Annotated in this window: 60 protein-coding genes (2 of these 60 cut by a window edge); 18 read left to right on the forward strand and 42 right to left on the reverse strand. The window is 41.8% G+C overall.

The genetic code is table 11. The features are described 5' to 3' along the window. On the forward strand, positions 1–13 hold the 3' end of the coding sequence (locus ACY8DT_RS00275) for a YtpI family protein (protein WP_462420977.1). The gene continues 341 nt to the left of window position 1, outside the view; the window shows 13 of its 354 coding nt (coding positions 342–354); its start codon lies beyond the left edge, outside the window; it ends in the stop codon at positions 11–13. A 33-nt stretch (positions 14–46) separates the two neighbouring features. Here ACY8DT_RS00275 and ACY8DT_RS00280 read toward each other — a convergent pair whose 3' ends face one another. The 4 genes from ACY8DT_RS00280 to cysK all read right to left on the reverse strand — a co-directional run bounded on the left by ACY8DT_RS00280 (position 47) and on the right by cysK (position 3,745). Further along, entirely contained in the window at positions 47–1,318 is a 1,272-nt protein-coding gene (locus tag ACY8DT_RS00280) for a DRTGG domain-containing protein (protein ID WP_462420978.1), read from the reverse strand. A gap of 101 nt (positions 1,319–1,419) precedes the next feature. After that, positions 1,420–2,103, reverse strand: coding sequence for a metal-dependent hydrolase (locus ACY8DT_RS00285; protein ID WP_462420979.1), 684 nt, complete (start codon positions 2,101–2,103; stop codon positions 1,420–1,422). Between the two features lie 49 nt (positions 2,104–2,152). Continuing rightward, positions 2,153–2,680: a GNAT family N-acetyltransferase gene (locus tag ACY8DT_RS00290; protein WP_462420980.1), complete on the reverse strand. Its 528-nt coding sequence runs from the start codon at positions 2,678–2,680 to the stop codon at positions 2,153–2,155. Positions 2,681–2,827: 147 nt separating this feature from the next. Then, positions 2,828–3,745, reverse strand: a complete 918-nt coding sequence (gene cysK, locus ACY8DT_RS00295; protein WP_462420981.1) for a cysteine synthase A — start codon at positions 3,743–3,745, stop codon at positions 2,828–2,830. 126 nt (positions 3,746–3,871) lie between these two features. Between cysK and ACY8DT_RS00300 the strand changes: the two genes are divergently transcribed. Further along, positions 3,872–4,450, forward strand: coding sequence for a hypothetical protein (locus ACY8DT_RS00300; RefSeq protein ID WP_462420982.1), 579 nt, complete (start codon positions 3,872–3,874; stop codon positions 4,448–4,450). A gap of 74 nt (positions 4,451–4,524) precedes the next feature. Then, complete coding sequence (locus ACY8DT_RS00305) at positions 4,525–5,664, forward strand: MFS transporter (protein ID WP_462422293.1); 1,140 nt, start codon at positions 4,525–4,527, stop codon at positions 5,662–5,664. Positions 5,665–5,708: 44 nt separating this feature from the next. Here ACY8DT_RS00305 and ald read toward each other — a convergent pair whose 3' ends face one another. Continuing rightward, a complete protein-coding gene (gene ald / locus ACY8DT_RS00310; protein WP_462420983.1) occupies positions 5,709–6,821 on the reverse strand; it encodes an alanine dehydrogenase in 1,113 nt (370 codons plus the stop codon). A 160-nt stretch (positions 6,822–6,981) separates the two neighbouring features. Here ald and ACY8DT_RS00315 point away from each other — a divergent pair, with 160 nt between their 5' ends. Beyond that, positions 6,982–7,491, forward strand: coding sequence for a universal stress protein (locus tag ACY8DT_RS00315; protein WP_462420984.1), 510 nt, complete (start codon positions 6,982–6,984; stop codon positions 7,489–7,491). 64 nt (positions 7,492–7,555) lie between these two features. On the opposite strand, the gene ACY8DT_RS00320 is transcribed toward ACY8DT_RS00315, so the two are convergent. The 6 genes from ACY8DT_RS00320 to sppA form a co-directional block, all read right to left on the reverse strand. After that, positions 7,556–7,984, reverse strand: a complete 429-nt coding sequence (locus ACY8DT_RS00320; RefSeq protein ID WP_462420985.1) for a hypothetical protein — start codon at positions 7,982–7,984, stop codon at positions 7,556–7,558. A gap of 163 nt (positions 7,985–8,147) precedes the next feature. Continuing rightward, the gene (locus ACY8DT_RS00325; RefSeq protein WP_462420986.1) at positions 8,148–9,341 is read right to left on the reverse strand and encodes an acetate kinase; all 1,194 of its coding nucleotides are present in this window, start codon (positions 9,339–9,341) and stop codon (positions 8,148–8,150) included. A gap of 8 nt (positions 9,342–9,349) precedes the next feature. Continuing rightward, positions 9,350–10,264: a class I SAM-dependent methyltransferase gene (locus ACY8DT_RS00330; protein WP_462420987.1), complete on the reverse strand. Its 915-nt coding sequence runs from the start codon at positions 10,262–10,264 to the stop codon at positions 9,350–9,352. A gap of 72 nt (positions 10,265–10,336) precedes the next feature. Continuing rightward, on the reverse strand, positions 10,337–10,834 hold the full coding sequence (tpx, locus tag ACY8DT_RS00335; protein ID WP_462420988.1) for a thiol peroxidase: 498 nt from the start codon (positions 10,832–10,834) through the stop codon (positions 10,337–10,339). After that, positions 10,809–11,402 carry an RDD family protein gene (locus ACY8DT_RS00340; RefSeq protein ID WP_462420989.1) on the reverse strand — a complete coding sequence of 198 codons (594 nt, stop codon included), beginning with the start codon at positions 11,400–11,402 and terminating at the stop codon, positions 10,809–10,811. The genes tpx and ACY8DT_RS00340 overlap by 26 nt, the downstream gene beginning before the upstream one ends. Before the next feature lie 11 nt (positions 11,403–11,413). Further along, entirely contained in the window at positions 11,414–12,418 is a 1,005-nt protein-coding gene (gene sppA, locus ACY8DT_RS00345) for a signal peptide peptidase SppA (RefSeq protein WP_462420990.1), read from the reverse strand. Positions 12,419–12,504: 86 nt separating this feature from the next. On the opposite strand from sppA, the gene ACY8DT_RS00350 reads away from it, so the two are divergent. Further along, on the forward strand, positions 12,505–13,305 hold the full coding sequence (locus ACY8DT_RS00350; protein ID WP_462420991.1) for an NAD kinase: 801 nt from the start codon (positions 12,505–12,507) through the stop codon (positions 13,303–13,305). A 24-nt stretch (positions 13,306–13,329) separates the two neighbouring features. Here the strand turns inward: ACY8DT_RS00350 and thiI are convergent, their stop codons facing one another. The 3 genes from thiI to ACY8DT_RS00365 form a co-directional block, all read right to left on the reverse strand. Beyond that, positions 13,330–14,532 (reverse strand): tRNA uracil 4-sulfurtransferase ThiI, encoded by a 1,203-nt coding sequence (thiI, locus tag ACY8DT_RS00355; RefSeq protein WP_462420992.1) that lies wholly within the window; start codon positions 14,530–14,532, stop codon positions 13,330–13,332. After that, positions 14,529–15,656, reverse strand: a complete 1,128-nt coding sequence (locus ACY8DT_RS00360) for a cysteine desulfurase family protein (RefSeq protein WP_462420993.1) — start codon at positions 15,654–15,656, stop codon at positions 14,529–14,531. Before ACY8DT_RS00360 ends, thiI begins: the two co-directional genes overlap by 4 nt. A 71-nt stretch (positions 15,657–15,727) precedes the next feature. After that, complete coding sequence (locus tag ACY8DT_RS00365; RefSeq protein WP_462420994.1) at positions 15,728–17,422, reverse strand: septation ring formation regulator EzrA; 1,695 nt, start codon at positions 17,420–17,422, stop codon at positions 15,728–15,730. 105 nt (positions 17,423–17,527) lie between these two features. Here ACY8DT_RS00365 and msrC point away from each other — a divergent pair, with 105 nt between their 5' ends. Together msrC and rpsD are read left to right on the forward strand one after the other, a co-directional pair. Continuing rightward, entirely contained in the window at positions 17,528–17,998 is a 471-nt protein-coding gene (msrC, locus tag ACY8DT_RS00370) for a free L-methionine (R)-S-oxide reductase MsrC (protein ID WP_462420995.1), read from the forward strand. Positions 17,999–18,222: 224 nt separating this feature from the next. Further along, positions 18,223–18,825 (forward strand): 30S ribosomal protein S4, encoded by a 603-nt coding sequence (gene rpsD / locus ACY8DT_RS00375; RefSeq protein ID WP_462420996.1) that lies wholly within the window; start codon positions 18,223–18,225, stop codon positions 18,823–18,825. 162 nt (positions 18,826–18,987) lie between these two features. Here rpsD and ACY8DT_RS00380 read toward each other — a convergent pair whose 3' ends face one another. Further along, the gene (locus ACY8DT_RS00380) at positions 18,988–19,968 is read right to left on the reverse strand and encodes an acyltransferase family protein (protein WP_462420997.1); all 981 of its coding nucleotides are present in this window, start codon (positions 19,966–19,968) and stop codon (positions 18,988–18,990) included. 212 nt (positions 19,969–20,180) lie between these two features. On the opposite strand from ACY8DT_RS00380, the gene ACY8DT_RS00385 reads away from it, so the two are divergent. After that, positions 20,181–20,546 carry a c-type cytochrome gene (locus ACY8DT_RS00385; protein ID WP_462420998.1) on the forward strand — a complete coding sequence of 122 codons (366 nt, stop codon included), beginning with the start codon at positions 20,181–20,183 and terminating at the stop codon, positions 20,544–20,546. A 66-nt stretch (positions 20,547–20,612) separates the two neighbouring features. Here the strand turns inward: ACY8DT_RS00385 and ACY8DT_RS00390 are convergent, their stop codons facing one another. From ACY8DT_RS00390 to ACY8DT_RS00400, 3 genes are all read right to left on the reverse strand, one after another. Beyond that, the gene (locus ACY8DT_RS00390) at positions 20,613–20,795 is read right to left on the reverse strand and encodes a hypothetical protein (RefSeq protein WP_462420999.1); all 183 of its coding nucleotides are present in this window, start codon (positions 20,793–20,795) and stop codon (positions 20,613–20,615) included. A gap of 65 nt (positions 20,796–20,860) precedes the next feature. Continuing rightward, a complete protein-coding gene (locus ACY8DT_RS00395) occupies positions 20,861–22,042 on the reverse strand; it encodes a M20 metallopeptidase family protein (protein ID WP_462421000.1) in 1,182 nt (393 codons plus the stop codon). Between the two features lie 31 nt (positions 22,043–22,073). Further along, a complete protein-coding gene (locus ACY8DT_RS00400) occupies positions 22,074–22,700 on the reverse strand; it encodes an N-acetyltransferase (RefSeq protein ID WP_462421001.1) in 627 nt (208 codons plus the stop codon). A gap of 114 nt (positions 22,701–22,814) precedes the next feature. Here ACY8DT_RS00400 and ACY8DT_RS00405 point away from each other — a divergent pair, with 114 nt between their 5' ends. Beyond that, positions 22,815–23,027, forward strand: coding sequence for a hypothetical protein (locus ACY8DT_RS00405; RefSeq protein ID WP_462421002.1), 213 nt, complete (start codon positions 22,815–22,817; stop codon positions 23,025–23,027). Positions 23,028–23,037: 10 nt separating this feature from the next. On the opposite strand, the gene ACY8DT_RS00410 is transcribed toward ACY8DT_RS00405, so the two are convergent. Then, positions 23,038–23,946: an alpha/beta hydrolase gene (locus ACY8DT_RS00410; RefSeq protein WP_462421003.1), complete on the reverse strand. Its 909-nt coding sequence runs from the start codon at positions 23,944–23,946 to the stop codon at positions 23,038–23,040. 165 nt (positions 23,947–24,111) lie between these two features. On the opposite strand from ACY8DT_RS00410, the gene ACY8DT_RS00415 reads away from it, so the two are divergent. Together ACY8DT_RS00415 and ACY8DT_RS00420 are read left to right on the forward strand one after the other, a co-directional pair. Further along, positions 24,112–24,336: a hypothetical protein gene (locus ACY8DT_RS00415; protein WP_462421004.1), complete on the forward strand. Its 225-nt coding sequence runs from the start codon at positions 24,112–24,114 to the stop codon at positions 24,334–24,336. Positions 24,337–24,425: 89 nt separating this feature from the next. Next, the gene (locus ACY8DT_RS00420) at positions 24,426–24,989 is read left to right on the forward strand and encodes a histidine phosphatase family protein (protein WP_462421005.1); all 564 of its coding nucleotides are present in this window, start codon (positions 24,426–24,428) and stop codon (positions 24,987–24,989) included. An 82-nt stretch (positions 24,990–25,071) separates the two neighbouring features. On the opposite strand, the gene ACY8DT_RS00425 is transcribed toward ACY8DT_RS00420, so the two are convergent. The 3 genes from ACY8DT_RS00425 to ACY8DT_RS00435 all read right to left on the reverse strand — a co-directional run bounded on the left by ACY8DT_RS00425 (position 25,072) and on the right by ACY8DT_RS00435 (position 27,793). Further along, positions 25,072–26,262: a DUF418 domain-containing protein gene (locus ACY8DT_RS00425; protein ID WP_462421006.1), complete on the reverse strand. Its 1,191-nt coding sequence runs from the start codon at positions 26,260–26,262 to the stop codon at positions 25,072–25,074. A gap of 81 nt (positions 26,263–26,343) precedes the next feature. Beyond that, the gene (locus ACY8DT_RS00430) at positions 26,344–26,622 is read right to left on the reverse strand and encodes a hypothetical protein (protein WP_462421007.1); all 279 of its coding nucleotides are present in this window, start codon (positions 26,620–26,622) and stop codon (positions 26,344–26,346) included. A 25-nt stretch (positions 26,623–26,647) separates the two neighbouring features. Next, positions 26,648–27,793 (reverse strand): MFS transporter, encoded by a 1,146-nt coding sequence (locus ACY8DT_RS00435; RefSeq protein ID WP_462421008.1) that lies wholly within the window; start codon positions 27,791–27,793, stop codon positions 26,648–26,650. 117 nt (positions 27,794–27,910) lie between these two features. Here ACY8DT_RS00435 and ACY8DT_RS00440 point away from each other — a divergent pair, with 117 nt between their 5' ends. Next, positions 27,911–28,402: a BAR domain-containing protein gene (locus ACY8DT_RS00440; protein ID WP_462421009.1), complete on the forward strand. Its 492-nt coding sequence runs from the start codon at positions 27,911–27,913 to the stop codon at positions 28,400–28,402. A 17-nt stretch (positions 28,403–28,419) separates the two neighbouring features. Here the strand turns inward: ACY8DT_RS00440 and ACY8DT_RS00445 are convergent, their stop codons facing one another. After that, positions 28,420–29,370 carry a dipeptidase gene (locus ACY8DT_RS00445; RefSeq protein ID WP_462421010.1) on the reverse strand — a complete coding sequence of 317 codons (951 nt, stop codon included), beginning with the start codon at positions 29,368–29,370 and terminating at the stop codon, positions 28,420–28,422. 202 nt (positions 29,371–29,572) lie between these two features. Between ACY8DT_RS00445 and ACY8DT_RS00450 the strand changes: the two genes are divergently transcribed. Then, positions 29,573–30,904 carry a YjiH family protein gene (locus tag ACY8DT_RS00450; RefSeq protein ID WP_462421011.1) on the forward strand — a complete coding sequence of 444 codons (1,332 nt, stop codon included), beginning with the start codon at positions 29,573–29,575 and terminating at the stop codon, positions 30,902–30,904. A 451-nt stretch (positions 30,905–31,355) separates the two neighbouring features. Here ACY8DT_RS00450 and tyrS read toward each other — a convergent pair whose 3' ends face one another. After that, positions 31,356–32,621 (reverse strand): tyrosine--tRNA ligase, encoded by a 1,266-nt coding sequence (tyrS, locus tag ACY8DT_RS00455; RefSeq protein WP_462422294.1) that lies wholly within the window; start codon positions 32,619–32,621, stop codon positions 31,356–31,358. A 385-nt stretch (positions 32,622–33,006) separates the two neighbouring features. On the opposite strand from tyrS, the gene ACY8DT_RS00460 reads away from it, so the two are divergent. Next, a complete protein-coding gene (locus ACY8DT_RS00460) occupies positions 33,007–35,547 on the forward strand; it encodes a transglycosylase domain-containing protein (protein ID WP_462421012.1) in 2,541 nt (846 codons plus the stop codon). A 65-nt stretch (positions 35,548–35,612) separates the two neighbouring features. Here ACY8DT_RS00460 and ACY8DT_RS00465 read toward each other — a convergent pair whose 3' ends face one another. Both ACY8DT_RS00465 and acsA read right to left on the reverse strand, forming a co-directional pair. Beyond that, positions 35,613–37,280 (reverse strand): formate--tetrahydrofolate ligase, encoded by a 1,668-nt coding sequence (locus ACY8DT_RS00465; protein ID WP_462421013.1) that lies wholly within the window; start codon positions 37,278–37,280, stop codon positions 35,613–35,615. Positions 37,281–37,538: 258 nt separating this feature from the next. Next, the gene (acsA, locus tag ACY8DT_RS00470) at positions 37,539–39,251 is read right to left on the reverse strand and encodes an acetate--CoA ligase (RefSeq protein WP_462421014.1); all 1,713 of its coding nucleotides are present in this window, start codon (positions 39,249–39,251) and stop codon (positions 37,539–37,541) included. Positions 39,252–39,353: 102 nt separating this feature from the next. On the opposite strand from acsA, the gene ACY8DT_RS00475 reads away from it, so the two are divergent. The 3 genes from ACY8DT_RS00475 to ACY8DT_RS00485 all read left to right on the forward strand — a co-directional run bounded on the left by ACY8DT_RS00475 (position 39,354) and on the right by ACY8DT_RS00485 (position 41,793). Further along, positions 39,354–39,986 (forward strand): GNAT family N-acetyltransferase, encoded by a 633-nt coding sequence (locus ACY8DT_RS00475; protein WP_462421015.1) that lies wholly within the window; start codon positions 39,354–39,356, stop codon positions 39,984–39,986. Between the two features lie 17 nt (positions 39,987–40,003). Then, positions 40,004–40,648, forward strand: a complete 645-nt coding sequence (locus tag ACY8DT_RS00480) for a CBS and ACT domain-containing protein (RefSeq protein ID WP_462421016.1) — start codon at positions 40,004–40,006, stop codon at positions 40,646–40,648. Between the two features lie 80 nt (positions 40,649–40,728). Continuing rightward, positions 40,729–41,793, forward strand: a complete 1,065-nt coding sequence (locus ACY8DT_RS00485; RefSeq protein WP_462421017.1) for an acetoin utilization protein AcuC — start codon at positions 40,729–40,731, stop codon at positions 41,791–41,793. A 45-nt stretch (positions 41,794–41,838) separates the two neighbouring features. Here the strand turns inward: ACY8DT_RS00485 and ccpA are convergent, their stop codons facing one another. From ccpA to ACY8DT_RS00530, 9 genes are all read right to left on the reverse strand, one after another. After that, complete coding sequence (gene ccpA, locus ACY8DT_RS00490; protein WP_462421018.1) at positions 41,839–42,831, reverse strand: catabolite control protein A; 993 nt, start codon at positions 42,829–42,831, stop codon at positions 41,839–41,841. A 142-nt stretch (positions 42,832–42,973) separates the two neighbouring features. Then, complete coding sequence (locus tag ACY8DT_RS00495) at positions 42,974–43,456, reverse strand: YtxH domain-containing protein (RefSeq protein ID WP_462421019.1); 483 nt, start codon at positions 43,454–43,456, stop codon at positions 42,974–42,976. Positions 43,457–43,496: 40 nt separating this feature from the next. Further along, on the reverse strand, positions 43,497–44,012 hold the full coding sequence (locus tag ACY8DT_RS00500) for a DUF948 domain-containing protein (RefSeq protein WP_462421020.1): 516 nt from the start codon (positions 44,010–44,012) through the stop codon (positions 43,497–43,499). An 89-nt stretch (positions 44,013–44,101) separates the two neighbouring features. Next, positions 44,102–45,400, reverse strand: coding sequence for a UDP-N-acetylmuramate--L-alanine ligase (gene murC / locus ACY8DT_RS00505; protein ID WP_462421021.1), 1,299 nt, complete (start codon positions 45,398–45,400; stop codon positions 44,102–44,104). Positions 45,401–45,425: 25 nt separating this feature from the next. Then, positions 45,426–47,117, reverse strand: coding sequence for a DNA translocase FtsK (locus ACY8DT_RS00510; protein WP_462421022.1), 1,692 nt, complete (start codon positions 47,115–47,117; stop codon positions 45,426–45,428). A 10-nt stretch (positions 47,118–47,127) separates the two neighbouring features. Continuing rightward, entirely contained in the window at positions 47,128–47,721 is a 594-nt protein-coding gene (gene ytpR / locus ACY8DT_RS00515) for a YtpR family tRNA-binding protein (RefSeq protein WP_462421023.1), read from the reverse strand. After that, positions 47,705–48,529, reverse strand: coding sequence for a DUF1444 family protein (locus ACY8DT_RS00520; protein WP_462421024.1), 825 nt, complete (start codon positions 48,527–48,529; stop codon positions 47,705–47,707). Before ACY8DT_RS00520 ends, ytpR begins: the two co-directional genes overlap by 17 nt. Positions 48,530–48,559: 30 nt before the next feature. Then, complete coding sequence (locus ACY8DT_RS00525) at positions 48,560–49,543, reverse strand: PTS sugar transporter subunit IIC (RefSeq protein WP_462421025.1); 984 nt, start codon at positions 49,541–49,543, stop codon at positions 48,560–48,562. Positions 49,544–49,560: 17 nt separating this feature from the next. Further along, a complete protein-coding gene (locus ACY8DT_RS00530; RefSeq protein ID WP_462421026.1) occupies positions 49,561–50,640 on the reverse strand; it encodes a M42 family metallopeptidase in 1,080 nt (359 codons plus the stop codon). A gap of 67 nt (positions 50,641–50,707) precedes the next feature. Here ACY8DT_RS00530 and ACY8DT_RS00535 point away from each other — a divergent pair, with 67 nt between their 5' ends. Further along, on the forward strand, positions 50,708–51,004 hold the full coding sequence (locus tag ACY8DT_RS00535) for a hypothetical protein (protein ID WP_462421027.1): 297 nt from the start codon (positions 50,708–50,710) through the stop codon (positions 51,002–51,004). A gap of 19 nt (positions 51,005–51,023) precedes the next feature. Here ACY8DT_RS00535 and ACY8DT_RS00540 read toward each other — a convergent pair whose 3' ends face one another. The 7 genes from ACY8DT_RS00540 to ACY8DT_RS00570 all read right to left on the reverse strand — a co-directional run. Then, positions 51,024–52,226, reverse strand: a complete 1,203-nt coding sequence (locus ACY8DT_RS00540) for a MalY/PatB family protein (RefSeq protein ID WP_462421028.1) — start codon at positions 52,224–52,226, stop codon at positions 51,024–51,026. An 82-nt stretch (positions 52,227–52,308) separates the two neighbouring features. After that, positions 52,309–52,941: a tRNA (guanosine(46)-N7)-methyltransferase TrmB gene (gene trmB / locus ACY8DT_RS00545; protein WP_462421029.1), complete on the reverse strand. Its 633-nt coding sequence runs from the start codon at positions 52,939–52,941 to the stop codon at positions 52,309–52,311. Positions 52,942–52,965: 24 nt separating this feature from the next. Then, positions 52,966–53,757 (reverse strand): phosphotransferase, encoded by a 792-nt coding sequence (locus tag ACY8DT_RS00550; RefSeq protein ID WP_462421030.1) that lies wholly within the window; start codon positions 53,755–53,757, stop codon positions 52,966–52,968. A 220-nt stretch (positions 53,758–53,977) separates the two neighbouring features. Beyond that, the gene (gene dat, locus ACY8DT_RS00555) at positions 53,978–54,826 is read right to left on the reverse strand and encodes a D-amino-acid transaminase (protein ID WP_462421031.1); all 849 of its coding nucleotides are present in this window, start codon (positions 54,824–54,826) and stop codon (positions 53,978–53,980) included. Continuing rightward, positions 54,816–56,237 carry a dipeptidase PepV gene (gene pepV / locus ACY8DT_RS00560; protein ID WP_462421032.1) on the reverse strand — a complete coding sequence of 474 codons (1,422 nt, stop codon included), beginning with the start codon at positions 56,235–56,237 and terminating at the stop codon, positions 54,816–54,818. The genes dat and pepV overlap by 11 nt, the downstream gene beginning before the upstream one ends. A 138-nt stretch (positions 56,238–56,375) precedes the next feature. Next, positions 56,376–56,987, reverse strand: a complete 612-nt coding sequence (locus ACY8DT_RS00565; RefSeq protein WP_462421033.1) for a hypothetical protein — start codon at positions 56,985–56,987, stop codon at positions 56,376–56,378. A gap of 70 nt (positions 56,988–57,057) precedes the next feature. Further along, positions 57,058–57,671, reverse strand: the 3' portion of a protein-coding gene (locus ACY8DT_RS00570; protein WP_462421034.1) for a pseudouridine synthase. It continues 82 nt past the right edge of the window; 614 of the gene's 696 nt are visible here — the last part of the coding sequence; its start codon lies beyond the right edge, outside the window; its stop codon occupies positions 57,058–57,060.

Below are 57,671 nucleotides of genomic sequence, written 5' to 3' on the forward strand. Positions count from 1 at the left end.
CAGAAACAAGTAGAAAATGACCAGCAGAATATATCTGCTGGTTTTTTTATTTGAAATACTGCACCATGATGCCGACTTTGTTATAGACGACGCCGGCTGTAATCGTTTTGACTTCAAGTTTGATATACTGTCCGCCGAGATCGAGGATTTCACCTTTCAGCTGGATGTGCTGGTTGATCTGCACGAGTTTCAGGTTTGTCATATTCATGGAGTCGATGTGGTAGTTCATGATGTCGTAGTCATTGAGCAGTGTCATGATCATCCTCTCGACAAGGCGCATAAAGCCTGTCTGTGTGAGTGTACCGAACTCATCCGTCATGAACGGCAGCACTTTCATATGGATGGAATCTTCTTTAATTGTGATTTCACGATCGATCGTTTCTTCTGTGGACATGCCTGTCTGCAGCTTATGCGGCGTAATGTCTTTGAAGACCTCCCGTCTGTGGACAACGCCGACCAATCTTTGTGAGTCATTCACGACAGGTATGATATTCAGCTGGTGCCATGTCATCAGCTGTCTCAGACTCTGTATCGTCGTATTCGGAAGCACGTGAATATCCTGGTGCAGATAATTTTTATAGTTATCCTTATTGATCGAATGGATATCCTGTGATTTTAAAGTGCCTAAAAACCGGTCGCCCTCGACTAAAAAAGTGATTTTATCATTGGAGACAAAACGGGAGGAATCCCCGCTCAGATCAAAGGAGTAGTCACTCTGCTTAATCATCAGGTCATTCGCGGTAATGACTTCACTGATCAGCGACATACTGTACAACTCCCGATGGATGATGGAAGCAATGCTGAACGTATCATGCTCGGTGGAAATCACCGGCACACCGTTCGTTTCAGCTTTTTTCAAAATTTCTCTGGAAGCGCCGAAACCGCCTGTTATCAAAATGCCGGCACCGTTATTTATCGCTCTCAGCTGAGCATCTTCCCTGTTGCCGACGATCAGAAAAGCACTGTCTTCCAAATATTTTTCGATTTCCTCGGTCCTCATCGCGCCTATGATAAAACGGCTGATTTCACGGCTCAAATATGATGCGCCTGTAAGCACAGTGCCCTGAATCACCCGGTTGACCTGTTCAAAAGTGAGGTTGCCGACGATATGATCCTCTCTTTTTATGATACGGATTGTCCCGACACGCTCAATCGTTTTCACAAGTCCCTCTTTTTCAGCCTGTTTGATCGCCCGGTAACTCGTCCCTTCCGATACGTCCAAATAGCTCGAAACCTGCCTTACGGAAATCTTCGTCCCTTCAGGCAGCCCTTTTATATATTCTATTATTATTTCCAACTTTGATTTTGCTTTAACCATTTCATCACCTTAAGACCATTATACTGAATATAATATCATTTTATAATAAAGACCCATAAAAAATGACCTGCATTACAGCAGGTCATCCATAATCTCATTCATTAAAATTTAACTGACTCTCCGGGCTTGAGCACCTGGCAGTCCGCATTCACCTTGTCTTTGAATTTACCGGCATCTGTTTTAATCGGCGGGAAAGTATCATAGTGCACCGGAACAACGATCCCCGGTTTGATGAGTTCATTTGATGCATAAGAAGCATCGTCTATACCCATCGTAAAGTGATCGCCGATCGGTACGAACAGCAGATCTATCGGTCCGTTGACTTCGCTGATCAGCTTCATGTCGCCAAAAAGTCCTGTATCTCCGGCATGGTAAATCTTCTTGCCCCCGATGTTCAGTATGAGACCCGTCGGCATGCCTGCATACTGGATCGTGCCATCGTCGTGTGTAAAGCTGGATGAATGGAATGCATGAACCATTTTGACGGTCCCCGCTTCAAAGTCGACAGTACCGCCGATGTTCATGCCTACTGCTTCAACACCGTTCTGGTCCATTAGGTCTGCAAGCTCAACAGGCGCGATGACTGTCGCATTATTATTTTTGGCAATCTCAATCGTATCACCCACATGGTCGTTATGCCCATGCGTCAAAATAATATAATCGACTTTCACATCTTCCACTTTCAGATCCGTCAGTTCATTACCGTTGATGAACGGATCAATGATCGCTTTTTTACCGTTATTTTCAATTAAGACAATAGAATGACCATGAAAACTAATATTCATGAATTTTCCCTCCATAGAGATTGTTTTTAAACTCTTCCCTAAAGAGGAATTATTTAATCATTTTTTCTCTATTATAAACTGTACTGAACAGCCAGTCTTTCAAAGTCAGAAACAAGTCGTCATTCAATCCGTCCGGATAAGTCATCAAAACCAGCGGCACACCTTTAATATCTGCATTGATTGTCGGTTGTACATAACTGTATTCACTCAGGTGATAGCCGTTCTTCTCATAAAACTTGATGCGTTTCTTTTGGACATCATTTTCAGGCGGTTCGACTTCCAGTATAACCGGTTTGTCGCTCAAATCATGATAATCATTCAACAGTCCCGAGCCGACTCCATTTCCCCGAAACGCCTCATCCACTACAAAATGTTCGACAAAGCGATATTCCGGCCCTTCCCACTCTGCGACAAAACCAATCAGATTACCTCTTTCTTTCAAGCCGAAAATACTGTATTCTTCCAAATCCATAAGTTTTTTCTGATCAGCTTTTGTACGCCTTTCACTTGGCGGGAACGCTTCTTCCAATATTGTAAATATTTCATCAAAGTCTTTTTCATATAATTTCTCCAACATATACGACTCTCCTTAAAGCATATCTTCAAAATAAAAAACCGGACAGAATTTACGGTTAGGAAGTTTCTGGCCGGATATGAACGCTTTTTCCGGATGGATTTTTCATTTCAGAATTCTGTCCGTACTTTCATAAATAAAGACCTTATACTATTCGATCAGTCCCATGCTCAAGTATCTTTCACCCGAGTCAGGCGCGATGCATAAAATCCTTTTGCCTTTGCCGAGTTTCTTCCCGACCATGATTGCAGCATGTACCGCAGCTGCGGCAGAAGGTCCGACAAATAAACCTTCTTCTTTAGCCAGTCTTCTGAACATGTTCACTGCATCGTCATCATCAATCTGGATGATTTCGTCGTAAACATCCTCATTCAAAATGATCGGCACAAAACCAGGTGATGTACCCACCAGTTTATGTTTGCCCGGTTTACCGCCGGATAACACTGGTGATCCGCTTGGCTCGACTACAGCGACATGCAGGCCTGGGAGCTTCTCTTTCAACGTCTCACCCGTACCCGTAATGGTTCCGCCGGTACCTGAAGTTGCGACAAACGCATCCAGATCATTATCCATCTGCTCTAAAATTTCAAATGCTGTCGTTGTTCTGTGGATGTCAGGGTTCGCATAGTTTTCAAACTGCTGCGGGATGAATGCATTTGGGAGCTCTTCCTTCAGCTCTTCCGCTTTTCTGATTGCGCCCGGCATCTTTTCTTCACTCGGCGTGAGTACGACTTCTGCACCGTATGCTTTCAATAGATTAATACGCTCTTCAGTCATATTATCGGGCAGTACAAATATTGCCCTGTAGCCTTTTGCCGCAGCATTCATCGCAAGACCGATACCAGTGTTGCCGCTTGTCGGCTCGATCAGAGTATCTCCCGGCTTGATGACGCCCTCTTCCTCAGCCTTTTTTATCATGTTATAAGCTGCACGGTCTTTAACACTTCTGCTTGGGTTGAAGAATTCCAACTTCACAAAAATGTCGGCACAGTCTTCCGGCACTACGCGGTTTAATTTTACTGCCGGTGTGTTACCAATTAATTCTGTCATATCATTATATCGTGTCATTTTTTATCACCTTTATATCAGAGTCATTAAAATTATATATGAAATCATTTTGCATATCAAATAAGTAGGAATTATAACTTCTTATTCCAACCGTGTATATGTTAATATATTCTCGAGGTGAATAAAATGAAAACCCTGTTTCACAGTCATGATTTAAATACGGAACACCCATCTGTGGTGATGGCCCAGCAGAATTTCAATGCGCCGAACCCGGTCCTCCCTGAGATGCTGAGCGCTTTGAACCCGGATGTTGAAATCTTCACGAGTGTGGATCATTTCGAAGAAGAAGATATTTTCATGCATAAAAATATCATTTTTGAAACGATAAAACATTTCAAAAATGTCGAGGGCTACATTACAGATCAGATATTCACAGACAACCATCATCATATCGATGCGATGTTCGTCAATGAGTTATCTAAACTGATCGGTGATAAGCACTTCATCATAGGCCCTTCATTTTCAAAAATCCCGTATTTCAGGCAGAGCCAGATATTGGATGAACTCATCGAATACGATGTTTCGGGCGTGATGTTCGACATCAGAGATATCGATTTTAATAATTACAGTGAACTGCAGCCGCTGGCGAAAATAAAAATCCATGCCAAAAAAAGGATTGAGATCATTCCGGTGGTGTCTTCAGAAGAAAAAAGGGATGAACTGATCAAGAGCATTCCATTCGATATGGTCTACATTCATCCTTAAAACTACAGATTGGTGGAATCACTTTGCTCGAAATATTTAAAAACCCGTCCCGCAATGTCATCATTGCGGTCTTTATGATTGGGACGTTTGCGGTCGGCATGACCGAATATGTGGTCACCGGACTGCTGACACAATTTGCGATCGACCTGAATGTCGAAATTGCAACAACCGGCCTGCTTTTAAGTGTGTATGCACTCAGCGTCACCGTGTTCGGGCCGGTCATTCGTCTACTGACATTAAGATTTTCACCGAAACTGCTGCTGATCATTTTAACTTCTATTTTTATCGTCAGCAATATTGTCGCAGCGACAGCACCGAACTTCGAAGTCCTGCTTCTTTCAAGGCTGCTGTCTGCAACGATGCATGCACCCTTTTTCGGGGTCATGATGAGTCTCGCAATGGCAATTTCGGAGCCGCATAAAAAGACAGGTGCAGTCGCACTGGTCAACGGCGGTCTTGTTATTTCAGTCATGATCGGTGTACCGTTCGGTTCATTCATCGGTGCAGCCATGAGTTGGAGAACGGTATTCTGGATTATCGTACTGCTCGGCATCATTACATTGATCGGCCTTATCCTGACCACACCGAACTATAAAATCAAGAATGCACCGAGAATTATGGATGAACTGACAGTCTTCAAAGATAAGAATGTCTTGCTTCTGATATTCACCATCATTTTCGGCTATTCCGGTGTTTTTACAGCATACACATTCCTTGAACCCATGCTCAGGGACATTACGGGGATGGGCAATTTCGGCGTCGCATTCAGCATGCTGATGTTCGGAACATTTGCCGTGATCGGGAATTTCTCATCCGGCAATATCCAGCCGTCGCGGCTGACTTTCACGGTCACCATGACGTTTTTATTTTTAGGAATTGTACTTATATTCTTTACATTCATGCTGGAAAATCAAGTACTGGCATTTATCGCTTCAGGGTTGTTCGGACTCGGCACATTCGGCATTTCACCGATGCTGAATTCGAAAATAATCTTTGCAGCCATTACGGCACCTGCACTTGCGGGGACACTCGCAGCATCCGTATTCAATCTGGCAAATTCAATCGGTGCGACACTCGGTTCCCTATTGCTTTCCAATGGTTTGAACTACACCCAGATTACAATCATCGCGGGTATCATGTTGTTCTTCGGCGTGATATGTATGGTCATCACTCATTTTATAGAAGATAAAAACAGATTCCTGCCAAATGAGTAAAAAAAACGGACAATCATCACTTCAGATGATTGTCCGTTTTGTGTTTACAGTATTTCAGTGACATCTTTATATTCAAGCTTTTGTGCTTCAGCCACTGCTTTATACGTTACATGGCCATCCAGTGTGTTGAAGCCGCCAAGCAGCATCGGGTTGTCTTCAGCAGCTTTTTTGTACCCCTTGCTTGCGATCTGAACACCCAGGTTCATCGTTGCATTGGTCAGTGCGATTGTTGATGTACGTGGCACTGCACCCGGCATGTTTGCCACTGCGTAATGCACCACTTCATGTTTTACATAAGTCGGATCATCATGTGTCGTGACTTTGTCCGTCGTTTCAAAAATACCGCCCTGATCAATCGCGATATCGATGACTACGGAACCCGGGCTCATTGATTTGAGCATTTCTTCAGACACAAGTTTCGGCGCTCTTGCACCCGGAATGAGTACCGCTCCGATGACAAGGTCACTTTCTTTAACCGCATTTGAAATGTTGAGTGGTGATGACATCATCGTCTGGATGCCTGAACCGAACAGGTCGTCAAGCTCTCTCAGGCGCTGTGGATTCAGGTCAAGGACGTTGACTCTGGCACCAAGACCGATCGCCATTTTAGCAGCGTTTGTACCGGCCATTCCGCCCCCGATGATAGTTACTGTTGCACGTTCCACCCCTGGGACACCTGCAAGCAGTATACCTTTACCGCCTTTAGTCTTTTGTAAGAATTCGCTTCCAATTTGTGTTGCCATTCTGCCCGCAACTTCACTCATCGGTGCAAGCAGCGGTAATGAACCATTCGGTGCCTGGATTGTTTCATAAGCGATTGAAACGACTTTCTTTTCGAGTAAAGCTTTAGTCAGTTCAACTTCCGGAGCCAAGTGAAGGAATGTATACAGAATCATGCCCTCTTTAAAATAATCATATTCCTCTTTCAAAGGTTCTTTGACCTTGACGATCATTTCTGCATCCCAGGCTTCGCCTGCAGAACCTGCTATTTCAGCTCCTGCATCTATGTAATCCTGATCTTCGAAATAAGAAGCAGATCCAGCACCGGCTTCAACTTTTACAGTATGCCCTGCAGTCACAAACGCATGCACCCCGCCAGGAGTCAAACCGACTCTGCTTTCGTTATTCTTAATCTCTTTAGGTACGCCTATTATCAATCTAAAACATCTCCCTTCTGTAATTGAGTCAATTGTATCATGAGTTCCTAAATTCGTCATGATTTATAGTTATAGATTATTGTTAATATTCATAATTCGAGTTATAATATAGATAAGGAAGAGATACTCTATCAACCTAACATGAAAGGGGTTTCAAATTATGATAGAATACAAAAACATTTTAATCGCAGTCGACGGATCCAGAGAAGCAGAGTGGGCTTTCCACAAAGCATTAGGAGCGGCAAAGCGTAATAATGCAAAGCTCAGTATCATTAACATTATAGATACCCGCTCATTTGCATCAGTTGAAGCCTACGACCGTTCAATATCAGATCGTGCGAATGAGTTTGCTAAAAAATTATTAGACGGTTATGAAGCGTTGGCTTTTGAAAAAGGGATTACTGAAGTTGATAAAATCATTGACTATGGTTCACCAAAAGCTATCATTCCAAAAAAAGCAGTTGAAAAAACCGGTGCCGACGTCATCATATGTGGTTCCTCCGGTCTGAACGCAGTCGAGCGTTTCATCGTCGGTTCAGTATCGGAAGCAATCGTAAGACATGCTCACATTGATGTCTTGGTCGTCAGAACTGAAAACATTCCGGAAGACTTTGAAACGACAGTTGCTACAGAAGAACTTGTTTCTGAAAGCGAAGAGAATATCGAGTAAGACAAAAAAGCCCCTCAGGGGCTTTTTTTAATGTCTTATTTAATTTATATATTTATCGCTGCGCTTATTCACCCAGCAATTTCAGCATCACCATATCCACGAATTCGCTGTAGCCCATGCTGTTTATTTCCTGTGTATCCTCTACTACATAGACTTCATCATCAGTAGCCTTATCCACCGGCAACAGATAAGTCGTATCACGGACATTCAGTTCAAATTCCATCATATTCTTTCTGAAAAGGAGTTCTATATTTTCATTGATGCCCGCTACACTAATAAAGGTATTCAGACCGAAGTCGGTCGCCTTCAGATTCTTTTCTCTCTGATTGACATCTAATTCTATCCCTTTAGCTTCCAGACTCTTCTTATAATCTTCAACTTCATGAAGTATTCTATCAAGCAGCTTCCTGCAATCCGAATAGTTCTGTTCGGCCTCAGCGCTGTCCACATCAAGATTTTTCTCATATAAATTAACAATTTCTTCTCTATTCATATTCATCCACCTCACATAATATATTCTGAAAACAATGTTCATATAATATTAAGGCACATATTAAATATTCTCATAGATGACTGATCGTTAATCGTATACCCGCTCAATTTCAGCATAAACTAAATACACGCCTGCCAAAACATGTTTGACAGACGCGATCATTTTATTCCATCCCTGTAATTCTCATGACATCTCTTGCTATCATCAGCTCTTCGTTCGTCGGGATGATAATGATTTTCACCGGTGAATACGGATGGTTGATGAATTTTTCCTGTCCTCTGACATCGTTCATCGTTTCATCGAAATAAACACCCATGAACTCCAACCCGTTAACAACTTTTGCTCTGATGACATCGGAGTTCTCACCGACGCCTGCTGTGAAGATGATCGCATCAAGTCCGCCCATCCTGGTTGCGTATGAGCCCATATACTTATGGATTCTTTCGCCAAAGACATTCAGTGCCAGTTCTGCACGTGAATTTCCATTTTTAGCTTCTTCTTCGATGTCTCTTAAGTCACTGGAGAACCCGCTGACGCCGAGCAGCCCTGATTCTTTGTTCAGTACATTCAGCACTTCTGTCGCCGTTTTACCGGTTTTCTCCATTATATAAGGAATCAGTGCCGGGTCGAGGTTTCCTGAACGTGTACCCATGGTCACTCCCGCAAGTGGTGTGAAGCCCATTGACGTATCTATCGACTTGCCGCCTTTTACAGCTGCGATACTCGCACCATTACCCAGGTGACAGCTGATCAGTCTCAGTTCTTCCAATGGTCTGCCGAGCATTTCACTCGCTCTTTTGGTCACGTATTTATGGCTCGTGCCGTGAAACCCATATTTTCTGATGCCGTAATCTTTATAATAACTGTAAGGTAAACTGTATAAATAAGAACTTTCCGGCATTGACTGATGGAAGGATGTATCAAATACTGCAACATGCGGCACATCCGGAAGCTGTTCTCTGAACGCTTTGATTCCCATCAGGTTCGCTGGGTTATGTAACGGTGCCAACTCACTCAGTTCGTCAATTTTTTTCACCACTTCATCAGTGATCAGCACTGAATCTTCAAATGTTTCACCGCCGTGGACCACTCTGTGCCCAGAGCCAATGATATCGTTGATATCATTGATCACTTTCAATCTGAGCAGTTCATCAAGAAGCGCATTGACTGCATCTTCATGATTGTCAAAATCACGTTCCTGGACTTTTATATTACCATCTATCGTAATTGATAGTATGCCGTTCCTGAGCCCGATTCTTTCGACCATACCTTTGGCAATCTCAACTTCCTCGGGCATTTCATAGAGCTGAAACTTGAATGAAGAGCTCCCTGCATTCATCGCTATAATTTTAGTCACAATCCCACCTACTTTTTCTTACTAGTATAAGTCTCGTACCATGTGTCCGTTCTATCCAGGAACAATTTCATCTGTTCTGCATTTTTGAAATCCGGTACATCCCCGATAAGCACTTCAATATCCTCTATCGGTTTATATCCTTTTTTCAATACAATGATCGATTTATGCATATTTTCTGTTTTGAATAAAGTGTTCGGTAGATTTAGAAACATCAATAATGTCGCTTCTGTTGAAATATACTCTTTGATCGTTTCATTATTGTCTTCAAGAATATTCGACGGCACTACAAAGATACCGATTCCATCATCTTCAACATGGCCCATGGCCGCTTCAAGCATCAACAGATGAGCAAAGCTTTTATCCTCTTTGAATGCCGTTGTAAAACCTTCAACAGGCAGAGGGTAATATCCGATTGGCAGATCACCGATCGCTATATCCACTTTTTCCAGCTTCGCAGGTTCAATGATGTTATGCGGATATATATCCATCGGAACTTTTAAAAAGTCACACAGCGCGACATTGAAGCGTGACAGTACGGGATCCACTTCAACACCGTGGAAGTTCACCTCATCCACATGCTCTTTGACTGTCATGGACAGATGCCCTGTTCCACTGCCGGCATCCAGCAGGTTGATATGATCTTTTTCTTTGAATAGATCTACCAGGTGTGCGATCAGATATCCAATCGAATCCGGAGTCAGCTGATGGTTCGCCTGAACACTTTCTACATTCAGCTGATACAGGTAGGCAAATTGAACCGCTTTCCTCAAGTCCGCATATTCATATTTGCCGTCATCAATCTGAAGTGTCAGCAAAGATTCCATCAATGCTTCGATTCTGGGCATCTCACTGTTATCTTTCAAGACAGCTTCTGTTTCATCTACAATCAACTGATAGACTTCTTCCAAATTACTCTTTGCCATTTTATCCCTACTCACATAAAAATATGGACTGCCCGTGGTCGAACAGTCCCTTTTTGAATATTATAATATATCTTATAAAGATTTTAAAGCTTCCACTGCTGCATCGTAATCCGGCGGGTTTGTACCTTCTGAAACATATTCAACGTGCACGACTTTATCATTTTCATCAATGACGAACACACTTCTTGCCTGCAGTCGCAGCTCATCCATCACGGTACCGTAGTTCTTGCCGAATGACAGATCTTTGTGGTCGCTGAGCGTGATTGCATTCTCAATGCCTTCAGCTGCACACCATTTCGCCTGTGCAAACGGTAAGTCGTTTGAAATTGTGATGACAACAGAGTTATCCACCGAGCCCGCATCTTCATTGAACTTTTTAGTCTGTGTGCTGCAAAGACCTGTGTCAAGGGAAGGCACCACACTGATCAATTTCTTTTTCCCTTTATAATCAGAAAGGCTCACTTCTTCCAGACTATTGTTTAAAACTGTAAAATCAGGTGCAGTATCTCCAACTTTGACTTCATTTCCACTGACTGTTACCGGGTTACCTTGAAACGTGACTTCTGTCATTGTACAAATCATCCTCCTGATATTTAAATTCCTCATCTTTGATTATACGCTCTTTTATCTCTTTTTTATACTGATTGTAACTATTCTTGACGACATACGTATCTGCAAAGTAATCATGCAGTCCGATACGGCGTTCTGTAAACAGTACGACCAGATACGGGAGATACCATAAAAAGTTGTTGATATAGCGCCCCACCAGCTCGCGGAAAATAACCTGCGAGAATGTTAGTTTATTGCCATCCCTGCTCAATACCGTGATGCCCGTCACCATCTTACCAAGAGTCGCCTGTGTAAAATGCGTCATCAGTACAAAGTATGCGAAATATAAAATTCCGGTTAGAATATTTGCAACGCTGAGCGCGGGAGCCAGGAAGAATAAATCACCTATACCCAATAATTGGATAACAGGATAAACAATGATTTGACTGAGGCCCCAAATAGCAAGTATATCAATGATAAATGCCACTGCACGGCCCATGAATGAAGCGCTGGACATGTAATCCAGCTTATCTGCCAAAGTACTTTGTGCCGGCTGGTATCGTACATTATTTTTTTGTGCACTCTCCATATTATCCCTCCTTATCTGTCATACAAGTACATAGGCTGAAGTCCCTGACGGTTGTTGATCATCTGTTCAACCCGTGCGATATCATTCTGCCCTGTGATTTCGCCGAAGATGCTTTCAACACCATAACTTAAGTTGATGCTCGCGAAATTATTAGAGTAGCCGTATTCTATGACTTGCGGATTGCCGCCGATTTCTTCTTTTAATGCCGCTGTTGCGTCTTCAATATGGCCAAGCTGGTCGACAAGCCCGTTATCGACTGCATCTTCACCAAGATAAATGCGTCCGTCAGCAACATTTCTCACTTCCTCTTCACTCATGCCGCGTCCGTCTGCTACAACCTGTACGAAGTCGTCAAACATGGTGTCCACCATGCCCTGAACATATCTTTCTTCCTCTTCGCTCGGATCTTTTGTGGAGCTCAGCATCTCTTTCATATCTCCGCTTGTATAACTGTTGAACTCGATACCGAGGTCTTCAGCAAGCTGCTGGAAGTTTATTGCCTGCATGATGACACCGATAGAACCTGTCATCGTTTCTTCTGATGCGAAAATCTGGTCGGCCGGTGCGGACACATAATAACCGCCTGAAGCAGCCATGCCGCCCATCGAACTGTAAATGACCTTGCCGGCTTCTTTAGCCTGTACAAGATATTTATGTATTTCCGCCGATTCATATACACCACCGCCCGGTGAATCCACATTTAAAAGAATTCCTTTGATCGTGTCATCTTCGATAACCTGTTTCAATGACTCGATGATCAGCTGGTGGTTATATTCTTCTGAAGCAAACATGCTTTGCTGATTGCCTGTATCAATCATCGTGCCTTCAATATTGATCATTGCGATCTGACTGTTCAGGTCACCCTGCTCAACAACCTGTGAGGGCGGGAACTCGCCTCCTGCAAATTGATCAAATGTTTCCTGAAAATCACTTGCCCATAAATTGGTAAAAATTGAAAAGAAAACTCCAAATACCAATAGCGTCGCTGCAATTACTGCCGCTATGATACGCTTCATAAAAACACTCCCTAATATTTAATCCATTGCCATTTTTATGATAACATATAGATGTTGTAGTCAAATAGAATTAAGGGGTGCGTCTCATGAATAAGTTTAAAAATGTCTATTTCTTTGACCCTTTTGGAAAAGATACAGAAAGAATTAGAAAAGACTTGATAGAAGTATTTAATAATATCGGCATCAACACAGTGAGAACCAGCGAAGAGGCAGACCTAATCGCTGCCATTGGCGGTGACGGCACTTTCCTGCAGGCTGTCAGAAAAACCGGATTCAGAGATGACTGTGTGTATATCGGCATCGCGATTGAAAAAGATGATTACATGTATGTCGATTTCGACTACAAAAACAGCCATCTGATCACGGATTCACTTACTTCCGAAAAGACAGAAGTACGCAACTATCCTGCAATTGAAGTGAAGATCAATGATGACCAGCCGAGCTTCTGTTTAAACGAGTTCACACTCCGTTCAAGCATCGTCAAGACAATCATGATGGATATTTATATCGATGACTTTTTATTCGAACAATTTCATGGCGACGGCGTTCTGGTCTGTACACCGACCGGTTCGACCGGATACAACAAATCGCTCGGCGGCGCCGTAGTGGATCCTTTGGTGAAAGCCATCCAGGTCACAGAGCTCGCCAGTGTCAACAACAATAAATACCGTACACTCGGAACAAGTTTCCTCTTGAATAAGGACCGTCCGCTTACATTGATGATCGACAAGAATAAAGATTACTATCCGATCATGTCTTTGGATAACGAGGCGCTCAGTCTGCAAAATACGGAACAGGTCCAGATCCGTGTGGCAGACAGAGTCATTAAAACTCTGAGACTGCCGAACAATACTTTCTGGCATAAAGCACAAAGAAACTTCCTGTAAAACAGGAAGTTTCTTTTTTACTCTTTATAATAATTCCTTGAATTCTGCCCTCACTTCTTTTTCTGTGTCAGGTGTATATGTTTCTATGCCGGCCACAGCTTTATCGATCAAAGGTTCAAAATCCACCCGCTCTTCAAAATGTTTCACCTTTTCAAGAGATGGTTTCGTTTTCGGTGACTTCGGTTTGAAGATTGTACAGCAGTCCTCAAAAGGCAGTATGGATGTTTCATATGTGCCGAACTGCTTTGACATATTGACGATGTCATTTTTTTCGAGTGTCAGCAGTGGTCGCAGCACCGGAAAGTTCGTCACTTCATTGATTGCATACATGCTCGTCAAAGTCTGTGAAGCCACCTGCCCCAGATTCTCTCCGTTGACAATTGCTTCTGCGTCTATTTTCACCGCCAGTTTCTCTGCAATTCTGAGCATCACCCTTCTTGTCGAAGTCATTGAAAGATTATCCGGTATACGATCATATAAAGCCGTCTGAAGTTCTGTAAACGGCACAATATGCAGTTTAATATCAAAACCTGTGCGTTCACTCATGATATCGACGAGCTGTTTCACTTTGTCCGTGGCCTCTGGGCTTGTATAAGGCGGCGAATGGAAGTGAACCGCTTCAATTTCCACACCTTTCTTCATTATATCCAGCCCGGCAACCGGTGAATCAATACCGCCTGAAAGCATCAGCAGAGCTTTACCGCCTGTGCCGAGCGGCAGTCCGCCCAGACATTTCACCGAATCATGATACATATAAAGCGCATCCAGTCTCACTTCTGTCGTAATCTGGTGGTCGGGATTTTTAACATTTACAGTCAAATGGTCTGTGTTTTCCAATATATGACTGCCGAGCAGATTTTGTATGTCATGCGTTTTTAAATGATACTTCTTATCCGCCCTTTTGACTTCTATTTTAAATGTTTTATCTGCTTCAAAATCTTTCGCAAAAAGCAGTGCAGTCTCCTGCATCGCTTCTTCAGTCTTCTCGATTCTTACTACTGGTGAAACACTTAAAATACCGCTGATCAGTTTCAATTTATCAATGACTTCATAGGCATCCTCATCGTTGATGACGATGTATGCACGATCCCTGTTTGATCTTATATCCACATCCATGCCCTCAAGCGCTCTGTCCATTCTCTTTCGGAGAGCATTGACGAATAATTTTCTGTTTCTGCTTTTTAATGTCATCTCACCGTAGCGGACCAATATGTGATCGTATTTCATTTTAAAACATCTCCTATTTCCTCATATACCTCTTTTAATCCTTTTATCAGCATATCGACATCTGCCTGCTCAGTATCCTGCGACATGGAAATCCGGATACTGCCATTGATGACTTCGACATTTTGCCCCATGGCTGTCAGTGTTTCATTCAATGTTGCAAGCTTCGATGCACAGGCACTCGTCGTTGAAACCATAATATCCTTTTCAGACAGTGCATTTACAACAACTTCACCTTTTGCACCCACATATGACATGTTTAATATATGTGGCACGTCTCCCGGCTGGATGACAATCGATTTATAATCTTCCAATGCATGCCGGATTGACTGATTAAAGTTTTTGATCTTCGTATAGTTATCATCAGCACTTTCATGGTTCAGCCTCAATGCTTTCGCCATTGCGGCAATCGCCGGTAAATTGACAGTACCGCTCCGTACATTTCCTTCATGTCCGCCGCCGTAGAACACCGGTGACATTGATTTCAATTCTTTAGCAATCAAAGCGCCTGCACCTTTTACCCCGTGGAATTTATGTGCGGATATACTCAGTGTATCCACATCTTCATAATTAATGTTGACCTTACCGACCGACTGAGTGGCATCAACATGGAAGTGTGCTTTAGGAAATTCTTTCAAGATTTCAGCTGCCTCTTCAATCGGCTGGACTGTGCCGACAATATTATTGACTGCCATGACAGTGACGAAAATGACATCTCCATTCATCAATGTTTTTAAATGTTCGAGATCTATTCTGCCTTCTGCAGTCGTCCTGATGAATCTGACATTGAATCCTTCTGATTTATAATGATCGAGGACATTGATTACGCTTGGATGTTCAATCTGGCTCGTGAGGATTGTATTGCCGAACTTTTTCTTTCTGTTGAGCGTACTCTGTATTGCGATATTATTGCTTTCTGTCGCACCTGAAGTGAATACACAGTGATGATTCGGCAGTCCGAATATATCCAGCACCTGCTTTCTTGATGCTTCCAGCAGCTTTTCGCTGTCCCGCCCTGCACGATGGATGCTTCGAGTGTTGAAATAATACTTTTCATTCACTTTATTGAAAGTATTCACTGCATCTACAGCCGGTTTCGTCGTTGCAGCATTATCAAAATAATGCAAATAAATCTCTCCTTTCATGTAAAAGGACTTAGAATATTAATATTCTAAGTCACTTCAATTCACTTATAAAACTACTCGTCATCAAATTCATTTTCAATTTTGGCTGCTGCGCCGGGCTCAACTTTTTCAAGTGCTGATTTAATGATTTCCAATGATCGCTTGTATCTGCTTTCCTGGAACATCCTTTCAGCTTCGCGTGCTTCAGCGTCAAAGTCGTGGTCATCTCTTCTGTATCTGTTGCCATACTGGATCATGACTTCTGTCAGTTCTGCATCACGGAGCAGTTCAAATGATTCCTGTTCGAACTTATTCAACTCCATCATGGTCTGGTTTACCTTATCCTTGATGTACTGGACATTTAAAGGTGTTTTACTGAAATACTGCTCGATATTTCTTAAATCAATATCAAGATCGTTTTTAATTATGACGAATCTTTCAGGCACATGAGGCAGATTGGAGCCGACTAATCTTCGGTAAATATTCTCTTTTTTATCCTGAATATAGTATGCATTTTCCCGAGCCTCTTCAGCATCATCTCTTAAGTCGACAAGATGCTCCTGAATCTGTTCCTGCTCATCATTAATTTCAATGATCTGATCCTTGATATGAGAAATCCTGTTCTCCACTTCACTGTATCTGGCATTAGTCTTGGACATTTCAGTGACGATTTCGTCATAAATATCCACCAGACTTTCAATTTCGTGTTCAAACTTTTGAATGGAATGAATATCAGTATCATTTATATAGAACTGGTCTTTCAAATAATGGATTTCAGTCCTGAGTGTATAGTTGGAATTTCTTGCATGGAATAATTCATCCGTTACCCGGGGCTGATCTTCATCTACTTTGATTTTCGCCTTCACTTCAACTTCGATAAGCTCCAGAATATCATCAATGTTATTGTTGATGTCATCCAGTATTTTACGCGCTTCATCTAAATCCAGTCTTGAAATCAACGGTTCAACGAGATTCAGCTTTCCTTTCAATGTGGATAATTTGTTTTCAACTTTTATATGTTCCAGATCATAACCGTCCGCTTTCAGATCACGGCAGCCGAATCTGATTTCCTGGAACTGGGCAGGCAAGTCTTTTTGGACTTCTCTGATCAACAGTGGGATATCTTCCATATTTTCTTTTAAAGTTACAAGGTCGCTGTGCACTTCAGCAATATGCTTGTTCGCACTGACGTAATTCCCCGCATTCTTCATCAGATCATACTCATTGATTTCCGGCTCAAAACTGTCAATGAGCTCTTCAAGCGGTCCTTCGGCCTCACCGAACTGGTATGCACTTGCAAGCACATCTCTTTTCGCTTCACGATGAATCTTCTCAGCTTCAGCGCGGGCGATCATCGCCTCTTCATTGGCCTGTAGTAACTCATCAATTTCACCGCTCAGCTGCTCATACTTGTTTTCAGCAGAATCCAAAATTTCATCAGCATGATTGACTTTCTCATTACTGTCACTGAACTTGAACTTTGTTAAATCCATTTTTGCATCTTCAAGCAATAATTTCGATTCATCCACCGATTCATTATAAGAAGACTGCCATTCTTTTTGCCATCCGGAATAAAGTTCTTTCGCTTCACCATGTAAATTCAAATCTTTGATTTTAAATAATTCATCCTGAAAAGGAAGTGTTTTAACTTCTTCCAGACGATGATATTTATTATTTAAATCTTCTAATTTTGTATTTCTGATATAAAGTACTAGAGCCACTGCTATTGCGGCCAAAATTATTATTCCGATAAGAATATAGACCATCATACACTTACCTCCTAAACATATAACTAATTATAGCCTAAAAGCTTGAAACAAAAAACAGATAATTATATAATTTATAATTAAATTGAAGAATAAAGGTGATTATACATGTTCACAGCGACAAATATTACAGATTATGAACAATTGAACAAGACTTTACAGAGCCTGCTCGAAGATGAAACAAACAGAATTGCAAATTTATCAAATGCTGCAAGCCTGCTCAATTTCTATTTGAAAGATATCAATTGGGTCGGGTTTTATTTATTTGAAGAAGAATCGGACCAGCTGGTCCTGGGACCGTTCCAGGGACTCCCTGCATGTGTAAGGATTGATAATGGCAAAGGTGTCTGCGGTACAGCATTCAAAGGCAATGACGTTTTCGTCGTTGATAACGTAAACGAATTCCCCGGTCATATAGCATGTGATGCAAACAGCAAATCTGAGATTGTCGTTCCAATCTATAAAGACAATGAACCGGTCGGCGTGCTTGACATCGACTCGCCTTTCTACGAGAGATTCAGTGAAGAAGACCGCACAGGATTGATCGGCTTTGTTGATATTTTAAAGAAGTACCTCTGACACCTTGACTTCCATATAGATATTATGTAGAATAAGCTATTGTGTAAATGAACGGATTAAGTAGCTTACAATCATTATATGTCAGTATGTGGTTCCCGGTAGTTGGTATGTGTTGCGTAACCAATGCTATGAGGCGAAGACACTTTAAATCATATACCCATATGGGCGGTTGTTACCTTATGATGTTTATTGCATAAATAAAACACAATAAGGAGGAGTCAATTATGGCTCGTTTTACAGGTTCAGTTTGGAAAAAATCCCGCCGTCTAGGTATCTCCCTGACAGGTACGGGTAAGGAGTTGGAACGTCGTCCGTACGCACCAGGTGACCATGGACCGACTCAAAGAAAGAAAATTTCAGAATACGGTCTTCAGCTTCAGGAGAAACAGAAACTACGTTATATGTACGGAATCAATGAACGTCAATTCCGCACGATCTTTGACCGTGCTGGTAAACAAAAAGGTGTTCACGGTGAAAACTTCATGATTCTTCTTGCATCACGTCTGGATGCGGTTGTATATCAGTTAGGTTTAGCCCGTACACGCCGCCAGGCCCGTCAGCTGGTCAACCATGGCCACGTAACAGTGGACGGTGGGCGTGTGGATATTCCTTCATACCACCTGAAACCAGGACAGACTATCGGTCTTCGTGAAAAATCACGTAACTTGGATATCGTCAAAGAAGCAATTGAAGTGAACAACTTCATTCCTGACTATTTGACTTTCGATGAAGATAAAATGGAAGGTTCTTTCGTACGTTTCCCTGAACGTTCAGAGTTACCTGCTGAAATCAACGAACAGCTTATCGTTGAGTACTACTCAAGATAATAAGTTGTTTAAATGAATCCAGGCCTGCAGACATATCAATGTTTGCAGGTCTTTTCTTATGCAGTTTATAAGACAGATCCAGAAATTTGGCCCAATATTGATATACCTGAAATCAACCTTCCTATTTTTCCTTCAAATAGAAAGGTTAACAACAGCTTTTCATCATTTACTTTTAATTGCTTTTCTGAGTGTGTTTTCAGCATTGAAGAATACCAGGCCGAATATGATACAGATTGTCAAACTTATCAATACATAAATGAGCATTGGTAAATCACCGAAACTGTCTTCCGTCAACCAGAAATAGGACATCTGGACTAAAAATATATGATAAGAAGCCTGCCCCATCTTTACCAACAGTCTGCTGACAGGATTCCCCGCTTTGAACTGATAGGCTTTCAGCCCGATGATGACCAGCAGTAATGTCCAAAAGTAGGACGGTGCGTGCTGGCTCTGCCAAAATCTTTCAATGAAAAAGTTCCATTCCTCATAATACACACCCGTTATATATACCGCACTCACAAGTGCTAAAGGAATCAACCACCTGTAATTTATCTTCCCGGGATTCAGAGCTAGCCAGACTCCCAAAACTAAAACGAATATATAACGGACGACGAGAACTCTGTAAACACTTCCCGGCACATCAATCAACATGCAGAATGCATCCACCAATATACTGATAAAGAATAGAGCAATCGTCCAAGCAGTCAGGTTCTTTTTAACCAGCATGTAGATTAAAGGTAAAATCAGAGTCGCCTGTATAATTACGAGGATGAAATAACTGCCCGGCCCCCAGCCGCCGGTGAACAGAGATGTCGCCATGGTTGCGAGGCTCAATCCATCCAATATCAGAAAATGGGCTGTGACTTGTATGATCCATATAAAGAGAAAGGGATAGAGAAGCCTTTCAACCTTGCTGTAGAGAAAGGAAATGTCATAAAACTGATTCAGACTTACATAACCCCTCCGTTGAAAAGATGCAGCTGTATTATATCCTGCCAACAATAAAAATACAGGGACAGCCTGCCAGATGTATAACGGTGAGAAAATCGCAAGCAATAATTCATCTGATAAACTATGAATTAAAATAACAGCAATTATTGCAAGTCCCTTTATAATGTCAATATTATAATTACGCTTCTTCATGTTCTTCTCCTTAGGACTAATGTACAACTAATCATATATGAATTTCAAAGGTGTGACAATAAAAACCCTGCCTGATCAGCATTCAGAACCTTTTAGTTTTGTGCTTCCATCTATTTTTCATATGACAAATAGGGACAATGCCCTATGTGCCGATATTTTACTATGTGATATATTAAACTTGTAATACACTTTCAGGTTGAGGGGGTGAGATTATGGATTTGAAAAAGTATTTGATGGCCGGCGGTCTTTCTTTAGTACTGGTTTTGGGTGCATGCGGCGGTGATACTGAGGAAACTGATGATGCTGCTCCAGAGGAAGAATCAACGACTGAAGAAGGTTCGGATGAAGGTGCTTCAACAGGTGATGTGGACGCAGAAGGTGTCGCACAGAGTTCATGCGCTTCCTGTCACGGTGAAGACTTCTCCGGCGGCATGGGGCCGGCTTTGGATGGCACTTCTTTAAGTGAAGATGAGTTTACTGACATCGTAAGAAACGGTCAAAACTCTATGCCTGCATTCAGTGAAGACCAGGTAAGTGATAAAGAACTGACTGCGATGTATGACATGTGGTCTGAATAGACAGATGTTACTTAGAGAATTAAAAAAAAGACGGCCTGATTTTAAAGCAGGCCGCCTTTTTTTTAATTATCTCACTTCACGTACTTCTTTTATCATATTAGGGAAAAGTGAAAAGCCATCCACTTCCAGATATGATTTCTTATGTGCAAATGCGATTTCAAGTTCTGCGTTCAAAGTTTCAGCAGTATACTTACCGGTTTCGAAAACTTCTTTCTTTCCCGATGTGTAAACAATCTCTATTTTATTCATTATCCAACCTCATATCTTCAAAATATCATTTTTAATATTATCACAAAACTGACAGCTGTGGACATTTAATCTTCCTGTTTTTCCTTCAATCTGTTCAAAGTATCGATTGCTCCCTGGCTCATTGCTTCTATACCGTATTTAAAAGCGTCTTCATTAACTTTGAAAGATGGATTGTGAAGTGGCTTCTGTCCTTCCCCGACCGAAGTTCCCAGCCAATAATAAACACCTGGATATTTAAGCAGGAATCTGCCGAAATCCTCTCCTGCAAGACTCGGTCTGTAATCGGGCAGCGCTTCTTCTCCGAACAGATTCAATACAGTCTCTCTCATCTGGTGAGCCCATTCTTCTGAACTGATTGTGGCAGGATAACCATCCAGATATTCTATTTCCACAGTGGCGCCCATAGCTGTAACAACATTTTCCACTATTGTATGGAACCTTTCTTTGATCAAAGCTTTCATATCATTAGACTGCGTGCGTATCGTCCCGACTATTTCAGCTGTTTCTGCAATGACGTTATGCTGGGTGCCGGCCTGGAACTTCCCTACTGTCACAACCGATGGTTCATATGGATCAGAATTCCTGCTGACAATTGTCTGCAGTGCATTGATCACCTGCGTCCCGACGATGATTGCATCCACTGTGTCATGTGGCATCGAAGCATGTCCACCCGATCCTTTTATCACCAGTTTGAAACGATCGGAATTCCCCATTATCGGCCCGGGCATAATGCCGAATTTACCTGCAGGAATCGTCGGCCAGACATGCTGGGCAATCAATACATCTGGCTCTCTGCCTTCAAATATGCCATCGTCCATCATTCGCTGCGAACCGCCTGTTGGTGATTTTTCTTCAGCAGGCTGGAATATCAATAAAATTTTTCCATTAATCTCCTCGCGTCGGCTGAGCAGCACTTTTGCCGTCGCAATCAGCATCGATGTATGTGCATCATGACCGCAGGCGTGCATTACACCATCCACTTCCGAGCTGTATTCGACACCGGAAGTTTCATGAATCGGCAGTGCATCAATGTCGGCACGGAGACCGACAATGCCCCCTTCGTTCCCACCTTCTATTATGCCGAGAACCCCAGTTCCGGCAAAACCAGTTTCAAATGGGATGTTGAGCGCAGCCAGTTCTTCCTGTATCCGTTTTGATGTATTGAATTCTTCATCACTCAGTTCAGGAAATCTGTGCAGCTCTCGTCTGAACTGAATTGCATCTTCCACTATCCGGTTAAACTCCATTATAATCCGCTCCTCAGTCATCAAAGTAATCTTATTTTAAATAATAATCGATAGACGTACCGTCAAAATCAAATCCAATATGATTTTTCCCATTCTCCAGCATCCACTCGATATTTCGATAATCAACAGTTTCTTTTTCGCCAAATGCTTCAAGCGGTTGATTCAGATCCAGCTGGAGGATGTGACGGTATTTTCCACCATACATGACTCTCGTATTCACTATTTTAAAACCCAGTCTGAACTTATCCTTCAAGCTCGGAATATTGGTCGGCAGCACTGTCGTTAAAACATGCTTGAAGCGGCCGTCTTTTCTTACCCTTTCAATCAGCTGGCGCCCGAGTTTCGTCTGCAGACCCTGTCCTCTGTTGTCCGGATGGATAAAAGAGATTTCAGAGTAGATGACCTCTGACCTGTCTTCGATTCCTGCATCTTCAGCCAGATGTTCCGGATCGTCGGGCGGTGGAATGTACATCGCACGGACTGCCTTCAGATTCTGATCTTCATAGACACCTATGATAAAATCCTGTTCAATCATTTCAATGAATTCGGGCCTGTCTATTGTTTCCAGTATCATCTTGTCCTGCAGACTTCCATATACAAGTGACTGCAGTTCCATCAGGTCGTTTAAATCATTCATGGTTAATTTTCTTACTTCCACAGGGACACCTCTTCTCAAAATGAGTTAACAAATTTAAAACAATTCATCAAATTTTATGAAATACGTTTACAATCCTGCATAAAGGATATATGTATTACGAGGAGTTGGTGTATCATGACAATCATAGTCAAGTATAGTGACACCAAGAATAACAAAACCCGCTATCACTTAATCTCTAATCCAGGTGATACTGAACATATTAAACAGGACTATATTAAAAAAGAAAGTCATTCAAAGAATATCGGGCAGAAAATGATTGAGTTCATCTATCCGGATCACACAGAGAGATTCAGAATATATGAATTAAATTACAGAAGACACTCATAAGTGTCTTTTTTTATATGTTCACTTTCAGCCAGCTGAACATCAGCTCCAGCCACCCGCTTGCTCTGTCATCTATTTTTCCGGTGAGTTCGGTACCGAGGCTCAAACCATGTTCACCATGCTGGAATGTGTGTAATTCCCACGGCACTTGATGAGTATCCAACACTTTCGCAAAATCCAGGGAATTCTGGATAAATACGAGTTCATCTTCCATCGTATGCCAGATGAATGTCGGCGGTGTGTCCTCTGACACGTAATCTTTCAGCCGGGTTAAGCGGACCACTTCTTCATCCGGCTCTGCACCGTAAATCATTCTCGATGCCATTTCCATGAAACGCGGGTCCCCCATGCCCCTTTCTTCTGCAATCTCTTTATTGAGCATATAATCCAGTATGGGGTAGCTCAGTATCTGGAAATTCGGACGAAACCATCTGTTCTCACTTCCCACGGCCTCCTTCAACCATTCACTCGACCAGTGCACACCGAGACTTGCAGCCAGATGTCCGCCTGCAGAAAAACCGGCAACACCGATGCGGTCCGGATCAATATTGAACTCGTGACAATTTTCCCGGATGAAAGTCATCGTCTTCGCAAGTTCCGTAAGCGGTGTCGGAAATTCGGAACCGAGCTCCTTATCATCTTCCACCATGCCAGCCAGCTGATAAAGTTCATCACGTGCCGGAGTTCTGCCCTCTTTTTCTATCGCACTGCCGATTGTTGAATAATTCAATATGAAGACATGGTAGCCCTGTGCGAGAAATTGATAGGCTATCGGTTCCGCTTCTCTTTTTGAAACATACATATAACTCCCGCCCGGACAGATTACCACTGCCGGATGCCCTTTTGCCGTTTTTTCACGGGCGCCGAGCATCATCGTCACTTCCGCATGATGATCACCTATATAAAAACTTTGTAAATTCATCAATTTTCCCCTCTCATCGATTAAAAACAACTCTATTTATCACTTCTCATTTTACCATATAATTTTATAAAGAAACAAAAGGCATACCCTGTCCTTTTGTGCATGTCATAAAGGAAATGATAATATTGTGAATAAGTATAATAATTGAAAAGAGAGTGATGATCCATGAAAGAAGTTATTGCATTTGCCAGAGAAAATGGCTTTAAGGCACTGCCGGGCAGCTCCATCGCTACACTGTCGAAAGACAATGTTAAATTCAGGGTGACAAGACAGGCAGAACATAAGTATAAATTGACCATTTCAAAACGCGGTGAAATATTAACAGCACCGACCTATCATGCTGCTGAAAAAGAAATTATCGGTGAAATCATCAAGTTTCAACAGAATTAATCTATCAAAGAAAGAATCCATCAGAGATTCGAATTTTCAATGATAATGTTATGATGAAGATATACAACTAATAATTTGGGGTGACGTGAATGGGAAAGATTTTTTTGGTTAGGCATGGTCTGACAGAGTATAACAAATCATTGCGTTTACAGGGATCGAGTGATATTCCGCTCAATGAAGCCGGTCTGTTACAGGCAAAGAAAGCATCTGAATTTCTTAAAGATGAAAAATTCGATGCAATACTTTCAAGTCCGCTGTCACGGGCCTATGCCACTGCTGAAATCATCAATGAGCACCATGATTTAAAAATTCATAAGATGGATGAATTGAAAGAACAGTATTTTGGACAGTTTGAAGGGGAACATATTGAAAATATCCGTTTGAAATATCCGGAGGGCGACATTCCCGGTGTGGAAACTTTTGATTCACTTGCTGAAAGGGCCTCTAAAGTGATGAAATTCATTGAAGATAATCATGTAGATCAGAATGTATTGGTCACAGCGCATTCAAGAACGATAAAGTCCATCCTTTCATTATATACGGATGAGATACATATGGTTTTCACCAAACTCGACAATTGTTCTTTGAGCATCATCGAGTCCGATGACAACGTGTGGAAAGTGGTCGATTATAATATAAGTACTTTATCATAAGTAATATTAAAATGGCTGTACGGAATTGAATCACCCGTTCAGCCATTTTTCCTGATTTCTATAACTGTCTGTGTCAAAAGATCTAACGTCTTTTTATCGGCAGTATTTTTAAATATGTGACTGTTCTCCATATCCATTCAAGCGGACCGAACTTGAATACTTTCATCCATAGGTGGCTGTATATGATCTGAACAGCAAACACCGCCAATACTATCGGTATGAAATAAACCGCATCGACCCTGTTGAACAGATTGAAGCCGTAAAATATGATCATCATGATCACTGTCTGCATGATGTAATTTGTCAGAGCCATCTGGCCGACAGGCTGAAGTATTTTGACCATCGCAGGTACTTTTCCTGCGATGATTAAAAATAATGCGATATATCCGAGTGACATCAGCGGTCCCCCTATTGTGGAACTGAGCATTGAAAGCATTGCCCATGCTGTATCCAGGGATTGATAAGTCACCGCATATCCTGTCAGTATTTTAATCGGCAGCCCGATGCCGAGACCGACCGCAGCCACTTTGTTGATCAGGCTTTCATGCGCATCAATGTTATTGAATATCCCCTTCTGTGCTGCATATAATCCAATCAGGAAGACTGCCAGAACGCTGGGCACGAGAAATATGATATTCATCAGGCTGATGCCGAGAAACGTTGAATTGATTAAAATCAGATCTGAATAGCTGCCATCGATAATCGTCTCTGTCATATCGAACGGAAGTGAAAACGCCCCTTCAACAGGTACATTCACCCCGAACAGAAGAAGTGACATCAGTAACAGGAAGACTGTGAAAACACCCAGAATTCCAACACCGATGATCAGATTGATCTTCGGGCTCAGCTTATAGAAAAATAATAGAAGCACCCCTGTAACTGCATACGTCCATAAAATATCTCCGTACCATAAGAGTACACCGTGCAGTATACCGAATATGAGCAGCATGCCCATCCGCCTCAGAAATAGTATATTCGTCGACTGGACTTTATTTTCGGCACGGGATAAAAATATGTAAAATCCGAGACCGAACAGGAATGAAAACATCGTGTAGAAGTTCGTCGTAACGAATGTATTGATGAAAAATATCGACCATTCGTTATATTGTCCTGTAAATCTCTCTGTTGCCTGCTGCTCCATGCCGTCCTGCATCATGGGTGTTGCAAAGGACATGATGTTCATCATTAATATGCCCAGCAGTGCAAAACCTCTGATGCCGTCAATCTCATGAATCCTTTCTGAAAATGAGGTCGGCTGATAGTTATTACCCACGAACTTCACCTCTTTTTTTATTTTGAAGACCAATTGGAAATTAAAAAACTGAACAGTGTATTAAACCGTCCAGTTCACTTTTTACCATAATGCAAGAGATGCCAGGTCTACAGATTCTCCTGTAAAGTATGCATATACATAGTAGATGACAATCCCGATGACCGGCAGAAATACAAATGCAAAGACCAGCACTCTTAAAAACCGTGTAAATATCGAATATAAAATTCTAAGCACTATAAGTGAGCCGATCGCTATAAGCACATTCATAAAAGTGAATTCAATATTTGCAAGTTCGAAGTAATTTATTAAAAATATGGACAGGAAGCCGAGTCCTGTATACATAATGATTCTTAGTATCATAAACATCCCTCATTTCTCATTCCACTCAATTATACAGTTTTTTATCTTCTTTTACTAATATAGCGAATGCAAGTCCCATCAATATAATGAAGAAACTGAGCCATGGTGCATAACTGATTTCAAAGCGGCTGATGAAAATCCCGCCGATGACTGCACCGATGCCTATGCCGAGATTGAGTCCCGACATATTCCAGCTGAATACACTCGCAGCCGAACCTTCGACATTATCTACAAGGCCGGACTGGACGGCAGGACTCGTACTCCATTGGAACAGGCTCCAGATGAACAGGTTGATATAGAACAAGATTGGTGTACTGTATAATAGCGGCATTGCGAGCATGGTCAGTGAGAACAGGATCAACATGACGATGATTGTTTTTCTTGAACCATATCTGTCCACCAGATTTCCTCCAAGAACTGTACCTGCCATCCCGCCTGCTCCCGCAATGAACAATGCGATGGAAACATTCTGTATTGTAAATCCATTGGACGTCATCAGAGGAGATATATAGCCGAGAACTATGTAGTTGCCGATCAGTACGGACATCGTGACACCAATATAAAGAACAACGTTCCTCATATTCATGATTTTTGTTTTAGTCGTGTTTTCCCTGCTCTCCGGTTCCTTATCAGGCACAAGTAAGATCAGTCCGATGCCGACAAGTATTGACAGCAAAATGACAAGGAGGAAGATAATTCTCCACCCGAACATCGTACCCACAAGAGTGCCCAGTGGTATGCCGAAAACATTTGCGGCCGAGAATCCCATATAAACGAGCGCAATCATTTTACCTCTGATGCTCGGTTCGGACAGTACGACAGTCATATCCAAAATCTTGACTATAAAGATGGCGGCTGCCATCGCTGTAACTACTCTGCCGAGAGCCAGCATGAGAAATGTTTCGGATAATCCAAAAATGACGTTACCGAATATGAATACAACCAAAGAGACCAATATAACAGGCTTCGGCTTATATTTTTCTGTAAGCTTTACCAACACCGGACCGAAAATCGCAAAACTTACTGCATAAACAGTGATCAGCTGGCCCGTAACAGCTACACTGATTCCTAAATCGTCACTCATCAGTTCCAATATACCGGAAATGATCAACTCCATCATCCCAAGTAAAAATACACCGACTGTGAAAGTGACCAATAATTTTTTATTCACATATATCACCTTAAACCTTTAAAAATAATCAACTTGAGTATTATACAATATTTATAAGGCAAATAAAACTTAATCTAATATTCAATCATGTTAAAATGGAATAAAGGAAGGTGTTCCATGAAAAAAATAATATTTTTAATGACAGCAGTCAGTTTTATATTGATGGGCTGCGCTGACAACGAGAGCGATGATTTGGATAGCTTATATGAAGCATTCAACCGAAACCATGAAGAGCTCAGAAATGATATGGAACGGGAACTGGAAGATATCCGAAATTCTGATGACCGTGAAAGCCAGGTGGAAATCTATTATAATAATCTGGTACCAAAATTCGATGATTTCAAATCAGTCATCAATAACTATGAATTCGGCAGTACCGAGAATTTGGAACTGCAGGAATCCATGCTGGATTACATCAATACCCTGGAAACACTCACTAAGCGGTACGGCGAGTTCAACATGAACTTTTATGTATCAAATCCGATGGATGATGACAGTTTTTCAGATTCATTCGAAGAAGACCTTGAAGAAATCAAGTTACTCGAGGATGATATTGAAACCAAACACGATATAATAGAAGAACAGTACAACAATATAAAAGAAGAATAAAAGACCGGTGGAGTCTTTTATTCACAGAATATTTTTTTAAAATTACGGTGCGTCATCTTTTCAGTGAATTCCGTGCCGTACTGTGCCTGAAGCTTGTTGACCAGATTTTGAAACTCGCCTGCATGGCTCAGGCCATTTACATAAGTTGCTATGCCGTCAAAATCCGATCCTATTCCGATATTGTCGGAACCGCCAAGATTTATGATGCGGTCAATGTGCGGAAAAAGATCTTCTATTTCAAGCTCACCTTCATTGATGAACATCGGACAGAAGACGATATTGATCATGCCATTTCTGTCAATGATCTGTGTAATCTGCTCATCTGTCAGATTACGCTGGTGGTCAAATATTCCGCGGGCGTTTGAATGACTGGCAAATATCCTGTCAGCTTTATCTATAATATCGTTGAACCCGGGGATATTTAAATGGCTCACATCGATTAGAACATCATTTTCGTTACATACTTCAATCACTTCGGCACCGAAATTGGAAAGACCGGCGCTTCTCGTTTCTCCTACACCATCCGCCACGAGATTGGCATTGTTCCATACAAGACCGACGGACAGCACACCCAGCCGGATCAATGTACGCAGTTTCATCAGGTCATTTCCGAACGCATCGGATCCTTCAAGTGTCAGTACCGCACCGATTTCATGAGGCTTCAATTGTTTAATCTCTTTTAAATTTTTAATATGCACCATGTTTTCCTGACCGAGCACTTCATTATAAAAAGCATCCACCTGTTCAAGCGCATGCTGCCATTTTTCATTATCAGGCACTTTCGGAGAGATGAAAATCGCAAAAAACTGGACTTGCAAGTCCCCTTCTTTCAAACGGTTATAATTTGTATCAATTTCTTCAGCATCATAAAAATTCAGCGGTGCCTGTTCATCCATAAACCCTCTTGAGCGCCGTTTGTCACTCTGCAGCTTCAGCAGCGCATCACAATGTGTATCAATAATCTTCATTTCAATTCCCCCTCGATTCATATTATACAGACAATGTAAATAGTCGCAAAAATTAAATGTTTTTATACATTATAAAAAATGTATTGAATTAATATTAGCAAGAGTATAAACTAGAAAGTGAATATGAAAACGTTTTCTTTATGTTTTTCCTATTTACTTTACAATTATGAATTGTATAATTTAATTAAAGGTAGGGATATTTATGAATAAAACTGCAACTTTATTAAAATTTTTGATACCATCTCTGATCGGTGTTTTCATGTTTCTATTCCCGATGACGGATGCGGACGGTAATACGACGATACCGATTGCTTATCTGGCGGGATTATTACTTGATATTCTGGGACATGATTTATCTTTAATCATCATCACCATAATAATAAGTTCAGCCGCCATTCTGACAGTAATATTCAGTTGGATACATAAACCAAAATCACAAATACTGGCTGATATATTTTCAGTAACACCCATTTGGGTGGCAACAAGGATACTTGGTGCAATATTCGTATTGCTGACTTATTTTGAAATCGGTCCTGAAGCAGTTATTTCGGGAGGCACCGGCGGTATGATCCTCAATGATCTGATGCCGACATTATTATCGGTGTTTTTATTTGCCGGGATACTCCTGCCTTTACTGTTGAACTACGGTCTGCTTGAATTTGTAGGTTCAATCTTCACAAAAGTGATGAGACCTTTATTCACATTACCCGGACGCTCCACTGTCGATAATCTTGCTTCATGGGTCGGGGACGGAACAGTCGGAGTACTTCTGAGCAGTAAGCAATATGAAGATGGATATTATACGAGAAGAGAAGCAACGGTTATCGCAACGACTTTCTCTGTTGTTTCCATTACATTTACAGTTGTCATTTTAGATTTAATCGGTTTGATGGATTACTTCGGAGTATTCTATTTGACGGTATTGGTTGCCGGTCTTGCTGCGGCATTCATCATGCCGAGAATCCCGCCATTATCCAGAATAGAAGACACCTATCATCGTGATGACAGAGATCTGAATGAAGTGATTCCAGAGGGGTACAATCCAGTTACATGGGGTTACCGTCAGGCGATGGAGAAAGCTGAAAAAGCGGATGGTCTAGCAGATTACCTTAAAGATGGACTGAAAACAGTCGGAGACATGTGGTTTGCGGTACTGCCGATCGTTATGGCAATCGGTACTTTAGGAACGGTCGTTGCCGAGTATACACCGGTGTTTACATGGATCGGCGCACCATTTGTACCACTGTTGGAACTTGTTGGTATAGAAGAAGCACAGGCAGCATCTGAAACTCTTTTCATCGGTTTCACAGATATGTTCCTGCCGGCAATCTTAATTGAATCCGTCGCTTCGGATATGACACGTTTCGTTGTCGGAGCTCTGAGTATCACCCAGCTGATCTATTTATCAGAAGTCGGCGGTGTTATCCTCGGATCTAAAATTCCAATAGGACTTGGTAAACTGTTCATCATCTTCTTACTGAGAACAGCAATTACATTACCGATCATCATTATTTTCGCGCACATTATATTTTAATAACAGGCCGAAGAGCCGGGATACCTGAATATATCAGATATGGCGAAAGCAGGCGTTTGGCTGAACATCGTATCCGTTATAGTGATTACTCTGGCTGTTTACTTCTGGATGCCGGTAGTATTCAATTTCTAATATGTAAAGAGAGGACAAGAATTTTATCTTGTCCTCTCTTTTTGTGTCGGTTATTTTGTTTGATTTTCAGAATAGCGTCTCGGAAAACGAGCAAGTCTGTCGGATATCTCGATATACTCGGATTATGGTCTCAAAAAACGAGCAAGTCTGTCGGAAAATCGCTTATGCTCGGATGCCGACCTCAGAAAACGAGCAAGTCTGTCGGAAAATCGCTTATGCTCGGATGCCGACCTCAGAAAACGAGCAAGTCTGTCGGATATCTCGATGTACTCGGAATTATACCTTGAACATCATCCGTAGAACCCCAAACTACCATTCTCTACTTATTATAAGTCACCATATGGTATCTCTTTTTACCTCGGCGGATGACTGTGAATTCTCCGTCCAGTTTGTCAGCTGCGGTCATCACATGGTTTACATCCTGCTGGCGTTCGCCGTTGATGTAGATGGCGCCGTTGTTGATATCTTCTCTTGCCTGTCTGCGGGAAGATGATATTTTGGTTTCAACCAGGACGTTGACGAGATTCTCTTCTTCACCGTCGAAGTTTTCTGTTGGAACGTCTTTAAATGCATCTTTCACTTCTTTTGAAGTCAGTGATTTTATTTCACCGTTGAATAATGCATCTGTAATCCTTTTCGCATCTTCAAGCGCTTCTTCTCCGTGAAGGAATCTTGTGATTTCCTCAGCGAGGCTCTTCTGCGCCTTACGCAGGTGAGGTTCTTCTGCGACTGATTTTTCCAGTGCTTCGATTTCTTCTCTTTCAAGGAATGTGAACAGCTTCAAGAATTTAATGACATCTGAATCACTCTGGTTCAACCAGAACTGATAAAACTCATACGGTGAAGTTCTTGCAGGATCAAGCCAGATGTTGCCTGATTCCGTCTTGCCGAATTTCTTGCCGTCTGCTTTTGTGATTAAAGGTATCGTCAGGCCTTGAGAGTCATTTTCACCATACATTCTTCTCATCAGTTCCAATCCGCTGGTGATGTTGCCCCACTGATCGGAGCCGCCGATCTGCATTTTAACATTGTAGTTCTTATTCAGGTGACCGAAGTCGATTGCCTGCAGAATAGTATAAGTGAATTCTGTGTAGGAAATTCCGGTTTCCAAACGGGATTGGATTGCATCTTTGCCAAGCAGGTAATTCAGTCCGACATGTTTTCCATAATCTCTCAAGAAGCTGATCAATGAAATTTCTTTTAACCAGTCTTTATTATTTACAAGCAACGCACTGTTTTCATCAGAGAAATCAAACACTCTGCCCATCTGCGATTTGATGCCATCCACATTTTGGTCGATCTGCTCTTCTGTCAAAAGTTTTCTTTCTTCTGCTTTGAATGACGGGTCGCCGATCATGCCCGTTCCCCCGCCGATTAAAACTACCGGACGATGTCCATATTTCTGAAAGCGTCTTAATGTCAGGAATGGCACAAGATGGCCGATATGCAGGCTGTCCGCTGTCGGATCCGCCCCGCAGTATATCGATACCTGCTCGGTATCCAGTAATTCAGCAATTTTCTCTTCATCTGTCATCTGATAAATGATTCCGCGGTATTTCAAGTCTTCTAATAATGCATTCACAATAATTCCTCCTGATTTTTAAAAATAAAAAAACACCCACTAAATATAGTATGGGTGCTGAGCACGGTACCACCAAACGGTTTCACTTCAGGATAGACATATCCTTTTTCCTGAATGTTCGTATGGGTGTATTCACAAATTATCCTTCACTGGTTTTCACCGGACACCAGCTCTCTTCATCAGGATAGATCCACTACTTCTCCCACTATTCAGAGGGTATTAAATTAATATAATAATAACATCTTCATTAAAAAAGTCAACCATCATGCTATGCGGTAACTTCCGAAAATGATGTGATAAATTTATCACTTTTTAATATTGCAAGGGCTGATATCACTATCTATAATGTTTTTATATATGGTATAATGTCGGTTGATAGGAGGTCCACATGAAGAAGAATATTAAAGACTTTTTTGATAATATTAAGAAGATTTTTACGAAGGGCGAACCGAAAGGTGACAAAGACACAGTCACCGGCAATACCTTCAAAGAGAAATTTTCAAATATAAACAACAGAATGAGAAATGCTGGTTCTCCAGTCAGAGTCGCTTTTTTTACTACATATGAAACCGCCTGGAATATTGTTTTATTTATTATATTGGCTTTTTCATTGGTAGGCCTTTTAGCTTTCAGCGTAGGCATCGGCTATTTCGCAGCTCTGGTAAATGACGAAGAGGTACAGTCCAATGATGAGCTGGTCGTTGCGCTGACAGAAATGACGGAGAGCTCGACCGTTGCATTTGGCACCGGAGAATCATTGGGGACGCTCCGTGCAGACCTGATTAGAGAAAGGGTCGACTATGAAGACATCAGTCCTTACGTTGTCGACGCAGTCGTTGCGACTGAAGATGAGCACTTCTACGAACACAATGGCGTCGTGCCAAAAGCATTCATGCGTGCAGCGCTTCAAGTCTTCGCCGGCGGCGATGACGGTACAGGCGGCAGTACACTGACACAGCAGCTGGTTAAAAACCAGTTACTTACAAACGAAACGACGTTCGACAGAAAAGCTGTTGAACTTCTTCTCGCTTTCCGGGTGGAAAAGCTCCTCGATAAAGATGAAATTATCGAAGCTTATCTGAATGCTGTTTCTTTCGGACGTAATGCGAATGGACAGAACGTCGCCGGCATACAGGCAGCTGCAGAAGGTGTTTTCGGTAAAGATGCCAGTGAACTCAATATCGCAGAAAGTGCTTTTTTAGCCGGTATGCCGCAAAACCCATATGCATATACTCCATTTATGCAGGGCGGCGACGTCAAGAGTGAAGACTATCTCCAATATGGTAAGAACAGACAGACATTTGTTTTAGACCGTATGTTATTGGAGGAAAAGATCACCCAGGAAGAATATGATGAGGCTGTCGAATATGATTTATATTCGAACTTGACTGACAGTGTCGTTGTGCCAAACCAGAACTATCCATTTTTAACAGATGAACTGGAACGACGCAGTGTACAGATTTTAAAATACGTTCTGGCAGAAGAAGACGGCCTGACCCGTGATGAAGTAGATTCCACACCACTCATCAACCAAGATTACACGGAACAGGCAAACCAGGCACTCCGCTATCAGGGCTATCACATCACTTCAACCATTGATAAAGAAATCTATGACACTATGCAGGATGTCAAAGATGATAATTTCTACTATTATGGTGATAGAAGTTCTGAAGATGCGATTGATATAGACGAAGAGTCTGATCAGGAAGAAGAAATCATGCATCACGAAGTGGGTGCAATATTGAAGGAAAACAGCAGTGGTAAAATATTAGGCTTCATAGGCGGCCGTGATCATGATGCTTCATCTGTCAACCACGCTACACAGACAGACCGACAAATCGGTTCAACGATGAAACCCCTGATTACATTCGGCCCTGCAATAGATAAAGGCATCATTGCTCCGGATACGGTATTACTGGATGAAAAATTCAGCTATAACGGTTATGAGCCGGCCAACTACGATTATGAAGAAGAGTTTGGCCTCGTCTCTGCAAAACACGCGCTCAGCAACTCATATAACTTGAGTACTCTGAGATTGTGGGCAGATGTACGTGAAGAAAATCCACAGGAATATTTTGAACGTATGAACATGCCGTTACCTGATACACTATTTGATTATGAAGGACGGGGATTCGCTTCTCTGCCGCTTGGTACGAATAACCTTACAGTTCAGGAAAACGTTGATGCATTTTCAAGCTTTGCACAGGATGGCAGTTTCACAGAAGGCTATATGATTGAAAGTATTACCAGCCCTGACGGTGAAGTCGTTTATGAACACGAACCGGTTAAAAATGAAGTGTTCAAAGATTCGACTGCATATCTGATGAGCGACATGCTGAAAGAGTCCTTTGTTTCAGGTTCTGCATATCATATCGATGATTTCTATAGAAGCATTGAGAATGAGTATGATTTTGCAGCCAAAACAGGTACATCCAACTCGTTCGTCGACTCATGGTTCATGGGTTATAATCCGGATGTCACTTTAGGTCTGTGGATGGGATATGACGAAAACATCCCTCAAGTTTCAGGTTATGAAGGTGAACAATATCTTCACATATATAACTGGCGCAACCTGACTCAGGAACTGATCGCTCTTGCTCCGGATCAGATGGGACGCGGTGCTTCATTCCAACAGCCTGACTCGGTCAGACAAATGGAATATTGCGGACTCACAATGGAATCAGAAAGTGACTGTGAAACTGATCTGGATCAACCGATTGAGGGGCTTGTCGCAGAAGATACAAGAATTTCTGATAAGAGCAGTCTAAATGATCCAGCGATACAGTCAAGAATGGGTGCTGCGTTTGATGATGAAGGTCTGTCCAACTCATCTCTGAGAGGTACAGTTACCAACACTTATGATAACCGTTATTCTGTCGGAGGCTCATCAAGCAGTGATGATGATGATGACGATGACGATGATGATTAATCTCAAAGTAAAATAGAACATAAAAAGAGATCGGCCAATCGGCCGATCTCTTTTTATGTTTTTTATTAGAATAAACCTTTAGAAGTACCGTCAGCAGCAACATCCATGTTAACCGCAGATGGCTGTTTTGGAAGACCAGGCATAGTCATGATGTCACCTGTCAGAGCAACAACGAAACCAGCTCCCGCTTTTACATCCAATTCTCTTACAGTTACCGTAAATCCTTCAGGACGACCGAGTTTTTTCGGATCATCACTCAGTGAGTACTGTGATTTAGCCATACAAACCGGTAAGTTTCCAAAACCGTTTGCTTCAATTTCTTCCAGCTGTTTTTGAGCTTTGGCTGTAAGAACGACACCTTCACCACCGTATACTTCCTTGACGATTTTATCGATTTTCTGATCGATTGGCAGTTCAAGTTCATACAGGTGTTTGAATTCCTGTGGCTGATCAAGGACTTCAAGTACCTGGTTCGCAAGGTCAACGCCGCCTTCGCCGCCTTTTTCCCATACTTGCGTAAGTGAAACGCGTACGTTCTGCTCTTTACACCAGTCTAATACAAAGTCTCTTTCTTCATCAGTATCAGTAACGAAGTCGTTCAGTGCAACAACCGGCTCAACGCCGAATTTACGAGCGTTCTCAATGTGCTTACCTAAGTTAACAATACCTTCTTTAAGAGCATCGACGTTAGCATCGCCCAAGTCAGCTTTAGCCACGCCGCCATTCATCTTAAGCGCACGTATAGTCGCAACAAGAACAATAACATCAGGTTTGAAGTCACCTTTACGTGCTTTGATATTCATGAACTTCTCTCCGCCCAGGTCAGAACCGAAACCACTTTCAGTTACTACGATGTCAGCAAGTTTGCGTGCTGTGTTTGTAGCGATTAAAGAGTTACAGCCATGTGCAATGTTTGCGAATGGTCCACCATGGATCAGAGCAGGTGTACCTTCCATAGTCTGTACAAGGTTTGGTTTGATCGCTTCCTTAAGAAGTAATGCAAGCGCGCCTTCAACTTCAAGCTCTTTAGCAGTTACAGGTTTTTTGTCATATGTGTAACCGATGACCATTTCACCCAGTTTTGCTTTAAGGTCCATAATGTCTGTAGCTAAACAAAGTACAGCCATGATTTCACTTGCAACCGTAATGTTAAAACCATCTTCACGAGGTACACCCCGGCTTGGTCCGCCAAGACCGACAACTACTTGACGCAGTGCACGGTCGTTCATATCAAGAACTCTCTTCCATGAAACGCGGCGTGGGTCAAGATTCAGTTTGTTACCGTGGTGAATGTGGTTGTCAATGAACGCGGATAGAGCATTGTTAGCTGTTGTGATAGCATGCAGGTCACCGTTGAAATGAAGATTTATTTCCTCCATTGGTAATACTTGTGCCTGGCCGCCGCCGGTAGCTCCACCTTTAACACCCATAACAGGACCTAATGATGGCTCACGCAATGCAACCATAACGTTTTTCTCTAATTTGTTGAATGCGTCTGATAAACCGACAGTGACAGTAGATTTACCTTCCCCGGCCGGAGTCGGGTTCATCGCAGAAACTAAAACAACTTTAGATTTGTTTTCGTCTCCTTCAAGTTGATGAATGTCCACTTTCGCTTTATATTTACCATGAAGTTCCAAGGCCTCAGTAGGAATATTCGCTTTAGCTGCGATATCTTCTATCGGTTGAATCTCAGCTTTAGAAGCAATTTCCTGATCTGTTAAATGTGCCATTATCTCATCTCCTAAAAGAATAATATTGAGTTATGCTGAGGCATAACACTTACCCTTTTATTATGACATATTTAAGTGAATTTTTCCACAAACAACGCATTATAAGTTAATTCTTATAACAAACTTGGCCGCCAATCATTTTATGCACGCTTTAATGCATTGAAATGACTTTTATCACTCACTTTTCGATAGGATATTGCCTTCTTTTGACATAAAAATAAACTCCCTCAAAATAAAGGGAGTTTTAAATATACAATATTAATCATCATCCATACTGGAGAGGTCTCCGGCATCTAAATTCAGTTCCCATGCCTTCAGGACACGGCGCATGATTTTACCACTGCGAGTTTTTGGCAGTTTATCCTTGAATTCGATTTCTCTCGGCGCAGCATGTGCGGCGAGTCCTTCTTTTACAAATACTCTGATCTCTTCCTTCAACTCATCTGATTCGTCATACTCTTCTCTTAGAGCGATGAATGCTTTGACGATTTCACCTCTGACCGGGTCGGGCTTCCCGATGACTCCGGCTTCCTGTACTGCAGGGTGTTCGACAAGCTTCGATTCGATTTCGAAAGGTCCGACTCTTTCACCGGCAGTCATTATTACATCATCCACTCTGCCCTGGAACCAGTAATATCCTTCTTCATCTTTATAAGCCGAGTCACCGGATACATACCATTCACCAATGAAATAAGAATCGTACTTAGGTTTGTTCTTCCATACTTCCCTCATCATGGCAGGCCAGCCTATCTTAAGGCCCAGGTTACCCATTCTGTTAGCCGGCAGTTCATTGCCCGCATCATCGATGATTGCCGCTTCAACGCCCGGTACAGGTTTGCCCATCGAACCTGCTTTGATATCCATGGACGGGAAGTTCGTAATCATGTGTGCACCAGTTTCAGTCATCCACCAAGTATCATGGATTCTCAAGTTAAGAACATCCATGCCCCACTTGACCACTTCGGGGTTCAACGGTTCCCCGACAGACAATACGTGGCGGAGTGAACTTAAATCATATTGTTTAAGTACTTCGTCCCCTGCACCCATAAGCATACGGAGCGCTGTCGGGGCACTGTACCAGATTGTGACTTTAAGCTCTTCGATTGCACCGTACCATGATTCAGGAGAGAACCTGCCCCCCACGACCACATTCGTCGCACGGTTCAGCCATGGAGCGAATATGCCGTAAGATGTACCTGTCACCCAGCCCGGGTCTGCAGTACACCAGTATACATCATCTTCTTTCAGGTCAAGCACATATTTACCCGTAATGTACTGTTGAACCATCGCATACTGTACATGAAGGACCCCTTTAGGCTGACCTGTTGAACCGCTTGTATAGTGAAGAATCATGCCATCTTCCTTATCCAGCCATTCTATTTCAAAGTCTTCAGATGCTTTTTCGAAAGCAGCATCGAAATCTATATGATCAGCATTGTCAGTACCACCGACTATGACAACCTTTTCAAGATTAGGCAGGTCATCTACCGGAATACGTCCGACCAATTCCGGCGTAGTGACAATCACTTTCGCATCGCTGTTGTCCATTCTGTCTTTAACTGCTTTTTCCATAAAAGCTTCGAATAAAGGTCCGACAATCGCACCGATTTTCAAAGTACCGAGTAAGCTGAAGTATAATTCAGGAGAGCGTGACATGAAAATGAACACACGGTCACCTTTTTCTACACCCGCTTCATTTTTAAGTACATTCGCAGCTTTATTGGAGGCAGCCTTCATATCTTTGAATGTATATGTAGCATTTCCCTCTCCATTTTTGTAAATAAAAGCTCTTTTATCTCCATAACCATCTTCAACATGCTTATCAATGCATTCATAAGCCATATTGAATTTATTTGTTTCAGACCATGAAAAATGCTTTTCAATCTCATCCCATTTGAAATTTTCATAAACTTCATTGTAATCATTCAGATTTGGATTTTGATCTGTTGCTTCGTAAAGTTCTACTTTCATCTTAAATCCCCCTATAAGTTTTCTCATTTCTAATGATAGTATATAATAATATTAACGTACTTTTCAAAATTTTTAAATCTTATTAATCAGGAGGTGTGATTTGTGAAGCACCAAAAGATTTATCATCAGGAAATCCTCACTATAAATGACCGGGAAATAATTATCGAAGGACCTGTATCCAGCGACATTTTGAAGACATACAGCTTTGATGACGGTTTAGATGCTTTCAGAATTCCAAAAGATCAGTTTGAGGCAATATTGGAGATTGCTGATCTCGATGAGGGCAGAATCATAATAGCGCGTGATGGGAGCCATATAATCGGATATGTGACCTATCACTACCCTGACGAGCTTGAACGATGGTCAGACGGCAATCTGCCCTACCTCATTGAACTCGGTGCGGTAGAGATTGCTTTAGGCTACCGCAGCGGCGGTATAGGAAAAAAACTGATCCAGCTTACAATGGAAGATCCATTCGTGGAGAACTACATTATAATCACAACTGAATACTATTGGCATTGGGATTTGAAAAATAACAGTCTCAGCGTTTATGAATATAAAGATATTATGATCAAGTTGATGGCAAGTGCAGGATTTGAAGTGTTTCAGACAAATGATCCGGAAATCACGGCCCACCCTGCAAATACGCTTATGGCAAGAATTGGAAAAAATATAAAGAGGCAGCAAATGATGGAATTCGATAAAATCCGTTTTAAAGACCGCTTCTTTTTTTAATGCTAGGAGGATATTAAATGTTAGTAGAGAGAATCATGACATCGCCTGTCCGGACTCTGTCCCCGGAAAACACAATTGAAGAGGCCCTCAACATGATGAGCCGGTATTCATTCAGACATGTGCCCCTCACCAATGAGGATGAGAAATTAGTCGGTATCGTTTCTGACAGAGATATCAAAATGACGCTGCCGTCCGTCTTGTCAGACGAAGATCCCGGCATGAACCTGGGAAAACCTTTATCCAGAATAATGAGGACGAACGTGACTTATTGTCATCCATTGGACTTTGTCGAAGAAATTGCACTGGATTTCTATCATTTTGCGATTGGTGCCATACCGGTTGTAAGAGAAGGTAAAATCGTGGGTATCGTCACCCAGAAAGATATGTTGAATACTTTTCTGGAACTGACCGGCATAAAAGAACCCGGTTCAATTATTGAAATTGATATCGAGGACAAGACAGGTGTCATTTATGAAATAGGCAAAGTGTTCAAAAATCTGAACATAAGAATAATCAGTGTGTCAGTTTACAAGAATAAGGAAACTAAAGGGAATAAGATCATTGTATTACGCGTTCAGGCGATGAATCCAAAATTTGCGATACAGAAACTACAGGAGCAGGGGTTCAATGTGCTGACCCCTGACAAAATGGGTTTGAGATGAAGCCATTATATGTTTATGATAAATCATTGCTTGAATACAGATTCAATGATCAACACCCCTTTAATCAAATGAGAGTTAAAATGACAACTGATTTACTGTCCTCATCAGGATTTTTGACAAAAGAAGATATCATCAAACCGAGAAAGGCGACTGACGAAGAATTATTGCTCGTTCATCAGCCAGATTATGTTGAAGCAGTTAAAAAAGCGGGTGAAGGCACACTCCCCGAGTCCCGGATGGAAAGCTACGGCCTGGCGAGCGATGACACCCCAACTTTCGATGATATGCATGAAAAAAGTAAAATGCTGGTCGGTGCGACACTCACCGCTGTTGATGAAGTGATGAAAGGCAATGCGAAGAAGGTTCTGAGTCTTGCCGGCGGCCTTCACCATGGATTCACCGGCCGGGCAAGCGGGTTCTGCATTTATAATGATTCGTCGGTCGCCATCGAATACATGAGAAAGAACTACGGCCAGAAAGTCCTTTATATTGATACCGACGCCCACCATGGGGACGGTGTACAATTTTCATTCTATAACACCAATGAAGTGATGACATACTCGATACACGAAACCGGAAGATATCTATTTCCGGGTACCGGCTCCACCACTGAAAGAGGCGATGACACAGGATTTGGTTTTTCTGTAAATCTGCCCATCGATGCTTTTACAGAAGATGAATCATTTTTAAGTGTTTTTCAGGAAAGCCTGGAAAAGGCGATCATCAAGTTCAAGCCGGACATCTTGTTGAGTCAAAACGGTGTCGATGCCCATTACAGAGATCCGATGACACATCTGGCCCTTACTTCAAAATCATACGAAGAGATACCGAGAATCGTCAATCGTCTCAGCGACGAATATACGGAAGGCAAATGGATTGCTGTCGGCGGCGGAGGCTACAATATATGGCAGGTCGTGCCGAGAATGTGGGCGCAGATATGGCTTGCAATGAACGGTGAGAAGCCACCGCGAGGTGCTCTACCCGATACTTTCCTTGAAAAGTATCAAAGTAAAAGCAAGGTCGATTTCCCGACAATATGGGAGGATGATTTAAGCGATTTTCAGGAAATACCGAGAAAGAATGATATTACTGAAAAAAATGAAGGCATGCTCCAGAGAATACTGATGTATCTGGACCAAATATAAAAAACCTCTGACCGGAGTATTATTCACTCCAACCAGAGGTTTTTATCATTTTGTTGATGATCTGTACTCGATGATATAAGGCAGAATCACGTTTGGCTCATCCACCGGCTCATCTTTCATATACTTCGTCAGCAACCTCATGCCGACTGCTCCGATATCATACAGAGGTATTGCGATACTCGTAACAGGAGGGCGCATCATATGCACGAGATTCGTGTTGCTGCAGCTTACGAGCTGTAACTTGTTAGGAAAGCTGATACCGCGGTCTAAAGCGCCGTGCAGCATCCCTACAGCCGCTTCATCACTCATAGTGATAAGAACATCAACATTCTCCTCGTCGAGCAGACGGTCAAATACATCTCTTCCTGCGTGATAGTGAGTCGCCACTTCCTGAATGTACTCCTCTTTGAAAGGTATATCGTTTTCTTTGTATGCTTCTTTCAGCCCGTCTTCAATATGACGTTCAAGCTGCTGGGAATAAAGGGCTTTGATGAAGAAGATATCTTTCGCTCCGCTTTCAAACAGATGATTCGAAATCTCTTTAATCGCTTTAAAATAATCGATATTCACCGACGGCAAGTTGGCATCCTTCTCACTTGTTCCACATATGACGACCGGTACATTCGACCCTTTGATATCTTCGATCGTTTCCTCATTGAGCGTACCCCCGAGGAAGACTATACCGTCCACCTGCTTGCTGATCAGGTTCAAAAATGAATTTCTCTCTTTTTCCGGATCATTGTCCGTGTTTGCAATGATCGTCTGATAGTTATACATTTCAGCAATGTCATCCAGCCCTCTTGCCAAAGATGAATAATACAAATTGGATATATCCGGTATGATAACGCCTACCGTTGTCGTCTTTTTACTCGCCAGACCGCGAGCAACAGCGTTAGGCCTGTAATTTAATCTTTTAATGACTTCTTTAACTTTTTTCCTTGTTTCCGGTTTAACGTTCGGGTTACCGTTAAGCACCCGGGATACTGTAGCCATGGAAACTTTTGCTTCACGTGCTACATCATAAATAGTTACTGTCATATGTACACCTCCTGAATAAATATGTAAGCGTTTGTTTTTAATAATAACATGAACGTTACAGTAATTGCATCTTAATTATGCTGATTGTTGTAATAATCACATAAAAAAATTAACCACATGCAGTGCATGTGGTTAAGTCGTGTTATTTATCATCTTTACCTTCTTCAGCATACTTGGACATGTCCACCGATCTCGGGTCCTCGGCACCCTCATCGGCTACATCATCCTGTATCGCTCTCTTTTGGGCCTGAATCTGTTCTTCATCAATATTCTTGATGCGCTGTTTTTCTTCTAATTCACTTTTCTTCGCTACGGCTTCATCCTTTTTAGCTTCAATTTTTGAACGTAACTCTTCAGTTTTCTGTTCAGCTTTAGCTTTCAGTGATTCACTATCAATTCCGCCGTTCTCTTTCGAGTTGAAAGTTTGAGTGACTTTGTTCGTTGTGTCTGAGATGTCATCTCTTAACGCATCACCAGATTTCGGTGCCAGGAACAATCCTCCGATTGTACCGACTGCAAGCCCGAGCACAAGACCGATTGTAAAGTCACGGCCGGTGGTGCTGTGGATTTGCTGTTCATATTCCTCTACACCGTGTAAATGGCGATCTCTATTATAAGTTTCCATAATTTATAAAGACCTCCTCTTCGGTTTTAAACAGTGACAATTAGCGGTCCTCATCTGTTGAAGGTGAGTTGACTGCTACAGGTAAGTTCTCACTGTTCTCTGACTGAGACTGGGGATTCGTGTTATAACCTTTGTTGCGTCGTTGTCTCATCTGCCATTTATCTGCAACTTCCATTGCAACGTTGGACCATTGAACAACTTGTGATATCTTATCTTCATTTTGTGAAATGTTATGAGTGATAGAGTTTGTCACTCTGTCCACTGAACTATTCAGATTGTTGACTGAATCACCCATACCCTGTACTGCATCTACAACTGAATTCAGTTTTTGTGATTTACCCTGAATATCTTCAGTTAAGCGGTTTGCTTTATGAAGTAAATCTGTAGATTCTCTTGTGATACCTTGAATTTGACCTTCTACACCATCCAGTGTTTTTGCAATATGATCTAAATTCTTTTTAACAGGTAATAATACATAAGCAACTGCAATCGCAACAATTAATAGAGCAATTGCCGCTATACCTGCAGCAATAGCTAATATAAGCTGCCAATCCATAATCAAACGCCTCCATCTTCTTTTGACAATTTTTTATTCATTATTTAAAATAGCCTAATTCGGCCATCAGTAAACATAATTATTACAAATTATGATAATAATTCAGTAAATCTTTTTTCATATTTTTGAATATCCCCTGCACCCATAAATATAATCACCGCATTTTCATGGTCGTTCAACAATTCTAAATCGTCATCGTTCAAGACGGTGGCGCCGGGTATCAGGTCACTCAGATCCGCACTGGATAAGTTGCCCGCAGATTCTCTTGCCGATCCGAATATATCTACGATATATGTCTTATCAGATTCATTCAGTGCTTCTGCAAATTCATTTAAAAATTTTTCCGTCCTTGAAAAAGTATGCGGTTGGAAGACTGACACTATTTCTCTGTCCGGGTATTTTTTGCGTGCTGTTTCGAGCGTCGCTTTGATTTCTTTCGGATGATGGGCATAGTCGTCGACAAGAACCATATCATTGATATAAGTTTCGCTGAAACGGCGCTTCACTCCTCCGAATGTAAGAAATGCTTCTTTAATGTTATTCATATTCAATGATTCCAAATGACATACCGCAATGACTGATAATGAGTTTAATACATGGTGGTCTCCATACATGGGAATCACGAACGCATCCTTATAGTCCTCACCGATCGTCACTTCAAATTCTGTACCTTTTTCAGTCGTTCTTATATTGGATGCAATGACATCATAGTCGCCTTCAATTCCATATGTGTAAAGAGGTACCTCCACTTGGATCTTATTGGTATTTTCATCTCCGCCGAATGCGACGACAGCTTTTTTAACTTGAGATGCCATGTCATTGAAAGCATCGACGACGTCATCCAGATCATTAAAGTAATCCGGATGATCGAAATCAATGTTTGTTATGATTGCATAGTCAGGATGATAGCTTAGAAAATGTCTTTTATATTCACAGGATTCAAATGTGAAATAATCGCTGTTTTTCATACCGAGCCCTGTCCCGTCACCGATTAAGAAAGTGGTTTCCACATCACCGTTCATCACATGGCTGAGCAGTCCAGTCGTAGAAGTCTTGCCATGTGCTCCCGTGACTGCTATAGAAGTGAAACGGCTCATGAATTCAGCCAGGAATTTATGATATCTTATGACTTTGAAATTGTTGTCCTTAGCTTTCTTAATCTCGATATGATCGTCTTTAAATGCATTTCCTGCAATATAAGTATAGCCCTCTTCGACATTGCTCTCATCAAAAGACAGGATATCTATTCCTTTGTCTCTCAACTGGAATTCCGTAAAAACTTCCTTGTCAATGTCAGATCCCCGAACGACATGACCCAGGTCATGCAGCACTTGAGCAAGCGCACTCATCCCGGCGCCCTTTATACCAATAAAATGAAATTTTTCCACAGCGACACCAAACTTTCTCAATATATTAAGGTTGTTGCTCACGTATGAACGCTAAAACTTTATCCTTGGTTTCTTTTTCTATTTCTCCCCTGTTGACTCTGAGGGGCTTATTGGATGTTGGAATCTGAACCAGCATGTCATTGCCTTCCACCAAGCTGTCCGACCCTTTTATCACTTGATTTCTGTCATCTTTGAAAGAGACTTTAGTCTGCAGAAGCTGCAGCAGTTCATATCCTATTTTAGCAGCAGGATCACCATGCCTGATCAGCAGATGGATGCCCAGCGGTTTGCCCTTCTTCAGAATCTGCACAACTGCGTTTACCCCTTCATGGTTATTACTCTGAATAAGCTCACTGAAGTCATCAATAACAACTACTATAACACTTTTTTTATTTGCGTGGCTGACACGCTGATTGAAACTGGATATATTTCGTACATGTGCGCGTCTGAATTGATTTGACCTGGAATTGACTTCCTGCAAAATATCTTCCAGGGCATCAGTTGACTTGATTGTATCATGTTCAGAAAACAGGTAATTCAACTGCTTATAATCATCATACATATCATTGCTTGTAACAAACTTTAATTTTAAATCATGGGAAGTGTGATTCATCAGCATCGAAATGATGAAATTGTCGATTAAATGAGCCGCCTCATCATTTTTTCCACCGTAAACGAGCAGATGGCCTGCTTTAGGCAGCTCATAGCTGAAAATTTGGTCATCCACGATTTTACCCAAAATGAATTTATAATCATTTTTTCTTAACTTCAAACTACTCTTTTGAAATAGCGTGCTGAAGTAAATGGGCCTCGGTTCCCTGAGCGGAATTTCCACACCGATATGGCTCGTTCCGATTATCGGTGCAACGACACGCATTTCATCCACAGGCAAATAAGGCAGCAGATGAGTTTTAAGCTTCGAAATATTGCTGATGCGGAAATTCCGGTTTAATCTCAGCTCGTGCGTGCCGATGATGCCGTTCGATTTATAATCATTGACACTTGCAGGTATGCCATTTGCATTGAATCCTTGAATGATTGCTTCGCTGAGGTCTTTTTCTTCAACTGCATAGTCCGAAGCCTGCATCTTTCCGAGCATATTGAGCGAAGGCAGGCTCAAAGTCGGCCCGGAACGTTTTTCAGCTGCTGATGGCTTCATCTTGACGGGCGTACCCATCGTGTGTGTTGGAATTTTCTCTTCCTTCAAGGATTTTTTCTTTTTGGTCAGAGGTTTGACGGCCGATTTTATATTTTGAGAACTTTTGGAATCGGCTTCCTCTTTCCTTCTTTTCATCTCTGCTTTTCTTTTGACATTTTCACGATGCTTTTTACGATTTCTTTCCCTTACAATATCCCGGATGATGACGGACTGTATATCATCGTAGTTTGTCTCATCCTGATTTTCGGATAATTCTTGTAACGGCTCTTCTTTCTTTTCAAGGTCATACTTTTTCAAACCATGAACAGGCGACGGGATGACCCTCGCCTTTTTCAAGATGAAACTCGATTTATCATTATCAGGTAAATTCGTCGATTGATGCGGCCGGCGCCTTTTATCTCTTCTGATGAAGCCTCCGGATTTTTCACCAACATCTTTTTCAACCGGCTGGCTTTTAATATCATCGTCTATATCAAGCGGAAATCTAAAGCGCTCTTCTGTCAGCTTTTCTTCTGCATCCACAGGTTTAAATTCTCTTCTTTTCCTTGATCTAGCCATAGTCCCACCCTTAATTCACTGCAAATGATTGACCAACTTCATAGTCATCGTCTAATACATAAATCCCGTCAATTCCATCATCTTCCAGATTCAATTCTTTTTTAGAACAGATCATACCATTTGATTCAACGCCTCTTAACTTGGACGGTTTAATGTACATTCCGTCAGGCATCCACGCGCCCACTTGTGCAACGACCACTTTTTGCCCGGCATCAACATTCGGTGCACCGCAGACGATCTTCAGACTGTCGTCTCCGATATCCACCTGACAGACATTGAGTTTGTCCGCATCCGGATGCTGTGATTTTTCAGAAACGTACCCTACTACAAACTTAGGACTCAGATCCGCTTCGATCTGCACTTCTCCTGATGCCGTTAAAATTTCATTTATCTTATCGACATGCGATTCTGTAGGTGTCACATTGACAACATCTTTTTCCAGATCAAATTTATCCGAAGCATTGAATATATTCATTCCAATAATTTCATCATTATCCTTGATTACAGTGACACCATCATGGTGTGTGTAGGAAGGAGATTTCGCACTTTTTAAAGATACCAGCAATACATCGCCAACATGATTATTATTATAAGTCAGTTTCATCTATATTCCCTCTTTTTGTATTCTTTTGTTTGCCGAGAATGAAAACCGGCTGCAATCTCTTGTCTCTGTATGAAAACGACAATGAAGTGATCGGTGTCAACCCTTCTGCAAAGTACTGCATCATCATCTGGGCCATAATATCATAGCCCACTTCATTTTTGACATCCGCAACGATCAGTACATCCTGGTGCGGAAGGCCGACCATCATTTCACCTTCACATATTTCATGCATATCGTTTAAAAACTGTTCATTAAGGATTCTTGATGCATCATAGCCATCGTTATGATTGACGAAATAAAAGTCATTTTCCTGAACCGTCTGTTTTTTATAATCTATTTTCAGATTGTCCAGGTTATTGTACGCAAGGACTCTGATATCTTCGTGGCTCATGCCGAATGATTCAGCAAATTTTTCATCGATCAGCCGATAGCTGTTTTTAAAGTCCATTGCATAGTAGATCCGAGTTTCATTCGTATGTTCATCCATGATGAATTTCAATCCGCTTTTAGTCTCTTCATGGAAGCTTGTCGCTCTGACGACCGGATAGATCATGGACTGGTCCAGGTCGACTGGTTCATCTGCCATGCGTGTTAATGTTTCATCGATATAGTAGATGATTTCATCAACGAATTTATCATCGTTCTTTGCTTTTTGAGCCGCTTTGGCAAGTTCTATATCGACACCTTTTTTATTGTCTTTTCGCTCGATTCTGAGTTCTTCATCTTTCCTGTTGAATTTAAAATCAAAATCGTCACGTTTTATATTCAGTTTTTCTAAAATTAAATCTTTCAGTTTAAAAACATTCATTAGAATGCCTCCATTAAGTTTCTGCTTATTTTAATGCTGTATAATCTGGTCGCCATCTTTGATCATTCCAAGCTGTTTCATCAGAATATAAATCAAGTATGTGACCACTGCCGGTAAAATGATGTGGAATACAAGAATCAGAACAACCACTTCGACTGACATTCCCATCGTTTCAATTGCCATTATCTGACCGACAAAACCACTCGTTCCCATACCTGCACCAGCCGCATTGTTTTCCATTGGGAAAAATACGGTCATTATCGGTGCGATGATTGCACTGGCCAGCGTAGGCGGAATAACGATAAATGGGTTTAAAAATATATTCGGTACCTGCAGCATCGATGTGCCGACACCGATTGAAATCAGACCGGATATACCATTGTCTCTGTAGCCCTGCACAGCGAAGCCTACCATATGGCAGCAGCAGCCGATGACTGCTGCACCAGCTGCCAGGCCGCTGATTTCAAGCATCAGGGCAAGCGCCGCGCTGGATAAAGGTGCAGTCAGCATCAGGCCGAAGACCACGGCAACGAGTATGCCCATTACAAACGGCTGCTGTTCGGTCGCAAAGACGATGAATTCACCGACACCCGTCATAAAGTTGCCTATCCACGGCCCTACAAACTGAGCGACTGAATATGCTGCAGTAATTGTCAAGAGCGGCGTGACAATGATATCTATCTTTGTTTTCCCGCTGTACAGACGGCTGATTTCAACCGCTGCGATACTGGCGATGAAACTTCCGGCCGCACCGCCAAATTCATAGGCGGCGTAGCTGACTACAACTGTCGAAAAAACAACAAGCGGCGGCGCCTTTAAACCATAACTGATTGCTGCCCCTATCGCCGCCCCTGTGAGTGCCATCGCCACCGCACCAATGTCAGTCATAAATGACAGAAACGGGATATAAGTCCCTATCGTATCCATGATCAGACCAATGATCAAAGAAGAAAATAAACCTAAAGCCATGAAGCTCATCCCATCGATGAACCAGCGTCTTAATAATTTTCTCATGATTTTACCCCGCCTGCTTAGTTGCCGTTTAAAGTTTTAACGGTTTCAGAATCTATACCCTGTACAAGTTCTGATAAAAACTTGTGTGCTTCTATATAATCATTATAGTCGATGATTGAATGTGAAGTATGGATATACCTTGCACAAATACCGACAACTCCTGAAATGACACCTTCGTTGGAGACATGTATACTGCCGGCGTCAGTACCGCCCGGGGAAGTATAGTACTGGTATTTTATATTATTCTTCTCTGCAATATCAATCATATATTCTCTCATAGGTCTGGATAATATCATTGTACGGTCCATTATGCGAAGTAATGTGCCTCCGCCGATTTTGCCCTTATCATCTTTCTTGCCCATCATGTCGTTCGCAGGAGAACAGTCCACCACAAATGCCACATCCGGCTTGACCAGGTTGCTGCTCACTTTGGCACCTCTTAAGCCTACTTCCTCCTGGACGTTTGCACCCACGTACAGATCACAGTCAAGATCGATATCTTTCAATGTTTCGAGTACTTCTATCGCGATCAGACAGCCGTATCTGTTGTCCCATGCTTTAGCAAGAAGCTTCTTATCATTTTCCATCACTTCAAACTGGACGTCAGGGACGATTGAGTCACCGGCTTCGATGCCCATCTCTCTCAGTTCATCTTCACTGTCCGCGCCGACATCAAAGAGCATATCTTTAATTTCTGTCTTTTTATCTTTACCGCCTTTACGGAAATGAATCGGCACACTGCCGACGATGCCCGTAATCTCTTTATCGTCGCGGGTACGCAATTTTAGTTTCTGACTTAATAAAACATCGCTTGACCATCCGCCGAGCGGTACGAATTTTATAAGTCCGTTCTCTTTGAGTTCTGTAACCATGAATCCCACTTCATCCATATGCGCTGCAATCATTACTTTTGGTGCATTTGTTTTACCGCTTTTCTTAACGGCAAAAATGCCGCCGAGGCCATCGGTGATAATTTCATCAGAAAGTGGTTCTAATTCTTTTCTTAAATACTCCCTGACAAGATCTTCAAAACCGGGGGCGCCGTGTAACTCAGTTAATGTTTTCATTCTATCCAAAGTTTTTTGTGATAAATTCATGATAATTCCCCTTTAAGATGATTTTCATTTATTTCATATGGTAAACTACATTTAAGGAGGTAGTTTTATGTCAAAGCGTAGAATATTTTTATTATTTACAGTCATCACTTCTGTACCGGCATTAATCTGGTTCTTTCTATACCGGACGGTTGATGCACAAAAGGTGATTGACGGTTTACATTTACAATTCGATGATGTTTCATTCATTTCTCTGGATTACCAGACGGACGAAAGAAACTTCCTTGGAATGAAATCCAAAGTGATCAACGGCGTCGTTCACGTTGGTGAAGGAGAAGATGTTTCCAAGTACCAATTTATGGCTGATGCTTATACAGGTGAAATCATGGAGATTACTAATCAGTAATCTCCTTTTTTTCACCCTTTTATATCCTGCCGTCTTCTTTCAGCTTTTCAATCGTTTTATGAATGCGTTCCATACCGGATTCTATGCGCATCCTGCTGGAAGCCACATTCATACGGAAACGCCCGTTGTCGGAAACGTCGTATATATGACCAGGTGATACTGCAATGCCTCCTATATCCACCAGTGCTTTATGCATCTCAGCATCTTCAATCCCGCATTTCTCAAAGCTGATCCACGCTAAATAGGTTGATTCCGGTTTTTTGAATGACAGATAATCGGACAGATGTTCATTTATATACTCTTCGATATAATCAAAGTTACCTTCCAGATGATCGTTCAGCTCATCCACCCACTCGCCGCACTCCGTATAGGCGGCTTCAATCGCCGACAGTACCAGACTGTTTGCCGTCCCTACGTTATAGCGGTGATCATACTCGTAGACGATTTTATTTCTCAGCTCTTCATTTTTAGTTATGAAATATGAATGCGGTATACTTGCAAGGTTAAAAGTCTTTCCGAGTCCTGTCGTTACAATGACAGGGTCGCCTTCATCCATCAGTTCAGCCATGGAAACGAATTTCTCTTTCGGTCTCACGAAATCCATATGAATTTCATCACTGATGAAAAAGACATCATTGTCAAGACAGATATCCTTCATCCTCTGCAGGTCTTCTCTTGACCATACTTTCCCTGTCGGGTTATGCGGATTACAATGTATGAACACTTTATTTTCAGTTGCCTGGCACAGTGTTTCAAAGTGGTCGAAATCGAATGTATATTCATCATCCTCTTCTATCAGAGAACATGATACCACTTCACGATCGTTGCCCTTCAGAACCTTCAAAAAGGCGTTGTAAGTCGGCATATTCAAAATGACCCCGTCGCCCTTGTCAGAGTTCAGGCGCACCGTCTCACTCACCGTATACAGCACGGACGGCGCATAAGTGACCATGTCGTCGGTAAGGTCCACATTGTATCGGGATTTCCACCATTGTTTGACAGGTCCATAAAACTTTGAGTTCTTCCATATCGTATAACCAAAGATGCCGTTATCCAATCTTTTTTTCATTGCTGACGTAATTGCTTCAGGTGTTTGAATATCCATGTCAGCGATCCAGAATGGAGCGAGCCCGGTCCGTCCGAATAATGGTTCCGTGCCTTCATACTGAATGCTGTAAGTACCTTCCCTAGTCGTTTCTTTGTCGAAATTGAACTTGCTCAAAAGCTTCCCCTCCACGTATAATTTCTTCACATTATATTTTATCATTCTTTAGTGATAATTACATTGCAAAGAAAAAAGCATCTTAAAAAGATGCTTTCAATAAGTATATTCTGCTGCCGTTCTGTGAGAATTTTTCTTCATATTCAGTACGTATATTATCTTTTGGCTCTTCATCGTGAAGGTCAAGAATGATCTCATCGAATTTCATGCCATAATCGTTCATGCTCTTTAAACTGTATTCGAATAAACCACGGTTGTCAGTTTTAAACTGCATGTTGCCACCTTCATCCAGAAGAGTATGATACTGCTTTAAGAAAGTATGATAAGTAAGACGTCTTCTTGCATGCCTTGTTTTTGGCCACGGATCTGAAAAATTGAGGTAGATCTTTGAGATTTCACCCGCATTCAAATACTCACTGAGGAAGTTTGCATCCAGCAGTGCCAGCCTGATGTTTTTCAAATCCAGTTCAATGATTTTTTCAACCACTCTGATAATTATATTTTTGTCAAGTTCGATGCCGAGGTAGTTGATACCGGGGTTTCTCGAAGCCAGTTCCGTAATGAACGTTCCCATACCCGTCCCGACTTCAATATGAAGAGGCTGATCAACATCAAAAAACTCTTTAATTTTATTTTTATAAGTCATTTCTGTATCCACGATATGGCCATTTTCATTCAAATAATCCATGGCCCACGGTTTGTTACGAATTCTCATCCTGCTGCTCCATTCACTTTTCCACTAGATGAACCGGTCTCTTTTTATAACATTGTTCAAGAACAGTATCCAGTCATTCATGTCTTTGAAACGCTTATGGTCTTCGTACCATTGCACCATCGTAATTGCCTGGACCAATGTATACCACTTCATGCGCTTCCTTAAATCTCTATCATATTCAATGCCGTACGATTCCAGCCAGTCATCCCATTTATCTGCTGGAACATAAGTGTATAGGATGATACCGATATCTATTGCGGGATCTGCAATCATTGCACCTTCCCAATCTACTAAAAACAATTCATCCTGATCAGAAAGCAGCCAGTTATTGTGATTAACATCACCGTGACAGACCGTACTCAATGATTGATCCAATTTAGGGATTTCATTTTCCAAATATTGAATGGCACTTCTTACAGTGTGGTGTGCATTCACTTTAGGGGATAATGAAGATTGTATTTTATTTAATAATAAGTCGGGTAACATCGGTTTCATGCCTATTTTCTTAAGCATGGTCAACAACGGTCCTGATGAATGAATTTTCTTCATCAACGCTGCCACCCTGTTTGAAGACATCTCTTCATGGGTCAGCTCACGGCCATTCTTCCAATGCTGTGCTGTTACGACCTCTCCCGTTTCTATGCGTTTCGTCCAAACCAACTTAGGCACTATACCTTCTGCAGATAGTGCTGCTATAAAAGGGCTGGCATTGCGTTTCAGAAAGAGCTTCCGGCCATCTTGTTCCGCTTTATAAGCTTCACCGGATGCACCGCCTGCCGGGTCCAGTGTCCAGCCGAGCTGATAGAAATGCTCCAAATTCCACACCTCTCTTCGTCCTTAAAAGACGCTGAAATAACTACATATAATAGCATCCTTTTTTTGTTTCGTGATTAAAATAATATAGTGTTTGCGGTTTGATTTCAAGACTCATATTTTTTAATTTATATGACAACAGCAATGAAACAGTCGTCAAAGTCACATATTATAAGGCTTCATCAAGCTTTAAAAAATATAAGTGTAATATCACCCGTTAACTTTATTTAACTGAATTTAATTGTGTGATTTTTTTATTAAAGTATTCCTGCAGCTGCTGGGTGACCCGGCCGGTCTTACCGTCGCCTACGCCTCTCCCGTCCACTTTGATGACCGGGATGATTTCCTGCGTTGTGCTTGTATAGAACACTTCATCCGCTTCACTCATGTCGGACACTGTAAACCCTTCTTCCCTCACAGAAATATCGTTTTCTTCTGCAAGCTCCAGAACGACCCGGCGGGTGATGCCGTTCAATATCAGATTGTTTGCAGGATGGGTGAACAGCACTTCATTTTTCACCATGAATACATTGGTTGAAGACCCTTCAGTCACCACCCCGTCACGATGGAGAATCGTTTCTTTGGCACCGTTTTCCACAGCATACTGTTTCTCCATGACGTTAGCGAGCAGGTTAAGGCTTTTAACATGGCACTTCAACCATCTGTAGTCTTCAGCAGTCACTGCTTCCACACCTGAGTTCATCAGTGACAGAGGACGCTTTGCTTCCCTGATGCTTGCATAGATGACAGGCTTCGACATATTCGGAAAACCGTGATCACGGGGAGCGATTCCTCTCGATACCTGGATATAAAGTGCACCGTTAAGAATAACGTTGCGATTTTTTATTTCGTGAAGTATTTCCACCACTTCTCCGCGGTCGACATCTCTGATCATGATTTCTTCTGCACTTTGCAGCAGTCTGTCTACATGCTCGTCAAAAGTAAAAAAATTACCGTCATAAATCCGGATGACTTCATAAACGCCGTCACCAAAATAAAATGCGCGGTCTCCGCTTTTTATACTCATCTCATCGTGATCCATATACTGTCCGTTATAATAACTAATTCTCATTGATTTCACCTTCTACACATATTCTGTAAATCGCCTCTAGATAAATTGCAGTCGCTTTCAATAACTCATCAATTTTCATGGATTCATTTTTCTGGTGCATCGTGTCTTTCGTGTCATGGAACATTGCACCGAATGCAACGCCTCTTTCGAGTGTTCTTGCATAAGTCCCCCCGCCGATTGTAAATGGTTCAGTTTTATCTTCCACATGATTCCTGTAACTGTCCAGAAGGATTTTCACAAGCGGATCCCCGGGGTCTACATAATGCGGCGGTTCATCCGAGATGTCTTCGATTGTGAAACCCTGACTTAAAATCGTACTTTTAAGTGCATGTATCCTGCTGTTGAAATCAAGCCCTTCCGGGTATCTCAGATTGACCCCAAAACTCGCACCGTCAACCTCGGTATAATTGATCATTCCGGTATTGACACTGACTTCGCCCATTTCTTCATGAACATGGGACATGCCAAATTTCTCACCTTTGTAGTTGCCTACAATATATTTATTGGCAAAATCCACAAAATTCATTGCGTTATCATCCAAGTCCATTGTGCTTAGAAAATCAATCAGAATAAAACCTGCGTTCACTCCGGCTTCCGGTGTCGAACCATGTGCGCTCTGCCCTTTGATTCTTATATTCAGGAAACCATTATCGACTTCATAACTGCCCTCAGCACCTGTGCTCCTTAAAAAGCCTTCGAATGACTGGATGACTTCAGTCATATTCTGAATCACTTTAAGTTTTGCTTCCGCTTCCTCAGGCACCATGTTATACCTTTCACCGGAAATTAAAACTTTCAATTCAATATTGGGTTCTTCTTCATCCAAAAGTGTATGCTTCTGTACAATATTGAAAGAGGTGATTCCTTTTTCACCATATATCAGAGGAAATGCAGCGTCCGGCGCAAAACCGGCTGCAGGCATTTCCTCACTTCCGAAATAGGCTTTCGTACATTCCCAGTCCGATTCTTCATCCGTACCGATGATCAGACGGGTTTTCAATTTAAAATCCACATTCTGTTCCTTCAAAATTTTCAACGCATAATATGCCGCCATCGTCGGCCCCTTATCGTCCTGAACACCGCGTGCCGTGATGAAATCGTCTGTAACGACAGGATCAAACGGTTTGCTGTCCCATCCGCTGCCAGGCGGTACCACATCAACGTGCCCCAATACACCGAAAATCTCATCACCTTCACCAGTTTCGATATGACCGGCAAGACCGTCGACTTCTTTAATTATGAAACCATCCCTTTTACCGAGTTGGAGCATATAATCCAGAGCAGCTTTCGGCCCCTCTCCGACAGGTGCATTTTCGGTTTTGTCCCCTTTCACACTTTCTATTTCAAGTAATCCGACCAAATCTTCAATCAGTGAATCTTTATGCTGATTGACAAGTGCCTGAAAGTCCATGTCCGTTCATCCTTACTTATAGTTATTTATTTTTAATGATAAATATATTTCAGTATAAAAACAAGCAAACATGACATTATATAAAAATTTCCACAATAAAAAAACCGGTCCATAAGAACCGGCTGTGTATATGAATATTTAATTCTTATCGTTCTCATCGTCGTCTTCATCATAGACAACGTGGATATTATGATTATCATTGATATCGCCTTTATCATTGACGACTTCTGAATTCGGATTCTCTTCCGGATGGACGAATCCCCCTTCAGAGTCAAAGTTGCCCTCTTCCTGATCGGTAGTCAGGTGGCCGCCGCCATCTTCTGCATCAGGTTTTACATCGTGCTCGTCCTTTTTGACTTTTGACTGGACGTTTTCTGCATATCCTTTTGGATCTTCTTTTGCTTTATTGAATTCAGTCTTTGCTTTTTCCTGATACTGTTTGGCCTGCTCTGTCATCTTACTTTGATAACCCTTGGCCTGCTCTGTCGCTTTGGATTGGACATCCTGTGCATATTGCTTCGGATCTTCTTTCGCTTTGGAGTATTCTTCTTTCGCTTTATCCTGGACTTCATGAGCTTTCTCAGTCACTTTATCCTGGACTGTCTGAGCATATTCTTTCGGATTTTCTTTTGCCTTGTTGTACTCATTTACCACTGCATCTCTGTTATCTTTTTCAGAGAGCTTTTTAACTGCTGCTGCAATACCGACAATCGCAGCCAGTTTAACTAATCCATTAATCAATCTTCCCATTTTGATACACCTCTATTTAAATTTAATTTTGAAGTAATTACTAATAAATGTTTACCCATTCTTAAATGATTTAAACAAGGTGTGTTAAACTATTCACTTCTTCATCAGTCAAATATCTGCTTTCTCCTTCTTCAAGCAGTTCATCCAGAGGCAGATCAGCAAATTTTATGCGTTTCAGCTTTACCACTTCATTATTTAAATATATGAACATGCGTTTTACTTGATGAAACTTGCCTTCGTATATAGTCAGTTCAACTTTTCTGTCTTCTATCTTTTTGGCAATAGCAGGCGAAGATGTGAAATCTTTTAAAGGTATACCCGCTTCTAATTTCAGGAGATCTTCATCAGTCACATCTTCTTTTAAAGTGACTTCATATGTTTTTCCGATTTCATTTTTTGGACTCAGCAGACTGTGTGACAGTTTGCCGTCATTGGAAATGATCAAGAGACCCGTTGTATCCTTGTCCAGCCTGCCGACCGGGAACAATTCATCTATCTGCGGGTGGTCTATCAATTCCATCACAGTCTGCGTGGGACCGTCTTCAGTGGAGGAGATGACCCCCATCGGCTTATTCAGCATGAGATAAATATACTCCTCCAAAATCACTGGTTCATCATTGACGGTGATATGACTGTCGTATGAAACTTTGTGATTCGGTTTATTGATGACCGTATCTTCGACTT

The organism is Salinicoccus sp. Marseille-QA3875, from assembly GCF_054950095.1.

What these genes read in the sequence shown, in the direction of transcription:
- ACY8DT_RS00280 (WP_462420978.1), bottom strand. Translation starts at nt 1,318, where the DNA reads ATGGTTAAAGCAAAATCAAAGTTGGAAATAATAATAGAATATATAAAA.
- ACY8DT_RS00285 (WP_462420979.1), bottom strand. Translation starts at nt 2,103, where the DNA reads ATGAATATTAGTTTTCATGGTCATTCTATTGTCTTAATTGAAAATAAC.
- ACY8DT_RS00290 (WP_462420980.1), bottom strand. Translation starts at nt 2,680, where the DNA reads ATGTTGGAGAAATTATATGAAAAAGACTTTGATGAAATATTTACAATA.
- cysK (WP_462420981.1), bottom strand. Translation starts at nt 3,745, where the DNA reads ATGACACGATATAATGATATGACAGAATTAATTGGTAACACACCGGCA.
- ACY8DT_RS00300 (WP_462420982.1), top strand. Translation starts at nt 3,872, where the DNA reads ATGAAAACCCTGTTTCACAGTCATGATTTAAATACGGAACACCCATCT.
- ACY8DT_RS00305 (WP_462422293.1), top strand. Translation starts at nt 4,525, where the DNA reads ATGATTGGGACGTTTGCGGTCGGCATGACCGAATATGTGGTCACCGGA.
- ACY8DT_RS00315 (WP_462420984.1), top strand. Translation starts at nt 6,982, where the DNA reads ATGATAGAATACAAAAACATTTTAATCGCAGTCGACGGATCCAGAGAA.
- ACY8DT_RS00320 (WP_462420985.1), bottom strand. Translation starts at nt 7,984, where the DNA reads ATGAATAGAGAAGAAATTGTTAATTTATATGAGAAAAATCTTGATGTG.
- ACY8DT_RS00330 (WP_462420987.1), bottom strand. Translation starts at nt 10,264, where the DNA reads ATGGCAAAGAGTAATTTGGAAGAAGTCTATCAGTTGATTGTAGATGAA.
- tpx (WP_462420988.1), bottom strand. Translation starts at nt 10,834, where the DNA reads ATGACAGAAGTCACGTTTCAAGGTAACCCGGTAACAGTCAGTGGAAAT.
- ACY8DT_RS00340 (WP_462420989.1), bottom strand. Translation starts at nt 11,402, where the DNA reads ATGGAGAGTGCACAAAAAAATAATGTACGATACCAGCCGGCACAAAGT.
- sppA (WP_462420990.1), bottom strand. Translation starts at nt 12,418, where the DNA reads ATGAAGCGTATCATAGCGGCAGTAATTGCAGCGACGCTATTGGTATTT.
- ACY8DT_RS00350 (WP_462420991.1), top strand. Translation starts at nt 12,505, where the DNA reads ATGAATAAGTTTAAAAATGTCTATTTCTTTGACCCTTTTGGAAAAGAT.
- thiI (WP_462420992.1), bottom strand. Translation starts at nt 14,532, where the DNA reads ATGAAATACGATCACATATTGGTCCGCTACGGTGAGATGACATTAAAA.
- ACY8DT_RS00365 (WP_462420994.1), bottom strand. Translation starts at nt 17,422, where the DNA reads ATGATGGTCTATATTCTTATCGGAATAATAATTTTGGCCGCAATAGCA.
- msrC (WP_462420995.1), top strand. Translation starts at nt 17,528, where the DNA reads ATGTTCACAGCGACAAATATTACAGATTATGAACAATTGAACAAGACT.
- rpsD (WP_462420996.1), top strand. Translation starts at nt 18,223, where the DNA reads ATGGCTCGTTTTACAGGTTCAGTTTGGAAAAAATCCCGCCGTCTAGGT.
- ACY8DT_RS00380 (WP_462420997.1), bottom strand. Translation starts at nt 19,968, where the DNA reads ATGAAGAAGCGTAATTATAATATTGACATTATAAAGGGACTTGCAATA.
- ACY8DT_RS00385 (WP_462420998.1), top strand. Translation starts at nt 20,181, where the DNA reads ATGGATTTGAAAAAGTATTTGATGGCCGGCGGTCTTTCTTTAGTACTG.
- ACY8DT_RS00390 (WP_462420999.1), bottom strand. Translation starts at nt 20,795, where the DNA reads ATGAATAAAATAGAGATTGTTTACACATCGGGAAAGAAAGAAGTTTTC.
- ACY8DT_RS00395 (WP_462421000.1), bottom strand. Translation starts at nt 22,042, where the DNA reads ATGGAGTTTAACCGGATAGTGGAAGATGCAATTCAGTTCAGACGAGAG.
- ACY8DT_RS00405 (WP_462421002.1), top strand. Translation starts at nt 22,815, where the DNA reads ATGACAATCATAGTCAAGTATAGTGACACCAAGAATAACAAAACCCGC.
- ACY8DT_RS00410 (WP_462421003.1), bottom strand. Translation starts at nt 23,946, where the DNA reads ATGAATTTACAAAGTTTTTATATAGGTGATCATCATGCGGAAGTGACG.
- ACY8DT_RS00415 (WP_462421004.1), top strand. Translation starts at nt 24,112, where the DNA reads ATGAAAGAAGTTATTGCATTTGCCAGAGAAAATGGCTTTAAGGCACTG.
- ACY8DT_RS00420 (WP_462421005.1), top strand. Translation starts at nt 24,426, where the DNA reads ATGGGAAAGATTTTTTTGGTTAGGCATGGTCTGACAGAGTATAACAAA.
- ACY8DT_RS00430 (WP_462421007.1), bottom strand. Translation starts at nt 26,622, where the DNA reads ATGATACTAAGAATCATTATGTATACAGGACTCGGCTTCCTGTCCATA.
- ACY8DT_RS00440 (WP_462421009.1), top strand. Translation starts at nt 27,911, where the DNA reads ATGAAAAAAATAATATTTTTAATGACAGCAGTCAGTTTTATATTGATG.
- ACY8DT_RS00445 (WP_462421010.1), bottom strand. Translation starts at nt 29,370, where the DNA reads ATGAAGATTATTGATACACATTGTGATGCGCTGCTGAAGCTGCAGAGT.
- ACY8DT_RS00450 (WP_462421011.1), top strand. Translation starts at nt 29,573, where the DNA reads ATGAATAAAACTGCAACTTTATTAAAATTTTTGATACCATCTCTGATC.
- ACY8DT_RS00460 (WP_462421012.1), top strand. Translation starts at nt 33,007, where the DNA reads ATGAAGAAGAATATTAAAGACTTTTTTGATAATATTAAGAAGATTTTT.
- ACY8DT_RS00465 (WP_462421013.1), bottom strand. Translation starts at nt 37,280, where the DNA reads ATGGCACATTTAACAGATCAGGAAATTGCTTCTAAAGCTGAGATTCAA.
- acsA (WP_462421014.1), bottom strand. Translation starts at nt 39,251, where the DNA reads ATGAAAGTAGAACTTTACGAAGCAACAGATCAAAATCCAAATCTGAAT.
- ACY8DT_RS00480 (WP_462421016.1), top strand. Translation starts at nt 40,004, where the DNA reads ATGTTAGTAGAGAGAATCATGACATCGCCTGTCCGGACTCTGTCCCCG.
- ACY8DT_RS00485 (WP_462421017.1), top strand. Translation starts at nt 40,729, where the DNA reads ATGACAACTGATTTACTGTCCTCATCAGGATTTTTGACAAAAGAAGAT.
- ccpA (WP_462421018.1), bottom strand. Translation starts at nt 42,831, where the DNA reads ATGACAGTAACTATTTATGATGTAGCACGTGAAGCAAAAGTTTCCATG.
- ACY8DT_RS00495 (WP_462421019.1), bottom strand. Translation starts at nt 43,456, where the DNA reads ATGGAAACTTATAATAGAGATCGCCATTTACACGGTGTAGAGGAATAT.
- ACY8DT_RS00500 (WP_462421020.1), bottom strand. Translation starts at nt 44,012, where the DNA reads ATGGATTGGCAGCTTATATTAGCTATTGCTGCAGGTATAGCGGCAATT.
- ACY8DT_RS00510 (WP_462421022.1), bottom strand. Translation starts at nt 47,117, where the DNA reads ATGGCTAGATCAAGGAAAAGAAGAGAATTTAAACCTGTGGATGCAGAA.
- ytpR (WP_462421023.1), bottom strand. Translation starts at nt 47,721, where the DNA reads ATGAAACTGACTTATAATAATAATCATGTTGGCGATGTATTGCTGGTA.
- ACY8DT_RS00520 (WP_462421024.1), bottom strand. Translation starts at nt 48,529, where the DNA reads ATGAATGTTTTTAAACTGAAAGATTTAATTTTAGAAAAACTGAATATA.
- ACY8DT_RS00525 (WP_462421025.1), bottom strand. Translation starts at nt 49,543, where the DNA reads ATGAGAAAATTATTAAGACGCTGGTTCATCGATGGGATGAGCTTCATG.
- ACY8DT_RS00530 (WP_462421026.1), bottom strand. Translation starts at nt 50,640, where the DNA reads ATGAATTTATCACAAAAAACTTTGGATAGAATGAAAACATTAACTGAG.
- ACY8DT_RS00535 (WP_462421027.1), top strand. Translation starts at nt 50,708, where the DNA reads ATGTCAAAGCGTAGAATATTTTTATTATTTACAGTCATCACTTCTGTA.
- trmB (WP_462421029.1), bottom strand. Translation starts at nt 52,941, where the DNA reads ATGAGAATTCGTAACAAACCGTGGGCCATGGATTATTTGAATGAAAAT.
- dat (WP_462421031.1), bottom strand. Translation starts at nt 54,826, where the DNA reads ATGAGAATTAGTTATTATAACGGACAGTATATGGATCACGATGAGATG.
- pepV (WP_462421032.1), bottom strand. Translation starts at nt 56,237, where the DNA reads ATGGACTTTCAGGCACTTGTCAATCAGCATAAAGATTCACTGATTGAA.
- ACY8DT_RS00565 (WP_462421033.1), bottom strand. Translation starts at nt 56,987, where the DNA reads ATGGGAAGATTGATTAATGGATTAGTTAAACTGGCTGCGATTGTCGGT.